At 74.7% G+C, this 41,687-nt stretch carries 38 protein-coding genes and 1 pseudogene (1 of these 39 only partly in view); 18 read left to right on the forward strand and 21 right to left on the reverse strand.

Annotated elements, in window-relative coordinates; translation table 11 throughout:
- The 3 genes in view from IE177_RS27440 to IE177_RS27450 are tightly spaced (at most 49 nt apart) and all read left to right on the forward strand, a layout consistent with a single transcriptional unit that may run on beyond the window.
- Positions 1-229 carry the 3' end of a hypothetical protein gene (locus IE177_RS27440; protein WP_190018121.1) on the forward strand. The gene continues 956 nt to the left of window position 1, outside the view, so only the last 229 of its 1,185 coding nucleotides appear in the window; its start codon lies beyond the left edge, outside the window; it ends in the stop codon at positions 227-229.
- 49 nt (positions 230-278) lie between these two features.
- Complete coding sequence (locus tag IE177_RS27445) at positions 279-566, forward strand: DUF1232 domain-containing protein (RefSeq protein ID WP_190018122.1); 288 nt, start codon at positions 279-281, stop codon at positions 564-566.
- Between the two features lie 41 nt (positions 567-607).
- Complete coding sequence (locus tag IE177_RS27450; RefSeq protein ID WP_190018123.1) at positions 608-1,324, forward strand: 2-phosphosulfolactate phosphatase; 717 nt, start codon at positions 608-610, stop codon at positions 1,322-1,324.
- A gap of 191 nt (positions 1,325-1,515) precedes the next feature.
- Here the strand turns inward: IE177_RS27450 and IE177_RS27455 are convergent, their stop codons facing one another.
- Positions 1,516-2,706 carry a hypothetical protein gene (locus IE177_RS27455; protein ID WP_229816299.1) on the reverse strand — a complete coding sequence of 397 codons (1,191 nt, stop codon included), beginning with the start codon at positions 2,704-2,706 and terminating at the stop codon, positions 1,516-1,518.
- 200 nt (positions 2,707-2,906) lie between these two features.
- On the opposite strand from IE177_RS27455, the gene IE177_RS27460 reads away from it, so the two are divergent.
- Together IE177_RS27460 and IE177_RS27465 are read left to right on the forward strand one after the other, a co-directional pair.
- The gene (locus tag IE177_RS27460) at positions 2,907-5,408 is read left to right on the forward strand and encodes a SpoIIE family protein phosphatase (protein WP_190018124.1); all 2,502 of its coding nucleotides are present in this window, start codon (positions 2,907-2,909) and stop codon (positions 5,406-5,408) included.
- An 80-nt stretch (positions 5,409-5,488) separates the two neighbouring features.
- Positions 5,489-8,224, forward strand: coding sequence for a SpoIIE family protein phosphatase (locus tag IE177_RS27465; RefSeq protein ID WP_190018125.1), 2,736 nt, complete (start codon positions 5,489-5,491; stop codon positions 8,222-8,224).
- 178 nt (positions 8,225-8,402) lie between these two features.
- On the opposite strand, the gene IE177_RS27470 is transcribed toward IE177_RS27465, so the two are convergent.
- Both IE177_RS27470 and IE177_RS27475 read right to left on the reverse strand, forming a co-directional pair.
- The gene (locus tag IE177_RS27470; protein WP_190018126.1) at positions 8,403-8,639 is read right to left on the reverse strand and encodes a hypothetical protein; all 237 of its coding nucleotides are present in this window, start codon (positions 8,637-8,639) and stop codon (positions 8,403-8,405) included.
- Between the two features lie 86 nt (positions 8,640-8,725).
- Positions 8,726-10,564: a glycoside hydrolase family 15 protein gene (locus tag IE177_RS27475; RefSeq protein ID WP_190018127.1), complete on the reverse strand. Its 1,839-nt coding sequence runs from the start codon at positions 10,562-10,564 to the stop codon at positions 8,726-8,728.
- 195 nt (positions 10,565-10,759) lie between these two features.
- On the opposite strand from IE177_RS27475, the gene IE177_RS27480 reads away from it, so the two are divergent.
- A complete protein-coding gene (locus tag IE177_RS27480) occupies positions 10,760-10,966 on the forward strand; it encodes a hypothetical protein (protein ID WP_190018128.1) in 207 nt (68 codons plus the stop codon).
- 129 nt (positions 10,967-11,095) lie between these two features.
- On the opposite strand, the gene IE177_RS27485 is transcribed toward IE177_RS27480, so the two are convergent.
- Positions 11,096-11,584: a DUF5709 domain-containing protein gene (locus IE177_RS27485; RefSeq protein WP_190018129.1), complete on the reverse strand. Its 489-nt coding sequence runs from the start codon at positions 11,582-11,584 to the stop codon at positions 11,096-11,098.
- Between the two features lie 58 nt (positions 11,585-11,642).
- Positions 11,643-13,199 carry a glycosyltransferase family protein gene (locus tag IE177_RS27490; RefSeq protein ID WP_190018130.1) on the reverse strand — a complete coding sequence of 519 codons (1,557 nt, stop codon included), beginning with the start codon at positions 13,197-13,199 and terminating at the stop codon, positions 11,643-11,645.
- Positions 13,200-13,406: 207 nt separating this feature from the next.
- Between IE177_RS27490 and IE177_RS27495 the strand changes: the two genes are divergently transcribed.
- Positions 13,407-13,646 (forward strand): CopY family transcriptional regulator, encoded by a 240-nt coding sequence (locus IE177_RS27495; protein WP_268253186.1) that lies wholly within the window; start codon positions 13,407-13,409, stop codon positions 13,644-13,646.
- A gap of 69 nt (positions 13,647-13,715) precedes the next feature.
- On the opposite strand, the gene IE177_RS27500 is transcribed toward IE177_RS27495, so the two are convergent.
- Together IE177_RS27500 and IE177_RS27505 are read right to left on the reverse strand one after the other, a co-directional pair.
- Positions 13,716-16,058: a glycoside hydrolase family 65 protein gene (locus IE177_RS27500; RefSeq protein WP_190018131.1), complete on the reverse strand. Its 2,343-nt coding sequence runs from the start codon at positions 16,056-16,058 to the stop codon at positions 13,716-13,718.
- Positions 16,055-16,795, reverse strand: a complete 741-nt coding sequence (locus IE177_RS27505) for an HAD family hydrolase (protein ID WP_190018132.1) — start codon at positions 16,793-16,795, stop codon at positions 16,055-16,057. The genes IE177_RS27500 and IE177_RS27505 overlap by 4 nt, the downstream gene beginning before the upstream one ends.
- A gap of 86 nt (positions 16,796-16,881) precedes the next feature.
- Between IE177_RS27505 and IE177_RS27510 the strand changes: the two genes are divergently transcribed.
- From IE177_RS27510 to IE177_RS27530, 5 genes are all read left to right on the forward strand, one after another.
- Positions 16,882-17,526 carry a nucleoside/nucleotide kinase family protein gene (locus tag IE177_RS27510; protein ID WP_190018133.1) on the forward strand — a complete coding sequence of 215 codons (645 nt, stop codon included), beginning with the start codon at positions 16,882-16,884 and terminating at the stop codon, positions 17,524-17,526.
- A 111-nt stretch (positions 17,527-17,637) separates the two neighbouring features.
- On the forward strand, positions 17,638-19,326 hold the full coding sequence (locus tag IE177_RS27515) for an ArnT family glycosyltransferase (protein ID WP_190018134.1): 1,689 nt from the start codon (positions 17,638-17,640) through the stop codon (positions 19,324-19,326).
- A 78-nt stretch (positions 19,327-19,404) separates the two neighbouring features.
- Positions 19,405-20,322: a MurR/RpiR family transcriptional regulator gene (locus tag IE177_RS27520; protein ID WP_190018135.1), complete on the forward strand. Its 918-nt coding sequence runs from the start codon at positions 19,405-19,407 to the stop codon at positions 20,320-20,322.
- A gap of 479 nt (positions 20,323-20,801) precedes the next feature.
- A complete protein-coding gene (locus tag IE177_RS27525) occupies positions 20,802-21,182 on the forward strand; it encodes a hypothetical protein (RefSeq protein ID WP_190018136.1) in 381 nt (126 codons plus the stop codon).
- A gap of 140 nt (positions 21,183-21,322) precedes the next feature.
- Positions 21,323-23,755, forward strand: a complete 2,433-nt coding sequence (locus tag IE177_RS27530; RefSeq protein ID WP_190018137.1) for a SpoIIE family protein phosphatase — start codon at positions 21,323-21,325, stop codon at positions 23,753-23,755.
- Positions 23,756-23,771: 16 nt separating this feature from the next.
- Here the strand turns inward: IE177_RS27530 and IE177_RS27535 are convergent, their stop codons facing one another.
- From IE177_RS27535 to IE177_RS27545, 3 genes are all read right to left on the reverse strand, one after another.
- Positions 23,772-24,308 (reverse strand): flavin reductase family protein, encoded by a 537-nt coding sequence (locus IE177_RS27535; RefSeq protein ID WP_190018138.1) that lies wholly within the window; start codon positions 24,306-24,308, stop codon positions 23,772-23,774.
- Between the two features lie 97 nt (positions 24,309-24,405).
- Positions 24,406-25,149, reverse strand: coding sequence for a peptidoglycan-binding protein (locus tag IE177_RS27540; protein WP_190018139.1), 744 nt, complete (start codon positions 25,147-25,149; stop codon positions 24,406-24,408).
- Between the two features lie 108 nt (positions 25,150-25,257).
- On the reverse strand, positions 25,258-26,100 hold the full coding sequence (locus tag IE177_RS27545) for an ATP-grasp domain-containing protein (RefSeq protein WP_190018140.1): 843 nt from the start codon (positions 26,098-26,100) through the stop codon (positions 25,258-25,260).
- 208 nt (positions 26,101-26,308) lie between these two features.
- On the opposite strand from IE177_RS27545, the gene IE177_RS27550 reads away from it, so the two are divergent.
- The 3 genes from IE177_RS27550 (at position 26,309) to IE177_RS27560 (ending at position 30,507) form a co-directional block, all read left to right on the forward strand.
- On the forward strand, positions 26,309-27,052 hold the full coding sequence (locus tag IE177_RS27550) for a TetR family transcriptional regulator (RefSeq protein WP_190018141.1): 744 nt from the start codon (positions 26,309-26,311) through the stop codon (positions 27,050-27,052).
- Between the two features lie 158 nt (positions 27,053-27,210).
- Complete coding sequence (locus tag IE177_RS27555; protein WP_190018142.1) at positions 27,211-27,627, forward strand: Zn-ribbon domain-containing OB-fold protein; 417 nt, start codon at positions 27,211-27,213, stop codon at positions 27,625-27,627.
- 117 nt (positions 27,628-27,744) lie between these two features.
- The gene (locus tag IE177_RS27560; protein ID WP_190018143.1) at positions 27,745-30,507 is read left to right on the forward strand and encodes an alpha/beta hydrolase; all 2,763 of its coding nucleotides are present in this window, start codon (positions 27,745-27,747) and stop codon (positions 30,505-30,507) included.
- A 20-nt stretch (positions 30,508-30,527) separates the two neighbouring features.
- Here the strand turns inward: IE177_RS27560 and IE177_RS27565 are convergent, their stop codons facing one another.
- Positions 30,528-30,914 carry a PPOX class F420-dependent oxidoreductase gene (locus IE177_RS27565; RefSeq protein WP_190018144.1) on the reverse strand — a complete coding sequence of 129 codons (387 nt, stop codon included), beginning with the start codon at positions 30,912-30,914 and terminating at the stop codon, positions 30,528-30,530.
- A gap of 68 nt (positions 30,915-30,982) precedes the next feature.
- The gene (locus IE177_RS27570; RefSeq protein ID WP_190018145.1) at positions 30,983-32,161 is read right to left on the reverse strand and encodes a MalY/PatB family protein; all 1,179 of its coding nucleotides are present in this window, start codon (positions 32,159-32,161) and stop codon (positions 30,983-30,985) included.
- A gap of 391 nt (positions 32,162-32,552) precedes the next feature.
- Here IE177_RS27570 and IE177_RS27575 point away from each other — a divergent pair, with 391 nt between their 5' ends.
- The gene (locus IE177_RS27575; RefSeq protein WP_190018146.1) at positions 32,553-33,938 is read left to right on the forward strand and encodes a S1 family peptidase; all 1,386 of its coding nucleotides are present in this window, start codon (positions 32,553-32,555) and stop codon (positions 33,936-33,938) included.
- Between the two features lie 115 nt (positions 33,939-34,053).
- Here IE177_RS27575 and IE177_RS27580 read toward each other — a convergent pair whose 3' ends face one another.
- The 6 genes from IE177_RS27580 to IE177_RS27605 form a co-directional block, all read right to left on the reverse strand.
- Positions 34,054-34,245: a hypothetical protein gene (locus IE177_RS27580; protein WP_190018147.1), complete on the reverse strand. Its 192-nt coding sequence runs from the start codon at positions 34,243-34,245 to the stop codon at positions 34,054-34,056.
- A 115-nt stretch (positions 34,246-34,360) separates the two neighbouring features.
- Complete coding sequence (locus IE177_RS27585; RefSeq protein WP_190018148.1) at positions 34,361-35,056, reverse strand: L,D-transpeptidase family protein; 696 nt, start codon at positions 35,054-35,056, stop codon at positions 34,361-34,363.
- Positions 35,057-35,288: 232 nt separating this feature from the next.
- A complete protein-coding gene (locus tag IE177_RS27590) occupies positions 35,289-36,203 on the reverse strand; it encodes an SDR family oxidoreductase (RefSeq protein WP_190018149.1) in 915 nt (304 codons plus the stop codon).
- A gap of 89 nt (positions 36,204-36,292) precedes the next feature.
- The gene (locus IE177_RS27595) at positions 36,293-36,922 is read right to left on the reverse strand and encodes an MBL fold metallo-hydrolase (RefSeq protein WP_190018150.1); all 630 of its coding nucleotides are present in this window, start codon (positions 36,920-36,922) and stop codon (positions 36,293-36,295) included.
- Positions 36,922-38,010, reverse strand: coding sequence for an S-(hydroxymethyl)mycothiol dehydrogenase (locus IE177_RS27600; RefSeq protein ID WP_190018151.1), 1,089 nt, complete (start codon positions 38,008-38,010; stop codon positions 36,922-36,924). Before IE177_RS27600 ends, IE177_RS27595 begins: the two co-directional genes overlap by 1 nt.
- A gap of 79 nt (positions 38,011-38,089) precedes the next feature.
- On the reverse strand, positions 38,090-38,392 hold the full coding sequence (locus tag IE177_RS27605; protein ID WP_190018152.1) for a hypothetical protein: 303 nt from the start codon (positions 38,390-38,392) through the stop codon (positions 38,090-38,092).
- A gap of 172 nt (positions 38,393-38,564) precedes the next feature.
- Here IE177_RS27605 and IE177_RS27610 point away from each other — a divergent pair, with 172 nt between their 5' ends.
- Positions 38,565-38,933: a nuclear transport factor 2 family protein gene (locus IE177_RS27610; RefSeq protein ID WP_190018153.1), complete on the forward strand. Its 369-nt coding sequence runs from the start codon at positions 38,565-38,567 to the stop codon at positions 38,931-38,933.
- Here IE177_RS27610 and IE177_RS27615 read toward each other — a convergent pair.
- From IE177_RS27615 to IE177_RS27625, 3 genes and pseudogenes are all read right to left on the reverse strand, one after another.
- Positions 38,903-39,166 (reverse strand): hypothetical protein, encoded by a 264-nt coding sequence (locus IE177_RS27615; RefSeq protein ID WP_190018154.1) that lies wholly within the window; start codon positions 39,164-39,166, stop codon positions 38,903-38,905. The genes IE177_RS27610 and IE177_RS27615 overlap by 31 nt on opposite strands.
- Positions 39,167-39,190: 24 nt before the next feature.
- The gene (locus tag IE177_RS27620; RefSeq protein ID WP_190018155.1) at positions 39,191-40,165 is read right to left on the reverse strand and encodes a CU044_5270 family protein; all 975 of its coding nucleotides are present in this window, start codon (positions 40,163-40,165) and stop codon (positions 39,191-39,193) included.
- Positions 40,166-40,544: 379 nt separating this feature from the next.
- A pseudogene (locus IE177_RS27625) lies at positions 40,545-41,051 on the reverse strand (RNA polymerase sigma factor); the annotation flags it as partial.
- 106 nt (positions 41,052-41,157) lie between these two features.
- Between IE177_RS27625 and IE177_RS27630 the strand changes: the two are divergent.
- The coding region (locus tag IE177_RS27630; RefSeq protein ID WP_190018156.1) for a cbb3-type cytochrome c oxidase subunit I at positions 41,158-41,687 on the forward strand (530 nt) is incomplete at its 3' end.

Here is a 41,687-nt window from a genome sequence, read left to right on the forward strand (position 1 = left end):
GGCCGCGGAGCAGGCCCTCGAGGCGCTGTCGGCCTACCGCGACGTGCCCGCACCGGCGTTGCCGCAGCAGCAGCGTCCCGCGTCCCGGACCCCGGGCGCGCTCCAGCAGCTGACACGCACCTTCGAACGCCTGAAGCTCTCCGCCAAGGGAACCCGGACCTCATCCGAGGGCGGCACGAACCAGGCGGACCAGGTGGATCCGGCGGACGGCACGGACCGGTCGTCGTGAACCCTCCGCCGAGTCCGCTTCGGCCCGCCCGCCGGGACAAGGAGGCCGGATGGATTCCACCACGACCCTGCTGGTGATCGCCGCGGTCGTCGCGGCCGCGCTGTTCGCCGTCGCCGTCGCCCTGCTGGTGCGTCTGGTGCGCGCCCGGCGTACGCTGCGGCGGGCCGGACTGCCGACGGGGCCGCGCTGGGTGTTCTGGGCCGCGGTCGCGTATCTGCTGCTGCCCACCGACCTGCTGCCCGACCCTGTCTACCTGGACGACATCGGCGTACTGCTCCTCGCCCTGCGCAGCATGCGCGCCGCGCGCCCGCTGCCTCCGGGGACGACCGGGTCCTGAAACACCCCGCCGGCCCGGCGTCGTCACGGCATCATGGAGCGATGCAGCCTGTGTTCACCGGCGTGGCCGACGCTCCCGCGGCGCCCTGCGTCGCCGTGGTGGTGGACGTGATGCGCGCGTTCACCGTGGCCGCCTGGGCGTTCCGGCGCGGGGCCGAGCGGATCGTGTTCGCCGGTACGCTCGAGGAGGCCCTGGAGCTGAAGGCCCGTCACCCGGGATGGCTGGCCGTCCAGGACGGGGAGCCGGTGCCGGGCTTCGACCTCGCCAACTCCCCCGGCCGGCTGCGCTCCCACGACCTCCGCGGCCGTACGCTCGTGCAGAAGACCACCGCCGGCACGGTCGGGGCCCTGGCCGTGGCGCGGGCGCGGCTGCTGCTGTGCGCGAGCTTCGTGGTGGCCGGGGCGACCGCCGAGGTGCTGCGGCGGGCCCGGCCGGAGACGGTCGCCTTCGTGGTCACCGGGGACGGCGGGCGGGCCGAGGAGGATCTCGCCTGCGCCCAGTACATCGCGGAACGCGCCCGGGCCGGCGGCGCCCGCCCGGACCCCGGACCCTACCTCGACCGGGCCCGGCGTTCGCACGCCGCCGCGCGGCTGTCCGACGGGGTGCGGCGGGGCCTGCGCGGCGTCCACGCCGAGGACGTGGCGATGTGCCTGGAGGCGGACGCCTTCCCGTTCGCCATGACGGCCATCCGGGAGGACGGCCGCCTCGTCCTGCGCCCCGTGGAGCCCGGCGGGCCCCCGTCGCCGCCACCGGCCTGACCCGCTCACCACTCGCGTCGTGCACCCGGCGCGAACACCGGTACCGCCGCAGCCGACGCGGCCACCGCCGCACCGGCGAGCGACGGCCGGCCGCCCGACACCTGGTGCTCCCCCTTGCGTCCGGCCGAGGAACGACCACCTCGTCCCGCGCCCCCAGGAGCCCGGCGGGCCCCCGTCGCCGCCGGCCCGCCTCACTCACCACGGTCGCGTGCGCCCTTGGTCAACGCGACCACCAGCACCGTCAGCGCCGCGAGGGCCGACGCGGCCGCCGCCGCCCCGGCGAGCAGCGGCGGGGCCAGGGTGGCGTCCCGCAGCCGGGACAGGCCGGGCGTGCCGAACCGGCCGCCGGCGAGCTGCCCCGCGGCCAGTACGGCCGTGACGCCCACCGCGGCGGTCGCAGCGACGAGCCGGGCCTGCACCGTGCGGGCGGGCAGGGCGAGGGCGAGGAGCATGCACAGTCCCGCGAGGACGACAGTCGCGCCGACCAGGCCCTGCGACAGGCCGGCGCCGTAGCGCGGGGCGTACGCGATCCCGCACAGGAACACCAGCGGCGCGGCCCTTCGGGCGAGCCGGAGGGAGAGGGCCTCGCTCGCGCCGTCCCCCGCGCCGTCCTTCGCGGACCCTTCCCCGTCCGGACGGCCCTTCCCGGAACGGTTCTCGGCGGGGCGGTCCTTCGCGGGGCGCTCCCTGCCGGACCGGCCCTTGGCGGGAGGGTCCTGCGGTGCGGACGCGGCAGGGGCGGGCGGGGCGGCGGAATCCGCGTACGCGGCGGGGCCGATGGGGGCGAGGGGCGTGAGGGGCGCCGGCCGGGGCGGCGGACCCTCGGGTGCCGTCCGGTCCGCGGCGAGCCGGCTGATCAGCTCGGCGACTTCCTCGACCGGCCGGCCGACGGCCACCGCACGCACCGCCGCGTGCCCGCAGTGCGGTTCCACCGGCGTACGGTGCAGCAGCCGCATCAGCCTGGTCACGTCCTCGAGCGAGCGGTGCTCGGTGGCGGCGCGGATCGCCTCGTCCGCGCCGTCGGCTCCCCGGGGCGGCTCCGTGAGCAGGGCCACCAGGCGCGCGACGTCCTCCACGGGGCGGTCGACCGCGGCCGCGCGCAGGGCGTCCGCCGTGGTCCGGGCGTGTTCGGGCGCGTCCTCCAGCAGGGTGATCAGCCGGACGACATCCTCCACGGGGCGGTCGGCGACCGCGGCGTGGACCAGGTCGTGCAGGGGATCGCCGGCGGGGGCGTCGTCCTGGTGCGGGACGTCCGGCCGCCGCTCGGGGGGCGCCGTGAGCCATGCGAGGAGCTGCGGCGACGGGGCCGCGACGCCCGGGGCGGCCGGTACGGGCGCTATGAGGGAGTCGTCAGGACGGGAGGACGAGGAACGGGCGGTCATCGCGGCTCCAGAGAAGGGTGCGGCCCCGCCGGCGCCCCCGCGCGGCGCACGGCATTACGCAGTCCATTACTAGGAGCGGCCCCGTGACCCCGCCACCCGGACGCGCCGCTGGTGTGACGCCCCCAGGTGCGATCCGCGCTCCTCCTGGCGCATTCTTGCTGTGTCATCCACCCGGAGGCGCACGGGACGAGGTACGGCCGATGGCTGGGAGCGGGGAGCAGACGGTCCGCACGCGGGCCCGCCTGGCCACGCTGCTGGCCGACGCCTCGGCCGGGGCGCTGGGCGCGGTCGGCGGCCGCGGCGCGGGCGTGTACCTGCGCTCCGGCTCCCCGGGCCTGCTGCGCCTCGCGGTGCTGGCGGGACTGCCCGCGACGCTGTTCAAACCCTGGTGGCGGCTGCACCTGGGCCGCCCCTTCCCGGTCTCCGACGCCTTCCGGCTGGGCACGCAGGTGGTGCTGCCGAACGCCACGGAGACGGTGCGCAGGTACCCGCAGTTCGCGGCCGGCCTGCCCTTCCCCTTCGGGTCGGTGCACGTGCCGGTGCCGGGCGGGTCCGAACCCCTGGGCGTCCTCACGGTGCTGCGCCCGGCGATGGCCGAGTCCGAGGACGAGCTGCTGGACCGGGAGGTGCTCGGGCGGCTGGCCGAGGGGCTGGGCGCCGAACTGCTCGGACTCGCGGACGGGGACCCGGACGCGGTCGTCTGGGACGGGGAGCCGCTGTGCGTGCGGCCGCCCGCGGCCCAGCCCGCGCGGGCCGTCATGGGGGGCTTCGACTGGGATCCGCAGACCTCGCGGGTCCGCGCCGACGACCGGCTGCAGGCACTCCTCGGCCTGCGTCCCGGCGAGTTCGCGGGCACGGACGCGGCCCTCGCGGACGCCGTGGCCCCGGCCGACGCGCACCGGATCCTGGCCGCGCTGCGCGACGCCGCCGCCGGCCGGCCTCCGGGCGCGCCGCTCGGCCTGCGCTCGCCGGACGGCACGCCTCGGCTGCTGGACCTGTGGCAGGCCGGCGACGACGGCGTCGCACCGCGGATCGGCGGCGTGATCCTCGACCCTCCGGCCGGCTGCGCCGACAGAGCGGCCGACCTGCTGCCCCAGGGCGTGCTGGCGCTGGACCGGCTGGGTGTGATCGTGTACGCCAACCCGGCCGCCGCGCGGCTCGTGGGCCAGGACCGGGAGCGGCTGCTCGGGCGGGAGCTGTGGGAGGCCGTGCCGTGGCTGTCCGGGCCCCCGTACGACGACCACCTGCGGGGCGTCCTGCTGTCCTCGGCGCCGGTGCACTTCCATGCGCGGCGGCCGGGGGCCTGCCCGGAGGAGCCGGGCCAGGACGACTGGCTCGCCGTGTCCGTGCACCCGGGGCCGGAGCTGCTGGCCTGCACGCTCGTCCCGGCCAGCCGCATGGACGCCCCGGTCGGACCGGTCCCGGACACGCATGAGCCGGAGGACACGGTGGCGAGCGCGCACGCGCTGGCGCCGCTGTACCGGCCGATCGCACTGGCCATCGCGCTGACGGACGCGGTGACGGCCCGGCAGGTGTCGGAGGTGGTCGTGCGCGAGCTGCTGCCCGCGTTCGGCGGCCGCCGCCTCGCCATCTACCTGCTCCAGGAACGCCATCTGTACCTGGCCTGGGAGACCGGCTTCCCGCAGGGGTTCCTCGCCCCCTTCGAGGGTGTCGGCCTCGACGAACACCTGCCCGGCGTGGAGACCCTCACCACGGGCCGGCCCCTGTTCTTCGAGTCGATGCGGCAGCTGGACGCCGCCTATCCGGGCATCGCCCTGGACGCCGAAGAGGGCTCCCGTGCCTTCCTGCCGCTGATCGCCTCCGGCCGGCCCGTCGGCTCCTGCATCCTCGGCTTCGACGCGTCGCGCCGGTTCAGCGCGGAGGAGCGCACGGTCCTCACCGCGCTCGCCGGCCTGATCGCGCACGCCATGGAACGCGCGCAGCGCTACGACAGCGAGGCGGCGCTGGCCCGCGGTCTGCAGCAGGCGCTGCTGCCGCGCCGGCTGTCGGCGCACCCGCGGGTGGAGACCGCCGGCCGCTACCTGCCCGGGACGCAGGGCCTGGACGTGGGCGGCGACTGGTACGACGTGGTGGAGGCCGGGGACGGGCTCGCTCTGGTCATCGGGGACGTGCAGGGGCACGGCGTGCAGGCGGCGGCGACCATGGGCCAGCTGCGCAGCGCGGTCCGGGCGTTCGCGCTGGGCGACCGTCCGCCGGACGAGGTGCTCAGCGGAACGAACCTCCTGCTGATCGACCTCGATCCGGGTCAGTTCGCCAGCTGCTGCTACCTGCGGCTGGACCCGGCCACCGGCCACGCCCGGGTCGCCCGGGCGGGGCATCCGCCGCCGCTGCTGTGCTCCCCCGACGGGCGGACCCGGCGGCTGGACATCCCCGGCGGTGTGGTCCTCGGCGTCGATCCGCAGGCCCGGTACCCGGTGACCGAGCTGCTGCTGGAGCCGGACGCGATCCTCGCCCTGTACACGGACGGCCTGGTGGAGCGGCCCGGCGCCGACATCGACGACGGGATCACGGCGCTGCGGCAGGCCCTCGCCAAGGCAGGCGCGGCCGCGGGGCGCCGGGGCGGCCGGTCGCTGGCCAGGGTCGCCGACCGGCTCACGGCGACCGCCCGGCACACCGCGGACCGGCCCGACGACGTGGCGCTGCTGCTCGCCGCCCGCCGCTCGTCGGCCGCCTACCCGTGACCCGCCCGGTGCGGTGCGGGCACCCATCACCTCGGACGACGGTCTCGCCTGACGGGGCCGGGCAGTGTAGACATGGGCACATGGTGCGACTGCCCGGCCGGGCGACCCGGCCGTCCCGTCCTTCCGGGCGACCGCGCGCACCTCGCGAGGGGCGGCCGGACGGCAGCCGTGCGGAGGGCGAGCGGCCGGGGGTGCTGCGGTCGGTGGTGACCGGACGCAGCGTGGCCGGCCAGGTCTTCCTGCTGCAGGTGGTGATCGTGCTGCTGCTGGTCGTCTCGGCCGTGGTGGCGCAGGTGCTGCAGGTGCGGCACGACAGCGACGTCGAGGCCCGCAACCGCTCGCTCTCCGTCGCCCAGTCGTTCGCCAACGCGCCCGGTACGGCGGCCGCGCTGCGCTCCGCGCATCCCACGGCCCTGTTGCAGCCACGTGCGGAGGCCACCCGCAAGGCGACCGGGGTGGACTTCGTCGTCGTGATGAACACCGACGGGGTCCGTTACACGCATCCCAGACCCGACCGCATCGGCAAGCAGTTCGTCGGCACGATCGCCCCGGCCGTGGCCGGTGGCACCGTCGTCGAGCACGTCAACGGCACGATCGGCCCGCTCGTACAGGTCGTGGTGCCGGTGAAGGACGCCGGCGGCACCGTGGTCGGCCTGGTCTCGGCCGGTATCACCACCGCCCATGTGGGCGGGGCCGCCGACCAGCAGCTGCCGCTGCTGCTCGCCGCCGCGGCGGTGGCGCTCGCGCTGGCCACCGCGGGCACGGCCCTGGTCAGCAGGCGCCTGCTGCGCCAGACGCGTGGGCTGGGCCCGTACGAGATGACCCGGATGTACGAGCACCACGACGCCGTGCTGCACGCGGTCCGCGAGGGCGTGCTGATCGTCGGCGGTGACGGGCGGCTGCTGCTCGCCAACGACGAGGCGCAGCGCCTGCTGGGCCTGCCACCGGACGCCGAGCGGCGCAGCGTGCTGGAGCTGGGGCTGGACGAGGAGACGGCGGCGCTGCTCGGCTCGGGGCGGGTCGCCACCGACGAGGTGCACCTGGTCAAGGACCGGCTGCTGGCGATCAACCAGCGGCCCACGGATCTGCGCGGCGGCCCGCCCGGCAGCGTGACCACGCTGCGCGACTCCACCGAGCTGCGCGCGCTGTCCGGCCGCGCGGAGGTGGCGCGCGAGCGGCTGAACATGCTGTACGACGCCGGGGTGGGCATAGGCACCAGTCTGGACGTGACCCGCACCGCCCAGGAGCTGGCCGATCTGGCGGTGCCCCGGTTCGCGGACTTCGCGACGGTGGACCTGTTCGACGCGGTGATCGGCGGCGACGAGCCGAAGCCCGGGACGGCGCTGCGCCGCGCGGCCTGCGCCGCCCTCCGCCCGGACGCCCCGCTGTACCCGGTCGGCGAGCGCATACGGTTCGTGGCCACCTCGCCGCAGGCCCGCAGCCTGACGACCGGGCAGTCGGTGGTTGAGCCCCGGCTGGGCACGGCGCCCGGCTGGCGCGCGCAGGACCTGGAGCGCACCGACCAGGTCCTGGCCTACGGCATCCATTCGCTGATCACGGTGCCGCTGCGGGCGGGCAGCCTGGTGCTGGGGGTGGTGAACTTCTGGCGGTCCCAGAAACCGCAGCCGTTCGACTCGGAGGAAGTGGCGCTCGCCGAGGAGCTGGTGGCGCGGGCGGCGGTGTCCATCGACAACGCCCGCCGGTACACGCGCGAGCACAGCATGGCGGTCACCCTCCAGCGCAGTCTGCTGCCGCGGTCGCTGCCGGAACAGGGCGCCCTGGAGATCGCCTACCGGTATCTGCCGGCGCAGTCCGGCGTGGGCGGCGACTGGTTCGACGTGCTGCCGCTGTCCGGTGCCCGGGTGGCGCTCGTCGTCGGTGACGTCGTGGGCCACGGGCTGCACGCGGCGGCGACCATGGGCCGGCTGCGCACGGCCGTGCACAACTTCTCGGCGCTCGACCTTCCTCCCGACGAACTCCTGGGCCTGCTGGACGAGTTGGTGGGCCGGATCGACCAGGACGAGACACCGGCGGAGGGTTCGGCCGCGGTCACGGGCGCGACCTGCCTGTACGCCGTCTACGATCCGGTCTCCCGGCTGTGCACCGTGGCGCGGGCCGGTCATCCGCCGCCTGCGCTGGTGCGTCCCGGCGGCCGCGTGGAGTTCCCCGACGTGCCCGCGGGTCCGCCGCTGGGCCTGGGCGGACTGCCGTTCGAGGCGACCGAGCTGGAACTGCCCGAGGGCAGCCGCCTGGTGCTGTACACCGACGGCCTGGTGGAGGACCGGGAGCGGGACATCGACGAGGGGCTGGAACTGCTGGGCGACGCACTGCGCCGCACACCGGACTCCTCCCCCGAGGAGACCTGCCGCAGTGTGCTCGACCGCCTTCCGAACCGGCCGCGGGACGACGTGGCGCTGATCGTGGCCCGCACACGCGTGCTGGGCGCGGACCGGGTGGCGCGGTGGCGGGTGCCGTCGGACCCGGCGGCCGTGTCGGAACTGCGGGGCTCGGTGACCCGGCAGCTCGCCGAATGGGAACTGGACGAGCTGGCGTTCACGACCGAGCTGGTCCTGAGCGAGCTGGTCACCAACGCCATCCGCTACGGACGCGGCCCGATCGGTGTGCGGCTGCTGCGCGAGCGCACGCTGATCTGCGAGGTCTCCGACGGCAGCACGACCTCACCGCACCTGCGGTACGCGGCGAGCACCGACGAGGGCGGCCGGGGCCTGTTCCTGGTGGCGCAGCTCGCCGAACGATGGGGCACCCGGTACACCGCCCACGGAAAGATCATCTGGGCGGAGCAGCTACTGCCCTGAGCGGACGCCCGCAGACGGGGACGCGGACCGGGGGCAGGCCGAGGGCCCGGCGGATGCCGGCACCGGATGCGCCGCGTTCACCGGGCCCGTCAGGAGCGCCCGGCTGCGCGGCGCCCGGGGGTGCACGGCCCGCCGGGCCCGTCCCGGATACCCGGTCCGCGCGGAAGCGGACGGCGGGTCAGCCGCCGTCGAGCCGCGAGCGCAGCAGCCGCTTGCCCATCTCGGCGCCCTTGCGGCTGTCGGACTGCGCCTTGCGGAACAGCTCCACGACTTCGTCGTCCTTGTCGCGCTCGGCGTCCTGGATGTACTGCTCCAGGCGCAGCGCGTTGTTCAGGCACGCCTCGACGTACCAGATCAGGTTGTAGTCCTTGTCGCGCGTGCCGGTGACGTCACCGGTCTCGCTGGTGCTGGTCATCCGGGGTCTCCTCCTTCTGCCGACCCTGCGTGGATTCCGCTTGCGCAGCGCCGGGTACCCCTGCGACCTGCCGGCACACACCGGGTTCAGCCGAGGGCCCGGTCCAGGTTGAAGGCCGCGCTGATCAGGGCCAGGTGGGTGAACGCCTGCGGGAAGTTGCCCTGCTGCTCGCCGGTGCGGCCGATCTCCTCGGCGTACAGGCCGAGGTGGTTGGCGTAGGTCAGCATCTTCTCGAAGGCCAGCCGGGCCTCGTCGAGCCGGCCGGCCCGCACCAGTGCCTCGACGAACCAGAACGAGCAGATGGAGAAGGTGCCCTCGTCGCCGCGCAGTCCGTCCGGGCTGGCCTGGGGGTCGTAGCGGTAGACGAGCGAGTCGGAGACCAGGTCCTCGGTGAGGGCGTCGAGGGTGGACAGCCACTTGGGGTCGGTGGGGGCGATGAACTTGGCGAGCGGCATCATCAGCAGCGAGGCGTCGAGGACGTCGCTCCCCTCGGACTGCACGAAGGCCCCCCTGCGCTCGCACCACCCGCGTTCCATGATTCGCCGGTAGATGGTGTCGCGGGCCTGCCGCCAGCGCCGGTGATCGGCGGGCAGCCCCCGGTGGGTGGCGAGGCGGATGGCGCGCTCGATGGCGACCCAGCACATGAGCCGCGAGTACAGGAAGTTCTTCCGGCCGCCTCGGGTCTCCCAGACGCCCTCGTCGGGCTGGTCCCAGTGGTCGCAGACCCAGTCGACGAGGCGGCACAGGTCGTCCCACTGGCCGCTGGAGATGGGCTGCGCCCACTTGTCGTAGAGGTAGATGGAGTCGATCAGCGCGCCGTAGATGTCGAGCTGGAGCTGGTCGGCGGCGGCGTTTCCGACCCGGACGGGCGCGGAGCCCTGGTGGCCCTCCAGGTGCGGCAGCTCCCGTTCGGGCAGGTAGGAGCGGCCGTCGATGCCGTACATGATCTGCAGGGGGGCGACGGTGTGGCCGCAGCCGGGGCTGATGTGCGTGGTGAGGAATCGCATGAACGCCTCGGCCTCGCCGCTGAAGCCGAGCCGCAGCAGCGCGTAGACGGCGAACGCGGCGTCGCGCACCCACACGTACCGGTAGTCCCAGTTGCGCTCACCGCCGAGCTGCTCGGGCAGGCTGGTGGTGGGCGCGGCGACGATGGCTCCGGTGGGGGCGTAGGTGAGCAGTTTGAGGGTGAGCGCGGAGCGGTGCACCATCTCCCGCCACCGGCCCCGGTACCGGGACTGGTGCAGCCAGTGCCGCCAGTAGGCGACCGTGGCGTTGAACTCGTGCTCGGCCTCGGCGTGTGCGCAGGCACGCGGCGGCACCCCGCCGCCGACCTGGTCGAGGGCGAACACCGCGGACTCGCCCTCGCTCAGCTTGAAGTCGGCGCGCGCGTCCCGGCCGTCGCACTCCAGCGCCACGGTGGAGGTGAGCGCGAGCGACTGCTCGGCGGACTCGAACGCGATCAGGCCGTCCAGCGGACGCAGGGTGTGCGGGGCGGCGCCGTAGTCGAAGCGCGGGGCGACCAGGACCCGGAAGGGGACGGTGCCGCGTACGCACACCACGCGCCGGATCAGCCGCTGCCGGCCCGGGTCGCCGGCCGGTCCGGCGCCGACCGGCATGAAGTCCTGCACCTCGCCGACGCCGTCCTCGGTGAAGAAGCGGGTGATCAGCACGTTGGTGTCGGGGAAGTAGAACTGCTTGGTACGCGCGGGTACGGCGGCGGCCAGCTCGAAGCTGCCGCCGCGCTCGGCGTCCAGGATGGAGGCGAAGACGCTCGGGGCGTCGAAGGACGGGCAGCAGTACCAGTCGATGGTGCCGTTGCTGCCGACCAGTGCCACGCTGCGCAGGTCGCCGATGAGTCCGTGCTCGGCGATCGGCAGGTAGCGGGGGCTGCGGGGCGGGTCCTCGGGGAACGGCGTCACGGCCATGTGCGGCCTCCCGGTGCGAGGTGCGGGTCATTCCAGCTTAGGAGGGAGTGGTTCCGCGTGGCGTGGGCAGGCGCTCCGCGCCCGCTCCCGCAGCGCCTGGAGATGCAGGGTGCGCCCGGGCGGGCAATGGTGAAGGTGTGCCCCATTCGGAGGCACCGGCACGGATGCGGTCATCCGGACCGAGGAGGAGGCATCATGTCGACATCCACACCCGAAGGGTCCCGGTCGTCCGACGACCACTGCACCCCGGACGCCCTGCTCCACTCCGCTCCCTCGAGGGACGTCTCCCCCGAGGACCTGGTGATGGCGGCGGGCAGGGACGTCAACCCGAAGAACCTCGAGTGGGCGCGCCGCAAGCTGGAGACGGAGGGCCCGGCGGCCGTCGAGAAGCTGCTGCCCTAGGGCGGTCCGGGGAATCCAGGGGAACGAACGGTGATCCGGCCGGGCGGGGGCGCGCCCGGCCGGACATCTGTGCGGCCGCGGGGCGGTGCGGTCATGGCGGCGACGCCGTCCCACGTCCCCGCGCCGGCGTCACTCCGGCAGGTCCGTCTCGTCCGGGATCACGTGCACGGCGGCCTCCTCCGCGCCCGCCGCTCCCCCGTCGATGCCCACGTCCTCGGCGACCTCCTCCTTGGTCGCGTCCGGGTGGGCGCCCTCGTCCGGGGCGACCAGGCGGCCCGCGCGGCGCTCACCGGCCTCGGGGTCCACCGGCTCGCCCTCTCCTCCGGGCAGGTCGCCGATCCCGTCGCCGGGCGGTGCGGTCACGTCCGGCACCTCCTGCCTGATCCGCTCGTCCAGGGTCTCCCCCTCGTGCTGCTCGGCGGCGGTGACGCCGTGCCGGGTGACGCCGAGCGGCCGTTCGGGCGGGGAGTAGCCCTCGTCGAGGACGTCGTCGTAGGAACGTTCCCCGACCGCGTCCTCGAGGTCCAGGGGGGCGGCGTCCTCCTGCTCCTCGTTGGTGCCGGTGGGCTGGTAGACGTCGTCCGCCATGGGGGTCTGCTCGGACTGCTGGTCGCTCATCGTCGCCTCCTTCTCGGGTCACGGGCGGTCGAGCACCGCGTTTCCCGCCACCGGATCATTAACCCCGCCGTCCGGCGTCCGGACCGGCCGGATCCGGGGCGGCCGCCGGCGTTCGGGAACCGGCGCGCGTGCTCCGGGCCGGCGGTACGGCGTGGTAGAGCAGTACGTCGTCGAAGCGCGACACCGGCCAGTGGCGGGCGTAGGCGGGTGGGCGGGAGCCCTCCGGCACCAGCACGGCCACCGGCATCCGCCGGGCGGTGCGGGCGATGACGGCCACGGAGCTGTTGGCGTTGTGCCCGGACGTGGCGGCCGAGGCGCAGCCGGTGTAGAAGGCGATCGGGATGGCCTGGCGCCCGGTGAGCAGGCACGGCGGGCGGACTCCCAGGCGGTGCAGCCGGTCCGCGGTGCGGGACCAGTCCCGGTGCGAGGCGGTGGCGCCGTCCACCGTGCGCGCCAGGACGGCGAGTTGCACGGCGAGGTGACCGGCGAGCCCGACGCACACCAGGGCCAGGGCCGCCCGGCGCCAGGGCCCGCGCGGGGCGGTCGCCAGGTGCAGCAGCGCGGCGGCGACGGGGAGGGCGAGCAGCGCGTAGGCGGGCAGCAGGAAGCGGGGCGCCGCGTAGCCGATCAGGAACAGGTAGGGGAACGCGGCCGTCGCCGCGCAGGCGAGCGCCAGTGTCGTGGCCGCCCTGCGGCGGGCGCGGACCGCGACGGCCAGGCCGAGCACGGCGAGCGGGGGCAGGACGAACCACCAGAGGGTGATCAGCGGGTGGGGCAGGGCACCGGTGCAGGGCCGGCACAGGGCCCGGCCGCCCAGGCTGCGCAGTTGGTCCGGCACGGCGAAGTGCCACCCGAGGCCGCCCTGGATGTCCGAGCCGGCGGACAGCCGGCGGCCGAGGCCGCCGTAGCTCACGTACGCCTCGATCACCCACTCGGCGGCCCCGGCGGCGAGCCCGGCGAGCAGCACGCACAGGGCCCGCCAGTGGCGGCGCACCAGGCCGAGGGCGAGGAGCGGCAGGGTGACCCAGACGGCGTCGGTGGGCCGCATCCACGCCATCAGCGTCGCGCTCGCCGCGAGTCCCCACAGGGCGGCCCGGTCGCCGCGGTCCCGGGCGCGCAGGAAGCAGGCGACGGCGGTCAGGGCGCCCAGGGCGACCCAGAGGTTGGGCATGGCCTGGGGGCCGTAGAACAGCGTCACCCACAGGGAGGCGAAGAGGGCGCCGGCGAGGGCGAGCACGCGCACCGGGAACAGGCGGCGCCAGGCGCGCAGGGACACGTACAGGGCGAGGCCGCTCAGGACCGCGAGGTAGGTCCGCAGGAGGGCCGTCGAGGACGACCAGGAGGCGATGGGCGCCACGAGCAGGGAGACGCCGCGGGCGCGGGGCGCGCTGAAGAACGCGGCGGGCGCGTGCCCGCTGACCTGGCTGACGTACACCGTCTCGTCCCAGCCGAGGCCCATGCCGGGCCGGACGAGGAGCAGTTGGGCGAGGGCGTAGGCCGCGGCGACGGCCGCGAGCGGTGCGGTGGCCCACGGGCCGCGGACGCGGGCGGCCGGGTCTCGCGGACGGCGCTCGCGCCGCAGTCCGGCAAGTGTGGCGTGCGCGCTGCCGGCCATCATCACCCCTCTGATCAAGGAAAAACACCGCCAAGCTACCCGAACTCCGGGGTTCCGGTCGGCCGCGCTGGGCCATCCGGGGGGTGACCTCACGCGCTGCAGGGCTGACGCACTGCCGGCACAGGGACCTGTGGCGGATCGGCGCGGCGCGGCGCCGGTGAACTGGAGAACGGGGGGCCGGCGGCCCTGTGAACCACGGAGCGTCCGCTGACGCCGGCCGAGATCCGGGCCGGTCCCGGCGGCGGGCTCGCCTGCAACACCGTTCACACGATTCTCACACGCCCGCACGTCAAGGGGCTGGTGCCGCGGGACACGGCGGGGCTGCGCGGCGCGTACCGGGCGGCGGGAAACGCGGCCGAGCCGACCGCCGAAACGATGCGCGAGGCCGTGTCCGCCCCCGGGGAACGGCGGGCCCTGCGCGAACCGCTCGCCGTCCGCGGCGCCTGAGGGCCGCGGACGGCGTTCCCGCCTGCCGGCGAGCGGGCGCGAACACGGGCCGGAGGCCCGTCGCGGCGGTCAGCCGCCGTTCGGCGCGCGGTGCGGTGGCTGCTCGGGGGCGGGGTGGCGCGGAGCCGGCAGGACGGCGCGTACGGCCGGTCCGTCGGTGCTGACCGTCAGCGGCTCGTCGTGGTGGTGCAGGGTGAGCGGCGGACCGTCCAGCAGCGCGTACGTGACCTTGTCCGCGCCGATGTCCACGCGCAGACGGCGCCCGCGGTACTGGACGTTGAAGGCGAGCCGGCGCAGCCGTTCGGGCAGCCGGGGCGCGAACCGCAGCCGGCCGCCGGCGCGGCGCATCCCGCCGAAGCCCGCCACCAGGGCCATCCAGGTACCGGCCAGCGAGGCGATGTGCAGTCCGTCCCGGGTGTTGTGCTCCAGGTCGTGCAGGTCCATCAGCGCCGCCTCGGTCGTGTAGGCGTGGGCGAGGCCCAGGTGGCCCGCCTGGGCGGCGATGACGGCCTGGCAGCAGGCGGACAGGGAGGAGTCCCGCACGGTCAGCGGCTCGTAGTAGGCGAAGTTCCGCGCGACCTGTTCGTCGTCGAAGCGGTCGCCGCAGGTGTACATGGCCAGCACCAGGTCGGCCTGCTTGACGACCTGCTTGCGGTACAGGTCGAAGTAGGGGAAGTGCAGCAGCAGCGGGTACTGGTCGGCGCGGGTGCCGGCGAAGTCCCACCGCTGGTAGCGGGTGAACCCGGCGTGCTGTTCGTGGACGCCGAGTTCGCGGTTGTAGGGGACGTGCATGGCCTCGGCGGCGTCGCGCCAGGCCGCGCTCTCCTCCTCGTCGACGCGCAGCCGCCGCGCCTCGCCCGGGTGGCGTTCGACGGCGTCGGCCGCGGCGAGCAGGTTCTGCCGGGCCATGAGGTTGGTGTAGGTGTTGTCGTCGGCGACCGCGCTGTACTCGTCCGGGCCGGTGACACCGTCGAGGTGGAAGACTCCGTGGCTGTCGTGGTGGCCCAGTGACCGCCACAACCGGGCCGTCTCCACGAGCAGTTCGACGCCGGCTTCCCGCTCGAAGGCGGTGTCGCCGCTGGCCTCCACGTACCGGACCACGGCGTCGGCGATGCCGGCGTTCACGTGGAACGCGGCGGTGCCGGCCGGCCAGTACGCCGAGCCCTCCGAGCCGGCGATGGTCCGCCACGGGAAGGCGGCGCCGCCCAGCCCCAGCTGGGCCGCGCGTTCGCGGGCCTCGTCCAGGGTGTTGTACCGCCAGCGCAGCGCCTCGGCGACGGCCTCGGGGGCGGTGTGGGTGAGCACGGGCAGCACGAACATCTCGGTGTCCCAGAAGGCGTGCCCGTCGTAGCCCGATCCGGTGAGCCCCTTGGCGGGTATCGCGCGCTGCTCGGCGCGGGCCCCGGCCTGCAGGACGTGGAAGAGGGCGAACCGGACGGCCTGCTGGATCTCCTCGTCGCCCTCCACCTCGACGTCGGCGCGGGCCCAGAAGTCGTCCAGGCAGGCCCGCTGGTCCGCCAGCAGGCCCTGCCAGCCGTCGTGCGCGGCGGCCGCGAGCGCGGCGTCGACCTGGTCGGCCATCGCGGGCAGCGAGCGGGTGCCCGACCAGCCGTGGGCGACCATTTTCTCCACCCTGAGCTTCTGCCCGGGCTCCAGCACGGAGGTGACGGTCAGCCGGGCGACGTCGATGCCGCTCTCGCTGCGGGTGGTGGTGCGCTCGGGACCGGTGACGACGTGGTCGGCGGCGACCGCCACCCGCAGGCCGCTGCGCCGGGTGCGGTGCACCAGCCGCAGCCGGTTGCCGGAGGCGAAGCCGTCCTCCTGTTCCAGCGGCGACTTCAGTGCGATCGCGGCGCGCGGGTCGCCGTTCGGCTCGGGCAGGCTCTCGTTGGTGACCAGCTCCGACTGGATCACCACCCGGCTGCGGCCGCCGACGGCCTCGACCTCGTACGCCACCGCGGCCACCGCCCGCTGGGACAGCGACACCAGCCGGGTCGAGCGCACCCGGACCGTCGTTCCGGCCGGGGAGGTCCACTCGCAGGTCCGCTCCAGCACGCCGCGCCGCAGGTCCAGCACCCGCTCGTGGGAGACCAGCCTGCCGTAGCGCAGATCGAAGGGCTCGTCGTCCACCAGCAGCCTGAGTACCTTGCCGTTGGTGACGTTGATGACCGTCTGGCCCGACTCCGGGTAGCCGTATCCGGCCTCCGCGTACGGCAGCGGGTGCACCTCGTGCACGCCGTTGAGGTAGCTGCCGGGCAGGCCGTGCGGTTCGCCCTCGTCCAGGTTGCCGCGCCAGCCGACGTGCCCGTTGGACAGGGCGAACACCGACTCGCTCTGGGCGAGGACGTCCAGGTCGAGGCTGGTCTCCCGGACGGTCCACGGCTCCACGGCGTACGACCGCTCGCTGATCACCGCTTGCCCCCCAGCTCGGCGAGGTCCCGCACGACGATGTCCGCGCCGTGGGCGCGCAGCGCCTCGGACTGTCCCACCCGGTCCACGCCGACGACGTACCCGAAGCCGCCCGCACGGCCCGCGTCCATGCCGGCCAGCGCGTCCTCGAACACGGCGGCCCGGGACGCCTCGACGCCGAGGTCGCGGGCGGCGGCCAGGAAGGTGTCGGGGCGAGGCTTGCCCGGCAGGTTCCGTTCGGCGGCGACCACGCCGTCGATGCGGACGTCGAAGAAGTGCTCGGCCCCCACGGAGCGCAGCACGTCACGGCAGTTGGCGCTGGAGGAGACGATCGCGGTGCGCAGCCCCTCGGCGCGGACCGCCTCCAGATAGCGCAGGGTGCCCTCGTACGCCTCCACGCCGCCGGTGCGGATCTTCTCCAGCAGCAGGTCGTTCTTGCGGTTGCCCAGGCCGTGCACCGTGCGGGCGTCCGGCGGGTCGCCGGGGCCGCCTTCGGGCAGGTGGATGCCTCGCGAGTCGAGGAAGGCGCGGACGCCGTCGGCACGGGGGCGCCCGTCGACGTACTCGTCGTAGTCGGCGACCGCGTCGAACGGCCGGCCCTGCCGGCCGCCGTAGTCGCGCAGGAACGCGTCGAAGGTCTCCTTCCAGGCGGCCGCGTGGACGACGGCCGTCTTGGTCACGACCCCGTCGAGATCGAACAGGCAGGCCTGGATTGCGTCGGGCAGACCGAGCTGAGTCATACCCAGCACTGTTCCCCGTCGGGCCCGGTCCATCGGGTGGCGCGCGCCACAGGTTCGCGCCGGCCGCGGGTGACACACTTCGTCGTGTGGCGCTGACCTTCGACGACCTGCTCACCCGTGCCCGTGCGCTGCCCAGGGGCGGCCGGCGGGCCGTCCTCGGCATCGCGGGCGGTCCCGGTGCGGGCAAGACGACGCTGGCCGAGCATCTGGTGCGTGCCCTGGGCGGCGACGGCCCGCCGTGGGTGGCGCACGTGCCCATGGACGGCTTCCACCTGGCCGACGCCGAGTTGGACCGGCTGGGCCTGCGGGAGCGCAAGGGCGCCCCGGACACCTTCGACGCGGCCGGGTACGCGGCGCTGCTGCGGCGGCTGCGCGAGGACCCCGACGAGGTGGTGTACGCGCCCGCGTTCGAGCGGGTGCTGGAGCAGCCGCTCGCGGGTGCGATCCCGGTGCCGCCCTCCGCCCGGCTGGTGGTGACGGAGGGCAACTACCTCCTGCTGCGGCGGGGTTCGTGGGCACGGGTGCGGCCCTGCCTGGACGAGGTGTGGTTCTGCGAGCTCGACGAGGAGGAACGGATCCGCCGGCTGGTGGCCCGGCACGAGCGGTTCGGCAAGGACCGTGCGGCGGCGGTGGCCTGGGTGCGGGGCACGGACCAGCGCAACGCCGACCTGGTGGCGACGACCAGGGACCGGGCGGACCTGGTGGTACCCGCTTGCGTCCGGCTGCCGTAGGCGTGCACGGGTGCGGCGGGGAGGGGTGAACCCGCACCGGCCTCCGCCCGTATCCCTGTACACGGCGGAGGGTCTGCCGGTACGACTCGTGAAGCGGTGACGCGGCGGCGGATGATGGCACGCGAACAGCACCCGGTCCTCACCCGTGGGGCACCGGCCGGTGAACCCGCCGGGCCGGCCCCGGTCCGCCCGGCCGTCCGGCTGCGGCGCCACCGGCGATGGCTGGTTCCCCTGCTGGCGGCACTGCTGCTGGCGCAGATGGCGGCGGCGATGGTCACGACGGCGGTGCGGCAGACGCCCACCATCGACGAACCGGTGTACGTGGCGACGGCCACCGACTACCTGCACGAGCACCGGCTGCGCTACAACCCCGAACACCCGCCGCTCGGCAAGCTGCTGATCGCGGCCGGTGTGGCGGTGGCCGGCCCGCGCTACGACCCGTCGTACGCCGGCACCCAGGGGGACGTCGGCCGGCATCTGCTCTACGAGTCGGGCAACGACCCGTGGCGGCTGATGCTGTGGGCGCGGCTGCCGGTGATCGTGCTGACCCTGCTGTTCGGACTGGTCGCCTTCGCGTTCGCCCGTGAGCTGACGGGGACGGCGGGCGGGCTGGTGGCACTCGCGCTGTACGCCTTCTCGCCGGATGTGATCGCGCACGGTTCGCTGGCCACGCTGGACGTCCCGGCGACCGGTCTCGTGCTGACGTCGGCCTGGCTGGTGTGGCGGGCGCGGCGGCGGCCGGTGCTGTACGTGCCGCTCGCCGGGGCGGCGCTCGGCGCGGCCGTGGCGACGAAGATGAGCGAGCTGCCCGCGGTGCCGGTCCTGATGGCGCTGGCGGCGGTGTCGGTGCTGGCGTCCGGCCCGCCCGCCGGGCGGCGGGTGCTGTCCGCGCTCGCGGGTGCCGCGGCCGTGGCGGTGGTGGCGCTCGCGGTCGTCTGGGCCGCCTACCTCGCGGTCGACCCCCGGCTGCGGTTCGTCCCGGCCGAGCCGGTGCCGGCCCTGCACGGACTGCGGGGGCGGCTGGTGGACCTGCTGCCCGTGCCGCCCGCGTACCGGGCCGGGATGCGGGTGCAGTTCGGCCTGGAGAGGTACCCGTGGCAGGGCTATCTCTTCGGCCGCCTGTACACGGGCTCGCTCTGGTACTACCTGCCGGCCGCCCTGCTGGTGAAGACGCCGCTCGCACTGCTGGCGCTGGGTGCGGCCGGTGCGGTGGCGGTGGTGGCGGTACGGCGGCTGCGGCCGGCGGCGCCGTACCTGCTGCTGCCGCCGCTGGTGCTGCTGGCGGCGGCGATGACGGGGGCCCGGGACTTCGGGACCCGGTACGCGCTGTTCGTGCCGGTGTTCCTGGCGGTGGCGGCGGCCGGGGCGCTGGTGCCGCGCCGGCGGTGGCGGGTGCTGCTGACGGGCGCGCTGGTGCTGTGGGCGGCGGTGAGTTCGCTGCGGACGTTCCCGTACTACCTGCCCTACGCGAACGAGGCGTTCGGCGGGCCCGCGCACACACATCGGCTGCTGCACGACTCCAACGTGGACTGGGGGCAGGACCTCGGGCGGCTCGCGGACCGGCTGCGGCAGCGGTACCCGGGCGAGCGGGTGTGGCTGGTGTACAAGGGCAGCGGGGTGCCGTCGTACTACGGCATCCACGCCGCCGATCCGCGCACGGTGCCGCCCGGCCGGGTGCACGGGCTGCTGGTGGTGTCGGACTCGGCCGCCGCCAAGGCGCGCGGGCGGCTAGCCGAGCTGATCGCGAGCAGCCGGCCCGTCGGCGAGGTGGGCCATTCGATCGGCCTGTGGCGGCGGTGAGGACGCCGTCACAACCCCCTGGTCACGGCGGTCGGTGAGCTATGTTGAGTGCTTGTGGCAGAAAAAGGAGGCGGACCGGTGTCCTCGCCGCAGCAGGCCCGCGCACAGGCATCAGCGATCACCTCGGGCAAGACCGCGCCCGAGGCCGAGGCCGCCCCGACCTCCCGGCTGCGCGAGCTGTTCGACGGCCCCCGGCTGTCGCCCGGACAGCGGCGCATCGCCCAGTACCTGATCGAGCACATCACCGAGGCCGCGTTCCTGTCGATCACCGAGCTGGCGGACCGGGTCGGGGTCAGCCAGCCCTCCGTCACCCGCTTCGCCGCCGCCGTCGGTTTCAGCGGCTATCCCGCGCTGCGCGAGACGCTCCAGTCGATCGCCCTGCGCGCGCTCGCCGGCGGCCCCGGCGAGGAGAACCGCGCGAACGAGCTGCAGGCGGCGGTCGACGCCGAGATCGAGAGCCTGGAGAACCTGCGGCGCGACTTCGCCGACCCCGACCGGGTCATCCACGTCGGCCGCGAGCTGTCCCGGTCCAGCCCGCTGACCGTGCTGGGCCTGCGCATCTCGGTGTCGCTGGCCGAGTACTTCGGGTACGCCGCCCGCCGGATCCACCCCGACGTGCGGCTGGTGACCCGGGGCGGCAGCGTGGCCTACGACGCGCTGCTGCAGGCCCGCGAGGCCGGCGGCACCTGGGTGCTGGCGTTCGCCATGCCGCGGCACTCCCAGGAGACGCTCCAGGCGATCCGGGTGGCGCGCGGCGCGGGCCTGAAGGTCGCCCTGGTGACCGATCTGGCGCTCGGGCCGCTGGCCGACGAGGCGGACGTCGCCTTCGCCACCGGCACGGGCTCACGCCTGGTCTTCGACTCCTACGCCGCGCCCGGGGTGCTGGCCGCGGCCCTGTTGCAGGCCATGACCGACGCCGACCCGGAGCGCACCCAGGCCCGCCTGGAGAAGTACGAACAGCTCTCGGAGCAGCACCAGTTCTTCCTCAAGGACTGACTCGCGGGCCCGGCCTGCCTCCGGTCAGGGCCGGGTGGCCCCGGCCGATCTTCCGCCGGCGCGGGGCAATCGTGAAGATCTTGCGGCGCCTACCCCCTGGACGGGGATCTTTCGGTTCAAATCGCGCATGAATGTTTTCATACGTCTTGCAAAGTAGTCGGCATATATAAATACTGCTCCACGGATCGCACCCGGCGCACTCCGGGCTCGCTCCGCACCCGCGGACTCACGGCCCGCACCACCGCCCCGAGAAAGCCGACGGACCGCCCATGTGCCTGCATCACCGCGCACAGCAGTGGTCCCGGACGCCCGGGGCCCCCGCACGGACACCCCCAGCCGCGTTTCCTACCCACGTCGGCGTCCGGGGTGTACCGGGGCGCACCGTCTGCGCGGTGCGCCCGTGGCGGTCCCGGCCATCCCCTAGGCCGGGACCGCCCCGAACCCGTCGGACACCCTCACGACGCCGCACACCGGAAGCGATGATCATGCCCCTGACCAGCACGCGCATCAGCCCCGACTGGCCCTGTCAGGTCAAGTCGCCCGGCAGTTTCGACTGGGAGCGTTCGGCGGCCAAGTGGCTGCGGGAACTGATTCCCGCGCGCTACGCCAGCTATCCGGCGCTCATCCGGCATCCCGTGCTGCTCGCCCGGCACGCGCAGATCCAGGTCCAGCAGGAGATCCGGGTGGCGCGCACCGCGCTGCAGACCGCACGCGCCGAGCTGCCGGTGCTCGGCCTGCCCGAGTCGGTCATCGAGCACACGATCAAGATGTACGCCGCCGAGGTCATGCAGCTGCAGCACATCGCGCGCAGCGTCCGCGCCGTCTCCGAGGCACTCGCCGGCCGCTGCGCCGGACGCTGAGCCGTGTCCCCCGGCCCTCCTTCCCGCCCCGCCGGCTCCCGGCGGCGCTCCACCCGCCCCCGCCCGGGGACCCGCGCGCCCCACGCGGGGCGAGCCCCCTCGGAAGCCGACCCGGCAGACGAGTGATCGGGCGGGCCCGGATGTGCAATGCTCGTCGCGTGACGAGCGAGCCCGTGCCCCCGGTGGACCCCGGCACCGGCGCCGACCTGTCGGCGCTGGCCAAGGTCGTGGCCCGGCAGCGCGCCGAGATGGAACGACTGCGGGACGCGGCCGCGACCACGGCCGTCCTGGAGCGGGCCAAGGGCGTCCTCATGGCGGCCACCGGATGCACCCCGGCCGCCGCCCAGGAGGAACTGCTGCGGTGCGCCAAGGACGGCAACCGCACGCTCCTCGAACAGTGCTGGCTCACCCTGGGCACCCTGACCCCGCCCGCCGCGCCGCCCCCCGGCAAGCCCCGGGTGCCGTCCCCCGCACGCCCCGCCGCCGTCATGCCCTGGGACCCCGCGCCCGACGGCGCCGTGGAGATGGCGGAGGTGCTCGGACACATCGGCCGGGACCTGGTCCGGGTCGCCTCGCCACCGGAACTGGCCGGGTGCCTGCTGGAGCACCTGGCGCCCGAGGTGCACGCCGACGCCGTGATGCTCTACGAGCGGCTGCCCGAGGGCGGGATGGAACTGATCGGTCACGCCGGGGTCGACGCCACCCTGGCCGCTCAGTGGCGGCACGTGCCCCCGCTGACCGGGATGGCCGCCTTCGACGCCGTGCACACGGGCGAGCCGCGCTGGCTGGAGGACCTCGCCGCGGACCGCGGCCGCTACCTGCTCATCGGCGACCCGCCCGAGCAGTGGCCCAGCCGGGCCTGGCTGCCCGTACCGGCCGGCGGCACCGCCACCGTCGCCCTCGGCGTGCTGCGCCGGCACAGCGGGCCCTTCGAGCCGCGCGAGCGGGAGCTGCTGCTGGCCCTGGCCCGGCTGTGCGCGGGCCGGCTGCGTGCCTTCGACACGCCCCGGGAGCCCGCCGGCGAGGACGGCTTCACCCGCAACGTCCAGGCGGTGCTCGACGCGCTGCCGGGCACCGCGATCCTGCTCACCCCGCTGCGCGGCGCCTCCGGCAGGGTGGAGGACTACCGGATCGACGCCGCCACCGCGGACGCGGTCGACGTGTTCGGCCGCACCGGCCGGAACATGGTCGGCACGCACATCCTGGAGAGCTACCCGTCCGTCGCGGGGGAAACGCTGTGGCACGGCTATCTGCGGGCGCTGGAGACCGGCGCGCCGTACGAGGGCGAGCCGTTCGCCTATCAGGACGTCTCCGACGGAGTGCCCGTGAGCGCCACCTACTCGGTACGGGCGGCACGGCTGGGCGCCGGGCTGCTCGTGACCTGGCTGCGGCACGATCCCGTGGAGCGGCAGGAGCAGCGCCTCGCGGACGTGCAGCGGCTCGGCAACCTCGGCTGGGCGAACTGGAACCTGGTCACGCAGGAGATCTCCTGGTCCGCCCAGGCGTACGCGGTGCTCGGCCGGCCGCCCGCGCGGGGTCCGCTCCGGCTGGAGCGGCTGCCCGGCCTGGCCGTGCCGGAGGACGGGGCGCTGCTGGCCCGCTCGATCGGCGAACTCGTCGACGGCGGCCGCTCGTTCGACGTGCCGTTCCGCGTCGAGGCGCCCGGGGGCGTCCGGCACCTGCGGATGGTCGCGGAGGCGGTCACGGACCCGGACGGCACCCCGGCGGAGGTGCACGGCTTCGTGCAGGACCTCACCGCGCAGCGCAGCGCGGAACTCGCGCTGGTGGAGAGCGAACGGGCGATGCTGCTGCAGCGCGGCGTCCTGCAGGCCGAGCGCGCCCTGGCGGCCAAGATGCAGCACGCCCTGCTGCCGCTGCCGAGCAAGCCGGCGCGGCTGGCGGGACTGCGCGTCGAGGTCGCCTACCTCGCCGCGCAGACGGGCACCCACGTCGGCGGCGACTGGTTCAGCGCGATCGAGCTGCCGGACTGCGACGCGCTGTTCGTGGTCGGCGACGTGGCCGGGCACGGCATGGACGCCGTCGCCACGATGGCCCAGCTCAGGTTCACGGCGAAGGGCATGGTCAGCACCGGCTCCTCGCTGACCGGGGCGCTGGCGCGGCTCAACCAGCTGCTGCTGCACTCCCGCGACGGCCAGATCACCGCGACCATGGTGCTGGCCCGCTACGACCCGGACACGCGGGTCCTGGCCTGGGCGCAGGCGGGGCACCCGCCACCGCTGCTCATGCGTCGCGGCGAGGCGCGCTACCTGACCCGCCCCCGCGGCATGCTGCTCGGCGCGACCAGCGCCCCCGTCTACGAGTCGGGCGAACTCCGCCTGGAGCCCGGCGACCGGCTGCTGCTGTACACCGACGGTCTGGTCGAACGCCTCGGCGAGGGCCTGGACGCGGGCTTCGACCGGCTGGCCGAGGCGGTGCGCGCCCATGGGCACGGCGAGCCCGGCTCCCTGGACGCGCTGCTCGCCACGCTGCTCGCCGACGAGCGGCGGGACGACGTGTGCGTGGTGGACATCCGGATGCCGCTGGAGGACGACGTGCCGGACGCGCAGGGCTGACGGCCCGGCCCGCCGGTCAGCCGGCGGGATGACCGGGGTCGATGTCGTAGGTGTCGGACAGCCGCAGCAGCGGGCCCTCCCGGCCGCCGCCCCACCGCACCGGGTCGAGGACGAAGCCGACGTGGTCGCCGCCGTCCGTGCGGTGGATGATGGCGCCGGCGAACCAGGCCGCCGCGCCGGGCAGGACGGCCGTGCCGCCCGGCCCCTCCTCCCAGTCCAGCAGCGCGAACTTGTCGACCTCGTCGCCCGTCTCGCCGCCGAAGAGCCCGGCGAGGTCGCGCTGGTCCCGGCTGAGCAGGTGGACCGCGAGGTGGTGCGCGGCCCGGGCCACACGGTAGGTGTGGTTGGCCTTGGACAGCCACACGGTGAACCGGGGCGGGTGGATGGAGCACTGCGAGGCGAAGCCGACCAGGCAGCCGGCGCGCTCGCCGTCCGCCACGGCCGTGACCACGCACATCTGGGGGTCGAGCCGCGCGAAGAAACCGTGCAGTTCCGCCGTGCCGGGGGCTGCCGCCGTGCCGTCGGCCTTCCGTGTGCCGTCCGTCCTCGTCATGTCGTTCCGCTCCCGTCCGCCGCTCGGGCCCCGGCCTCAGCTCACCACAGCGCGCGCGGACGCGCCCGCCGGGTACCCGGTGTTCCCGGCACCGCGCTCATGATTCCTCGCCGTACCCGGTCCGTGACTCCAGCACGCGGCGCGTGTCGTCGCCGTAGACGCCGGTCTCGTCGCCGCTGACGCCGTACCAGAGCTGGAAGCGGGCCACCGCCTCGGTGAGGGTGGCGTCGTAGGTGCCGCTGGCGGAGCCGTCCCGGTACACGTCCGGGACGTGCAGGAGGCGCTGCTGCAGGTCGGCGACCTCGGGACCGGTGTCGCCCTCGCGCAGGGTGCCCGGGCCGTCGGGGTCGTCGGCGGGGGTGGGCGTGGCGGCCGTCGCGGTGGCGGCCGGGGCGGTGGGTGCGGCCGGTGCCGGTGCGGTGGGCGACGCGGTCGCCGCGGGTTCGGCGGGGGGCGCGGTCGCGGCCGCCTCCTGGCGGCCGGGGAGCAGCAGGGCGCCGGCGAAGCCGACGAGCGCGGCCGCCGCCACGGCGACGGCGACGCCCGCCCGGCGCGGTCCGGGTCCGGGTGCGCCGGTGGCGCGGGCGGCCCGCGCACCGCCGCCCGGCAGGGGCGGCAGTTCCCGGGTCTCCTCCTCGGCGCTCTCAGGAGTCCGAGGCGGGGCGCGGCGCGGTCCGGCCGGCGTGCCGGCGGACTCGTACGCGGCCGGGTCGGCCGGGTCCGGGTGCATCTCCCGCATCAGTTCCGCGAGGGCGTCGAACCGGCGCAGCCGCACGACCCGGACGGGTTCCAGCACCGGTCCGGTGTGCGGCGGTGGTTCGGGATCGGGCGGTGTCGGCATCTGGCTCTCCTCTCCGTCCATCCGGGAGTCCGGCGTCTGTGCGCTGAGATACGGCGCGCACGGCGGCCCCGTTCAGGCGCGCCCGGTGAGCCACGCGGCGAAGCGCCGTCAGGCCGGGCTGAGCGCTCCGTGGACGAACCGGCTCAGGGACGCGGTGAACGCGGTGACGAAGGCGTCCCTCGCCTCCTCCGGCAGGGCGTCCAGGGAGAGGTAGGGGTTGAGGTCCTCCAGTTCGACCAGCAGCAGGCCGCCGTCGGGGGCCCGGCAGGCGTCGACCCGCTGGATGCCGCAGCCCAGGTCGTTCCAGTCGACGAAGCGGCGGGCGAACTCGAGGTCGGCGGCGGTGGCCGGGTAGGGCCGCAGGTCCCAGCGGCGGTCCGGGTCGGGGGCGTACAGGGCGTACTGGAAGTCGTCGTCGACGAAGTAGAACGACACCTCGTAGGCGAAGTCGACGCAGGGCTGGACGAGGACGTCGCCGGTCGCGAGCGCGCGGACCTGGCCCGCGGTGACGACGCGCATGCCGAGGGAGTCCGCGCCGAGCCTGGGCTTGACGACGTAGCGCTCGGCCGGGGGCAGCCGGTGCAGGTCCTCGGCGCGGCCGACGGTCGGTATGACGGGGAAGCCGGCGGCGCTCAGGTCGAGCAGGTACTGCTTGCCGGCCATGTCGGCCTTGCCGGTGAGCGGGTTGTAGACCCGGGCGCCGGTGGCCAGGGCCCGCGCGCGGAAGGCGGCGTACTCCTTCTCGTAACCGAGCACGGGTCCGCTGTTGCGGACGACGACGGCGTCGTGGCCGTCCATCAGCGCCGCCGCGTCCAGCGGATGGCACAGCGCGAGGTCGAAGTGGGCGCGCAGCCGGGAGGTGAGGTGGATGTCCTCGTCGCAGTAGCGGCGCCCGCGGGCCTGGTACGCCAGGTCCGTGACGTAGAGCAGGCGGGGGCGGGCGGCGGGCATGCGGCATCTCCTCGGGCGGGGCCGGTGGCGGCGGATTCGGCGGGTGCGGGCCGGTGCCGGCACGCTGGGGTGGAGAAAGGTTACGTCGCGGGCGGCGGACCGCTTCGACCGCCCTCGGGCCGACCGCCCGAAGCACTCAGTTCCCCCGAAAGGCGCCTTCTGCTGCACTGAGTGTCACAACGACCTTGCGGGTGCTACGTTCCCGTCCATGAGCTCCAGCAGCGCGGCGCCGGCCGCCAAGCCGCCGATGCGGGACGCCCTGGTCGAGGCGGCCTTCCGGCTCTTCCTGGAACGCGGCTACGAACACACCACGGTGGACGACATCGTGGCCCTGGCCGGGGTCGGCCGGCGTTCGTTCTTCCGCTACTTCCCCTCCAAGGAGGACGTGGTCTTCCCCGACCACGAGCGCTGCCTCGCCGACATGACCGCCTTCCTCGCCGCGAGCGGCGAGGAGCACGAACCGGTGCGAAGGGTGTGCGACGCGGCCCGTATGGTGCTGCTGATGTACGCGGAGAACCCGACCTTCTCCGTGCAGCGCTACCGCCTCACCAAGAGGGTCCCGGGACTGCGCGCCTACGAGCTGTCGGTGGTGTGGCGGTACGAACGCGCGCTCGCCGAGTACCTGCGCGGGCGGTTCGCCGGGCGGCCCGACGGCACACTGCGGGCCGACGTGGTCGCGGCCGCGGTCGTCGCGGCGCACAACAACGCCCTGCGCTCCTGGCTCCGGTCGGACGGCGAGGGCGACGCCGGCACGGCGGTGGACCACGCGCTGGGGTTCGTGCAGCGGGCGTTCGGCCGCCCGGCGCAGCCGCCCGTGCGGGCCGTCCACCTCCTCCCGCCGGCCGACGCGGCGGAGGGTCGGCCCGACGACGTGGTGGTGCTCGTCTCCCGCCGTGACACGCCCGTGTGGCGGGTGGTCCAGGAGTGGGAGGCGGCACTCGGCCGCGCCTGACTCCCCGGCCGCCGGCCAGATTGGGGGTACGCAGTGCCTTTACGAGTGACACTGAGTGCCATACTCTGTCGGCGTGCACGGTGGCACGGCCGCCGCGCACCCGCGTGCGCCCTTCGCCGGCACGCGGGATTCCGGCCGAGCGCAGGGAGTTGAACAGCGTGTACCACCACTCAGCGAGCGTCTCGCATCCGGCGGCCGGCTCCGCGGCGGGTGTCCTCGACCCCGTCTCCGCGGACTCCAAGGACGCCATCCTCTTCCAGCGCTGCACCTGGTGCGGCACGGCGATGTACCACCGGCTGCTGTGTCCGGTGTGCCAGGGCAGCGAGCTGCGCACCGAACGCAGTGAGGGCAGCGGAACGGTCCGCCACTCCACCGTGGTGCACCGCAACACCCCGGCCGCGCGCAACGTGTCGCTGATAGAGATGGCCGAGGGGTTCGTCGTGCGGGGCCGGGTGATGGGCCCGCCGGTCGGCATCCACAGCGGCGACCGGGTCCACCTGTCCACCGCCAAGGACCCCGTGCGCGGCGAGCCGGTCTTCCAGCTGGTCGGCGAGCCGTACCGCGCCTGGACCTGACGGCCCGCCGGCATCGCCTCCGCCGCACAGGCAACCCACGGACTCCTCTTTCCATCCTCCGGGGGCGAGGGGCTCCCGGGACGGACGGGACGCCCGGCTCGGGTTCGAGGAGGAACAGTGGTCCGTGCCCGGTACATAGGCATGACCGCCGCCGTGTTGCTCGCGGTGGCGGGCGCGTCCCCGGGGGTGGCGGTCGCCCGGCCCCAACAGCCCCCCGCCGTGGGGGCGTCGACGGCCACGGACGGCGGGCAGCTGCCGCCAGGGTGGCGGATCGCCGCCGGACGCTCGGCGCCGCAACTGGAGTGGCGGTCGGACCGGCCGGTGCCGATGGGCGACGCGCGCGTCGAATTCCGGACGGCCGAGGGGCTGTTGGGGGTGCCGAAGCCCGGCGAGGACGGCCACACCTTCCGTCTGCCGCTCGACGCGGGGCGGACGGGCGGGCTGAACGGTCTCCAGGCCTGGGCGGGCGGACGCCGGCTGGACGCGCGGGACGGCGTCCCGGCGGCCTCGGCGGCCCGGCCGCCGGCCCCGCTGCCCGCGAACGCCGTGGACCCGGGCAGGCCGGGCGCGTACCGCACGAAGACCGGCGAGTACAGCCTGCGCTCCGTGCGGCTGCCGGGCTTCGCGAAGCCGGTGGAGATGCGTGCCGTGGTCGTCGCCCCCGTCGGAGCCCCGGGCCGGCGTCCGCTCGCGCTGTTCCTGCACGGCCGCCACTACACCTGCTACCGGGGCTCCGGGAACGTCTCCGGGGAGTGGCCCTGCCCGGCCGGCACCAAGCCGGTGCCGAGCCACCGCGGCTATCTGCGCGACCAGAAGCTCCTGGCCTCGCAGGGCTATGTGACGGTGTCGGTCTCCGCCAACGGCGTCAACGGGCAGGACTGGGCGGCCGAGGACGGCGGCGCGCAGGCCCGCTCCTCGCTGGTGCGCCTGCACCTGGCCCGCTGGGCCGACTGGGCCGAGCACCCGGGGACCGCGCCGCAGGTCGTCCGCGACGCGCCCCGCGCCGACCTGTCCAAGGTGCTGCTGGTCGGGCACTCGCGGGGCGGCGAGGGCGTCGACCGGGCCGCGCTGGACAGCCTCTACGCGCCGCCCGCCGGCCAGGACGGCTACCACGGCCCGGTCCGCTGGAAGATCCGCGGCACGGTCCTCATCGGCCCCACCGTCTTCGGCCAGAACCCGGTGCCGGACGTTCCGTCGGTGACGATCCTGCCGGGCTGCGACGGTGACGTCTCCGACCTGCAGGGCGAGGTGTACGTCGACGGGACCCGCGGCGTCGGCGAGGGCACCGCGCTGCACAGTGCCGTGTACGTCATCGGCGCCAACCACAACTTCTTCAACTCGGAGTGGACGCCGGGCCGGTCCGCCGCACCCGCCGAGGACGACTTCTACGACGACGCGCGGCACCCGGACCCGGTGTGCGGCAAGCGCGCCGCGACCCGGCTGAGCGCCGACCAGCAGCACCGGGCCGGTTCGACGTACATCGCGGCCGCCGCCCGGCTGTTCCTGGCCGGCGACGACCGGGTGCGGCCGCTGCTGGACGGCTCCGGCAAGCGGGCGCCGTCCGCGGACCCGGCACGGGTGCTGAGCCACGCGGTGGGCGCGCGCCGGGACGGCGGGTTCCTGCCCGACGGCGGGGTGTCGGTGACGGGCGGCAAGCTGTGCGACGCGGTGGACCCGCGCCCCGCCAGGGCCTGCCTGGGCCAGGGGACGAAGGGCACGTCGCCGCACTTCGCTCGCTGGGAGACCGATCGGGAGGCCGGCCGGCACGCGATCGCGCTGCACTGGACGCGGGCCGGTGCCCCCGTGCGGGTGAGCGCCGGGCGGCCGGTGTCCCTGTCCGGTGCGAAGGCGCTGGCGCTGCGGCTGTTCGTGCCGCCCAACTCCCGTGGCGCGCGGCTGGACGTGTCGCTCACCGATGCCTCCGGCCACAGGGCGACGCTCGGCCGGGTCCGTGCGGACGGGCTGCCGGGCAGCGAGCGGACCGCCTCCTACTGGGCGCGCGAGGTCCGGGTGCCGCTGACGGCGGCCACTCGCGCCGGGCTCGACCTGAAGTCGGTCAAGTCCCTGACGCTGACGCCGCGTTCGGGCTCCGGACGGGCCTGGCTGATGGACGCGTGGGGCTGGCGGGCCGGGACGCCCGCCGTGCGGGCGTCCGCGCTGCCGCGCGTGGACATCGGCCGCGCCACCGTGGACGAGGGCGACTCGGGTGTGCGCACCTACCACGTCCCCGTCCAGGTGACGGGGCAGGGCAGCGGCCGGGTCCGGGTCTACGCCGTCGACCCGGCCACCGGCACGGTCAAGGACCGGCTGGTCACCGTGCGTCCCGGTGGCCACGACATCGACGTGCCGGTGACGGTGAAGGGCAACACCCGCTACGGCAGCGACGTGTCGTACGACGTCTTCGCCAAGGCGGTCCGCGGCGCGGTCGTCGGCTCCTACCGGGGCGGGATCACGGTCCACGACGACGATCCCGCTCCCGCCATGACCGTCACCCCGGTCGCCGGCCGGGTCGCCGAGGGGAAGTCGCTCAGGTGGCGGCTGTCGCTGTCCGAGGCGGTCGACGTGGACATGAGCGCGATGTTCACGGTGGTTCCGGCCGACGGGCCGGAGCTGTCCACCAAGGACGTCCCGGCGGGCTGGCTGCGGGACACCGCCGGGGCGAAACCGGACCCGGAGCGGCGGCTGTCCGCGGTGGACGGCCTCTATCTGTGGGTGGACATCCCGGCAGGCCGGCGCGTCGCCGACGTCACCGTGCCCACGGTGAAGGACCGGGTGACGGAGCCCGCGGAGTCGGTGCGGTTCCAGCAGATCGACCCGCAGACCGGCCGGCCGCGGGACGGCGGCCTGGTGCTGTCCGGATCGGTGACGAACGCGTCATAGGACGTGTACCCGGGTGGCCCTCAGCCCGTGAGGGTCACCCGGATGCCGACCGTGCCGTCGAGACCGCGCCGCAACCGGCTGCCCAGCAGGGTGAGGCGGCCGAGGAGACCGTACTTGCGGGCGATGAGAGCGCGGTAGCGGGCGGTGACGGCCGCGCCGGCGATCTCGGCGGTGGCCGGGACCTGGTCGCCGGTGGGGTTGCCACGCAGGTCGCAGGGACCGACCAGAACGCCGGGCCGGCGCCGGATCCGCTTCACCTTGAAGCTGTCGGCGGCCGTCCAGACCCCCAGGGTCTCCCCGTCCCGGACCACCCATACGGGGGTGGCGACCGGGGTGCCGTTCTTGCGGTAACTGGTCACCAGCAGGTACTTGCCGGAGCCGAGCCGGTCCAGGCGCGTGTCGTCCATGCCCCGCAGTCTAGGAGGCCGGCGTGCGGCCGCGGCCCGTCAGCGCGTGCCGTGCCCGGCCGCCCCGGTCACACCGGCGCCGCCGCCATGCGCCGTACGCCCTCGGTGAGGATCTCCGGCGGGGTCGCGAGGTTCAGGCGTGCGTGCCCCGCGCCGCCCGCGCCGAAGGGCAGGCCGGAACTGAGGGCGACCCGGCCGCGGTCCAGGAACACCTGGGCGGGGTCGTCGCCGAGGCCGAGGGGACGGCAGTCCAGCCAGGCGAGGTAGGTGGCCTCGGCGGGGTAGGCGCGGACGGCGGGCAGGTGTTCGGCGAGCAGGGCGGTGAGCAGGTTCCGGTTGGCCTGCACGCCGGCCAGGACGGCGTCGAGCCAGCCGGTGGCCTCGCGCAGGGCGGCGGTGTGCGCGATGACGCCGAGGTGGCTCGGGCCGTGGCCGACCTCCTCGGGGAGCCGGCCGAGGTCTGCGGCGGCCGCGGGTCCGGCGAGGGCGAGGGCTGCCTTGAGACCGGCCAGGTTCCAGCCCTTGGACGCCGACATCAGGGACAGGCCGCGTTCGGCGCCGGGCACGCTCAGGTAGGGCACGAAGGTGACGCCGGGGGCGACGAGCGGGGCGTGGATCTCGTCGGCGACGACCCGGACGCCGTGGCGTTCGGCGAGGCCCGCGACGGCGGCCAGTTCGCCTGCGGTGTGCACGGTGCCGGTGGGGTTGTGCGGGCTGCACAGCAGGTAGGCGGCGCGTCCGCCGTCCGCGGTCGCCTCCCGGAAGGCCTGCTCCAGGGCGGCCGGGTCGACGCGCATGCCGGCGTCGAGCGGGACCTGCACCACACGGCGGTCCATGTGCTCGACGAACTGGAAGAACGGCGGGTACACCGGCGGGTTGACGATGACCGGGTCCCCGGGGCCGGTGACGAGCCTGAGCATCTCGACCACGCCGAGCATCACGTCCGGAACGACCGCGGTCCGCTCGACGGCGATGCCCTCCCACTTCCACCGTTCGGCGGCGAAGGCGGCGAGCGCCTCGGCGTAGGCGGTGCCGACCGGGTACCCCGTGTCACCGAGGGCGAGGGCGTCGGTGACGGCGCGGACCACGGGTTCGGCGAGCGGGACGTCCATCTCGGCCACCCACAGCGGCAGCACGTCCTCGGGGTAGGTGCGCCACTTCATGCTCGTACGGCGCCGCAGCCGCGCCAGATCGAGGGCGTGCAGCGGATCCGGTTCGCCGGGTGCGTCGTGCGGGATGCCGGTCATGGGGCTCAAGATAGAGGGTCGCGGCGCACGCGGAAACCGGGCGACCGGGGCCGGCGGGCCGCGCCGGGCGCCCGCCTCCCGGAGATCTCCCGCCGCGCGTCGGGCACGTGCGGGCTGGTGGCCGGGGCGGTCGGCGCGGGAGCCGGTGCGGTGTTCAACTGGCGCGTCCGGATCGGGCGTTGGACGGTACGACGCCCGTCAGGTGTCTCTTCCGAGGAGCTGGCCCACGTGCCCGGCCGAGAAGACCACCACCGGAGACCGAGAAGACCACCGCCGGAGGTGAACGCCGCCGTCGCGCGACGCGTATGGAGGAACGGGCCCTCGACGACCCGAGGGCCCGGCGGTGCCGGTACGGGCATCGCACATCCGGGTTCGGTTTCGGGAGCCATGCATGCGGCACGCACGACGACGGGTCGTCCGGCGAGTGACACGGCTGGCGGCGGTCGGCGGACTCCTCCTGGGCGGTGTCATGGTCACCCAGGCGGCCATGGCGAGCGCGACACCTCCGGTCGCCGCCAGACCGCTGAGCGCCGCCGGCGGCGCCGGGGACACCGGCAGCGCGCTGGTGGCCCGGCTCGGCGGCGCGCGGACGGCGGGCAGCTGGGTCGGCGCCGACGGACGGCCGGTCGTGGCGGTGACCGACGACGCGACGGCACGTGCGGTACGGCGCGCGGGGGCCGAGGCCAAGGTCGTCCCGCACAGCATGAACGAGCTGAAGTCGGCCACGGCCACGCTGCGTTCGGCTCCGCGGGTGGCCGGCACGGCGTGGGCGGTCGACTACCGCACCAACCGGGTCGTGGTGCGGGCGGACAGCACGGTCTCGGCCGGCGACTGGTCGCGGATGACTCAAGTCGCCACGAGGATCGGCAGTTTCGTGCACATGGAGCGCGCCAAGGGCAGCTTCACCACGCGGCTGAACGGCGCCCAGCCGATCCTCTCGACCGGTGGCCGCTGCTCGGCGGGTTTCAACGTCACCAACGGCACGAGCGACTTCATCCTCACCGCCGGCCACTGCGGGCCCGCCGGATCCACCTGGTTCGCCGACAACCAGGGCAATCAGCAGCTCGGCAGGACCGTGAACAGCTCCTTCCCCGGCAGTGACTTCTCCCTCGTGCAGTACGCCTCCGGCAAGGCCGGTGCGGGCGCCGACGTCGTCGCGGTCGGCGGCGGGAAGGGCGTGCGCATCACCGGGGCCGCCGACGCGGCGGTGGGACAGCGGGTGTTCCGCAGCGGCAGCACCAGCGGACTGCACGACGGCCAGGTCACCGCGCTGAACGCGACCGTCAACTACCCGGAGGGCACGGTCACCGGGCTCATCGAGACCGATGTGTGCGCCGAACCGGGCGACAGCGGCGGCCCGCTGTTCTCCGAGGGCATCGCCCTGGGCGTCACCTCGGGCGGCAGCGGTGACTGCACGGCGGGCGGCACGACGTTCTTCCAGCCGCTGAACAAGGCGATGTCGGCCCTCGGGGTACGGTTGATCGTGTCGGCGCAGAACGCGGGCGGAGCCCAGGGCGCGCCGCCCTCCCCCGCGCCCTCGTCCCCCGCGTCCCAGGGCGCGCTCGCGCCCAGCGCGGCCTCGCCGGGCTCCTCGGCGCCGGTCACGGGCGCGTCGGCGGGGACGACCCTGCTGGCGCGGCTCACGGACACCCGGAACGTCGGCCCGGGCCTGCTGGTCATCGCGGGAAGCCTGATCGCGCTGGTGGCGACCCGGTACTTCCGGGCCGAGCAGGACCGCAGGGCGTACCAGCGGCGCTACTCGGCCATGTGGGGCTGATCGCGGCGGCGGTGGCCGGGTCACGGAACGGACCTGGCCCAAAGGTGCTGTGAGAAGGGGCACCCGTGCTCCGACGGGTGCCCAGGACGGTACGGGGCGGTGTGCGCCGGGCCGGTCAGGCCGCCCGGTGCGAAGGGGACTGCGGGGCCGCGGCGGCCCACTCCATCACGAGGCGCTGGTACTCCGCGCGCTGCTCGCTCGTCAGTGTCCCGCCCGACCGGAGCCACAGGGCCCGGATCTCCTCGTTGACCTCCGCGGCCGATCGCTCGGAGGCGGCTTCAACAGTGGTGGACATGCTGTGAAGCATATGCCGCCGGACGTGAAGACGCTGTGAGCAAGTGCACTTGATGCGGACATATCGGACCGTGTCGCTCATCACGCGCTCGCGCTCCGGCGTCTTCGTGACGCAGGTCACGTCCTGCTCAGGTGCCCGGCTTGCGGCCGTAGACGAAGACGTCGTCGCCGTTCTTCAGCAGCGACCAGTACTTCTTGGCGTCCGTCGTGGTCATGTTGACGCAGCCGTGCGAGCCCGGCGGGTTCCACATGCTCAGGCCGACCGAGTGGAAGGCCTGGCCGCCGTCGAAGAACTGGCTGTAGGGCATCGGCACGTCGTAGATGTTCGAGACGTGGTCGATGTCCCGCCAGTAGATCTTCTTCGCGCCGGTACGGGTCTCGTAGCCGTCGCGGCCGGTGCGCACCGGCACCGGGCCGTAGACGAGCTTCCTGCCGTCCTGGATCCAGCTGAGCTGGAGCGTGAGGTTCACGCAGGCGATACGGCCCTTGTTCACCGGGCACTTGCCGTCCTTGTTGGGGTTGTTCCCCACGGCCTTCTGCTTGTTCATGAGGTCCATCACGCCCCAGGTGACGGGACCCGCGTAGCCGATGGCGGGCGTGATGCCGTGCTTGTTCTGGAAGGCCTGGACGGCCTTGCAGTCGGCGGCGGACTGCTTGCCGTCGACCGGCCGGCCGAGGAACTTCTCCACCTGCTTCTGGTACGGCCCCGCCTGCGTGGTGCAGCTCGCGGCCTGGGCCGGCGCCGCCGTCAGCGCCAGCGCGAGCGGCGCCACCAGCCCCGTGACGCCCAGCGCGACCGCACCTCGTCTACCTATGTCCCGCATGCCGCTCTTCCCCTTCTCCCCTTTTCCGGGGCCTCCCCCGGGTCTTCCTCAGCGCGATTCCCGCGATCTCGGACTACTAGACCCGCCCGCGGGCTCCAGGGTTGTGGTTCCGGCCAGGCTGTGACGAAACGGTGAACTTCGTCACCACTCGGGTGCGGCCGGGGGGAGTTCGCGGCCGTGACCGGCCCTCAGCGGGCCCCGGGTACGGCCGTGCGCGCTGTGCCCGGGCGGCTCACCGGTAGCCGGTGACGTCCGCCGGCCTGCCCGCGTCCTGGACCTCCCGCAGGTACCGCCAGGCGTCGGGGCGGCTGCCGTCGAGGTCGGTGAAGCCGTACACCCGGGCCAGACCCCCGCTGGAGAGGGACTGCCCGTTGAAGCGGGACACGCCGGGGTCGGCCGCCAGGGCCGCGACGGCGCGGCCGGTGAAGCGGGGCGTCTCGGAGATGGCGAAGTGCGGGACGCGCTCCAGGGCGTCCCGCCAGTCGTCCTCGCCCACGCCGAAGGCGTCGAGCATGATCTCCGAGCGCATCCAGCCGGGCGTCAGGGCCACGGCCGTGGCCCCGCGGGGGCCCAGCTCGTGTCCGAGGGCGAACGCCATGCGCAGGACGGAGGCCTTCGCGAGGTCGTAGAAGAGGTTCACGCGGTAGGTGTCGCGGTTGTAGTCGGCGGTGCCGTCGGTGACCTCCACCACCAGGCCGCCCGGATGACGCAGCAGCAGCGGCAGCGCGTGGTGACTGGTGACGGCGTGCGTCTCGACGGCGAGCCGGAGCAGCCTGAGCCCGTTGTCGAGGTCGTGCTCCCACACGGGGGTGTCCCACTCGAAGAGCTTCTCGCCGCCCCAGATGTCGTTGACGAGGACGTCGAGGCGGCCCTGCTCGCGCGCGACGCGCTCCACCAGAGCCCGTACGGCGGCCTGGTCCAGGTGGTCGACCGGTACGGCGATGCCGCGCCCGCCCGCCGCCGTGACGAGGTCGGCGGTGTCCTCGATCGTCTCGGGGCGGTCGTACTCGGAGCGCCGGGCGCGGGTGCTGCGGCCGGTGACGTAGACGGTGGCACCGGCCGCGCCGAGTTCGACGGCGATGCCCCGTCCGGCGCCCCGGGTCGCCCCTGCGACCAGCGCGACCTTGCCCTCCAGCGGTTCTGGCATGTCCGGCCTCCCGTGCGGAACGACTGCTGTCGCCCTACTCTCACGGGAAAGCCGGACATCTTCTGTCGCCTTTTCCCGGGCGGAGCTGGTCAGTGCCCGCGCTGGATCCATTCCTCCAGGTGGGGTGCCTCGGCGCCGATGGTCGTGGAGTCGCCGTGGCCGGTGAGCACCTTGGTCTCCGGAGGGAGGGTGAGCAGACGGTCGCGGATGGACTCGATGATCGTCGGAAAGTGCGAGAAGGAGCGGCCGGTGGCGCCCGGGCCGCCCTGGAAGAGGGTGTCGCCGGTGAAGACCGCGCCGAGGGCGGGGTCGTACAGGCAGACGGCGCCGGGCGCGTGCCCCGGGGTGTGCAGCACGGTCAGGTCGGCGCCGGCGGTCTCGATCACCTGGCCGTCCAGGAGGTGCCGGTCGGGGTCGCGGTGGGGGTGGGTCTGCTTCCACAGCGGCAGGTCGTCGGGGTGCAGCCAGATGGTGGCACCGGTGAGTTCGGCGAGTTCCGGTGCCGCGTTGACGTGGTCGTTGTGGGCGTGGGTGCACACGATGGCGGTCAGGCGCCGGTCGTCGACGGCGCGGGCGATGGCCTCGGCGTCGTGGGCGGCGTCGATGACGATCACCTCCCGCTCGTCGCCGACGATCCACACGTTGTTCTCGACGTCCCAGGTGCCGCCGTCGAGGCTGAACTGCCCGGAGGTGACGAGGCGTTCGATGCGCACGGTCATCAGAACACCACCACCGAGCGCAGCACGTCGCCGTGGTGCATCCGCTCGAACGCCTTCTCCACCTCGTCGAGCTGGATCGTCTCGCTGACGAACGCGTCGAGCGGCAGGCGGCCCTGGAGGTGGAGGTCGATGAGCATGGGGAAGTCACGGGAGGGCAGGCAGTCGCCGTACCAGGAGGACTTGAGGGCGCCACCGCGGCCGAAGACGTCCAGCAGCGGCAGTTCCAGTTTCATCTCGGGGGTGGGGACGCCGACGAGGACGACGGTGCCGGCGAGATCGCGGGCGTAGAAGGCCTGCTTGTACGTCTCGGGCCGGCCGACCGCCTCGATGACGACGTCGGCGCCGAAGCCACCGGTCAGTTCGCGGATCGCCTCGACCGGGTCGGTCTCCCTGGAGTTGACGGTGTGCGTGGCGCCGAGCGTGCGGGCCTTCTCCAGCTTGCGGTCGTCGATGTCCACGGCGATGACCCTGGCCGCGCCGGCCAGGTTCGATCCGGCGACGGCGGCGTCGCCGACGCCGCCGCAGCCGATGACGGCGACCGAGTCGCCCCGGCCGACGGCGCCGGTGTTGATTGCGGCGCCGATGCCGGCCATGACTCCGCAGCCCAGCAGGCCGGCGACCGCCGGGGAGACGGCCGGGTCGACCTTGGTGCACTGCCCGGCGGCGACCAGCGTCTTCTCCGCGAACGCGCCGATGCCGAGGGCCGGGGACAGTTCCTGCCCGGTGGCGGCCAGGGTCATCTTCCGCTCGGCGTTGTGGGTGTTGAAGCAGTACCAGGGCCGGCCCCGCAGACAGGCCCGGCAGCTGCCGCACACGGCACGCCAGTTGAGGACGACGAAGTCACCGGGCGCCACGTCGGTGACGCCGTCGCCGACCGACTCCACGACGCCGGCGGCCTCGTGGCCGAGGAGGAAGGGGAAGTCGTCGGAGATGCCGCCCTGTTTGTAGTGCAGGTCGGTGTGGCAGACGCCGCAGGCCTGGACGCGTACGACGGCCTCGCCGGGTCCCGGGTCCGGAACCACGATCGTCTCGACCCGTACGGGCTCGTCCTTCCCCGGTGCGATCACGCCGCGTACTTCCTGCGCCATGGCCTGGCCCCTTCTTTCGATTGCCTACCCGGCCGACCCTACGCGGGACCGGTCGGCGGCGGCGCGGGACACGAGTGGATCAGCGCACGGCGGGCAGTACGGCCAGCCCGGGCGCGGCCGGGGCGATGAGCTGCTGCAGTTCGTCGAACCGGGTCAGTTCGCCCAGCTGCTTCACCGCGGGCACCTGTTCGTAGAGCGGCGGGACCTGGTCCCGTTGCGGCTCGGGGACGCCACTGGCGACGAGCGCGTCCAGCGTGGTCGCCACGCCGGCCTTCGCGGCGGGCGGCGCGGCGGCTTCGGCCGCGTTCGCCGTCGGCAGGGTGAGTCCGGCGAGTCCGGCGGCCAGACCGACGGCGGCGGCGATACGTCGTGTTGAGATCATGTCCTCAGCAACGGCGGCGGATCCCGCCCGGACACGGGCGGCGGACCGCGCTCACCCGTGAGGCGGAGCGCGCGGTCTGCGCTTGCCGAGGCCGCCGTCGCGGAGGAGTCTCGGAGTGAGGGCCCGAGCGGCCCGTTCCCCGTCGGGCCGCGGGCGTCCGAAGGAGGTCACCATGGGCACCGCCGCTACCGGCTCCGCCTTCGATGCCGAGACACTGCGCCGGGGCGTCGAAGGAAACACCGGGAACACCCTTCTGTCGCTCTACGCCGACGACGCGAAGATCCGCATAGTCGACCGCAACAGCCAGCCCAGCCACCCCACCGTCCTGCACGGCCGGGGCCAGATCGCCGAGTTGCTCGACGACATCTACAGCCGCGACATGACGCACAAGCTTGAGCAGTGCGTCGTACAGGGCGACCACGCCGCCTACAGCGAGTCCTGCCAGTACGGGGACGGCACCCGTGTCCTCGCCGAGTCGATGGTCACCCTGCGGGACGGGAAGATCGCCGATCAGCTGATCATCCAGGCCTGGGACGAGTAGGTACGGCCGGGTATGGCGAGCGGCGCGAGGAAGGTCGCGAGGGTCCAGGTCAGCACCCGGCTGACCTGGACCTTCTCGGCGCGGGCGGCTCTCGGCCGGGCACGCCGGGCCCGGCCTCGGCGGCAGGCGCCCGCCGCGTCCCGGACGGTGGTCGCGCCCGGGTCGGCCGCCCTGCTGCGTGCGGTGCTGAAGGCGGCGCGCCCGCGCCGCCCGCTGCCGGCCGCGCTGCGCACGCGGCGCTCGTGGCCGCGGTGAGGTCAGCGCATCCAGGCTCGGTACTCCATCACGTCCCCCGCCCTCACCCCGTACCGGGGATCGTCATGGGGGAAGGTGGTCTCCAGACCGAGGACGGCACCGGTGCGCACGTCGAGGACGAGCATCCGGCGGCCGCCGTCCCGCGTGTACACGTACGCCTGCCCCGGGCGGCCGAGCCGGTCGGTCACCTGTCCCACGGGCCGCAGGCCGCCGGCGTCCGCGAGGACCCGGGCCAGTGCCGCGGACTCACGGGCGCCGAGCGTCCAGTGGTCCAGCAACTGCGCGACGGCGTCCAGGAGTCCGGCGGTGCCCGGCGAGCCGGCCCCGGCGGTCTCGGCGAGGTAGGCGCGCAGGGCGGCCGGGGTGTGCGGCGGGGGCGCCACGGGCGGGGCGTCGCTCCAGCTCGGCGGGTAGGTGGTCCGGCTGAGGACATGGCCGTCCGCCACCGCGCGGGGCGTGCCGTCCTCGTCGGTGAGGACCGGGCGGCCCGGACGGCGGGGGTCGGTCGCCACCACCAGCTCGGTGTGGCTGTCGTCCGCCCGCCAGCGCACGACGCGTTCCTCGGGCAGGGTGACGGGCTGCTCGCCGTCGGCCATGCCGAGGCTCCACGACTGGACGTGCGTGCCCCTGCGCAGGCGCGGCGAGCCGTCGGCGGCGGCCGCAGCCGCCAGGTCGGCCAGCTGTGTGAGCGGTACGGGCGTGGAGTGCGCGCGCACGGTCAGCGGCCGGGGCGCGGCGAGGGCGGGCTGGGGAGCCGGTCCGCCGAGCAGCGCGGTGAGGGCGGTCACCAGGACGACACCGGAGGCGGCGAGGCCCCACACCAGCCGGGAGCGCCGCACGCGGCGCGCCGGGCCGGGCCCGCGCAGCAGCCGGTCCAGTTCCCGTTCGGCACGCTGGTCCAGCGGGCCGTCACCGAGGTACGCGCCGTCGGTGGGCACCGGATCGGCGCGGCGCAGGAGTTCGAGTTCGTCAGGCATGTCGGGGCTCCTCACGCAGGCATGCGCCGGCGACGGACGCGGGGTACGGCGCGGGGCGCCGTGGACGGCGATCGGGTGTGACGACGGCCGGGGTGCTGGACGGGGCCGAGCCCGCCGGTCGCGGGCGGGGACCGGCCGCCGCGGCGCACGCCGTCGCGTCGGACAGCCCGCTGCCCACCGCCCGCGGAGCGGGACCGGCCTGAGCGGGAGGCGCCGCGGCGTCGTGCGGGCCCTCGCCCGCCTGCGCGGGGGGCGAGGAGGTCGCGCGACCGGCGCGGTCCGTCGGCCGCCGGCCCTCGGCGGGTGACCGCTCGGGCGGCGGGGCGGCCGCCGGCACCGCGGGGCGCGGGCCGTGCCCGGGCGGCCCGCCGGCCGGCGGTGCGCCGGGGCACAGCCGGTCGATCTCGGTGCGCAGCCGACGGCGGGCGCGGTGCAGGCGCATGGCCGCCGCGCGCCTGCCGCAGCCCAGGGCGACAGCGATCTCCTCGGCGCCCAGTTCCTCCCAGGCCGCCAGCCGCAGCACTTCCTGGTCGGCCGGCGACAGCCGGTCCAGCGCCTCGTGCACCCAGGCACCCGGCGCCTCGGCGTCCGGTCCGGCCACGACGTGCCGGCCGTGCGCGGCGTCGTCGTTGCCCAGCCGGTCCAGCAACCGCCGCCGGCGCCCGTAGCCGCGTACCGCGTTCGCCAGGCAGTTGCGGGCCACCCCGTACAGCCAGGGCAGCGGCGGGTCCGGCAGGTCGCCCCGGCGCCGCCAGGCGACCGTGAAGACCTCCGCCACCACTTCCTCCACCTCGCCGGCCCGCCCCTGCAGTCGCCTCGCGACATAGCGGCTGACCGCCCAGTAGTGCTCGCGATAGGCAGCGGCGAAGTTCTCGTCGTTGCTCATGCCCGGTTCGTGTCCGGCACCGGCCGGATCGTCACACCCTCCTCCCGTGACACTCCTCGCGTCGTCCGAGTGTGACCCGCCGGCCGGGCGCGGACACAGGCGGGGCGTGAAGAGGATCAGAGACACCAGGGCCGTGCGGTGGCTGACGAGCACCGATCACAAGACGATCGGCACGCTGTACTTGGTCACCGCGTTCGCGTTCTTCCTCATCGGCGGCGTGATGGCGCTGCTGATGCGTGCCGAGCTGGCCCGTCCGGGCCTGCAGATGATGTCGAACGAGCAGTTCAACCAGGCGTTCACGATGCACGGCACGATCATGCTGCTGATGTTCGCGACGCCGCTGTTCGCCGGTTTCGCCAACTGGATCATGCCACTGCAGATCGGCGCGCCCGACGTGGCGTTCCCGCGGCTGAACATGTTCGCCTACTGGCTGTACCTGTTCGGCTCGACGATCGCGGTCGGCGGCTTCCTCACCCCGCAGGGCGCGGCCGACTTCGGCTGGTTCGCCTACTCCCCGCTGTCGGACGCGGTCCGCAGCCCGGGTGTCGGCGCCGACATGTGGATCATGGGTCTGGCCCTCTCCGGCTTCGGCACCATCCTCGGCTCGGTCAACTTCATCACCACGATCATCTGCAT

This window comes from Streptomyces lucensis JCM 4490 (assembly GCF_014650035.1).
In the GTDB taxonomy this organism is placed as follows: domain Bacteria; phylum Actinomycetota; class Actinomycetes; order Streptomycetales; family Streptomycetaceae; genus Streptomyces; species Streptomyces lucensis.

Coding starts and splice junctions, on each gene's coding strand:
- IE177_RS27445 (WP_190018122.1), top strand. CDS start 279: ATGGATTCCACCACGACCCTGCTGGTGATCGCCGCGGTCGTCGCGGCC.
- IE177_RS27450 (WP_190018123.1), top strand. CDS start 608: ATGCAGCCTGTGTTCACCGGCGTGGCCGACGCTCCCGCGGCGCCCTGC.
- IE177_RS27455 (WP_229816299.1), bottom strand. CDS start 2,706: ATGACCGCCCGTTCCTCGTCCTCCCGTCCTGACGACTCCCTCATAGCG.
- IE177_RS27460 (WP_190018124.1), top strand. CDS start 2,907: ATGGCTGGGAGCGGGGAGCAGACGGTCCGCACGCGGGCCCGCCTGGCC.
- IE177_RS27465 (WP_190018125.1), top strand. CDS start 5,489: ATGGTGCGACTGCCCGGCCGGGCGACCCGGCCGTCCCGTCCTTCCGGG.
- IE177_RS27470 (WP_190018126.1), bottom strand. CDS start 8,639: ATGACCAGCACCAGCGAGACCGGTGACGTCACCGGCACGCGCGACAAG.
- IE177_RS27475 (WP_190018127.1), bottom strand. CDS start 10,564: ATGGCCGTGACGCCGTTCCCCGAGGACCCGCCCCGCAGCCCCCGCTAC.
- IE177_RS27480 (WP_190018128.1), top strand. CDS start 10,760: ATGTCGACATCCACACCCGAAGGGTCCCGGTCGTCCGACGACCACTGC.
- IE177_RS27485 (WP_190018129.1), bottom strand. CDS start 11,584: ATGAGCGACCAGCAGTCCGAGCAGACCCCCATGGCGGACGACGTCTAC.
- IE177_RS27490 (WP_190018130.1), bottom strand. CDS start 13,199: ATGGCCGGCAGCGCGCACGCCACACTTGCCGGACTGCGGCGCGAGCGC.
- IE177_RS27505 (WP_190018132.1), bottom strand. CDS start 16,795: ATGACTCAGCTCGGTCTGCCCGACGCAATCCAGGCCTGCCTGTTCGAT.
- IE177_RS27515 (WP_190018134.1), top strand. CDS start 17,638: ATGATGGCACGCGAACAGCACCCGGTCCTCACCCGTGGGGCACCGGCC.
- IE177_RS27525 (WP_190018136.1), top strand. CDS start 20,802: ATGATCATGCCCCTGACCAGCACGCGCATCAGCCCCGACTGGCCCTGT.
- IE177_RS27530 (WP_190018137.1), top strand. CDS start 21,323: ATGTGCAATGCTCGTCGCGTGACGAGCGAGCCCGTGCCCCCGGTGGAC.
- IE177_RS27535 (WP_190018138.1), bottom strand. CDS start 24,308: ATGACGAGGACGGACGGCACACGGAAGGCCGACGGCACGGCGGCAGCC.
- IE177_RS27540 (WP_190018139.1), bottom strand. CDS start 25,149: ATGCCGACACCGCCCGATCCCGAACCACCGCCGCACACCGGACCGGTG.
- IE177_RS27545 (WP_190018140.1), bottom strand. CDS start 26,100: ATGCCCGCCGCCCGCCCCCGCCTGCTCTACGTCACGGACCTGGCGTAC.
- IE177_RS27550 (WP_190018141.1), top strand. CDS start 26,309: ATGAGCTCCAGCAGCGCGGCGCCGGCCGCCAAGCCGCCGATGCGGGAC.
- IE177_RS27565 (WP_190018144.1), bottom strand. CDS start 30,914: ATGGACGACACGCGCCTGGACCGGCTCGGCTCCGGCAAGTACCTGCTG.
- IE177_RS27570 (WP_190018145.1), bottom strand. CDS start 32,161: ATGACCGGCATCCCGCACGACGCACCCGGCGAACCGGATCCGCTGCAC.
- IE177_RS27575 (WP_190018146.1), top strand. CDS start 32,553: ATGCGGCACGCACGACGACGGGTCGTCCGGCGAGTGACACGGCTGGCG.
- IE177_RS27580 (WP_190018147.1), bottom strand. CDS start 34,245: ATGCTTCACAGCATGTCCACCACTGTTGAAGCCGCCTCCGAGCGATCG.
- IE177_RS27585 (WP_190018148.1), bottom strand. CDS start 35,056: ATGCGGGACATAGGTAGACGAGGTGCGGTCGCGCTGGGCGTCACGGGG.
- IE177_RS27590 (WP_190018149.1), bottom strand. CDS start 36,203: ATGCCAGAACCGCTGGAGGGCAAGGTCGCGCTGGTCGCAGGGGCGACC.
- IE177_RS27595 (WP_190018150.1), bottom strand. CDS start 36,922: ATGACCGTGCGCATCGAACGCCTCGTCACCTCCGGGCAGTTCAGCCTC.
- IE177_RS27600 (WP_190018151.1), bottom strand. CDS start 38,010: ATGGCGCAGGAAGTACGCGGCGTGATCGCACCGGGGAAGGACGAGCCC.
- IE177_RS27605 (WP_190018152.1), bottom strand. CDS start 38,392: ATGATCTCAACACGACGTATCGCCGCCGCCGTCGGTCTGGCCGCCGGA.
- IE177_RS27610 (WP_190018153.1), top strand. CDS start 38,565: ATGGGCACCGCCGCTACCGGCTCCGCCTTCGATGCCGAGACACTGCGC.
- IE177_RS27620 (WP_190018155.1), bottom strand. CDS start 40,165: ATGCCTGACGAACTCGAACTCCTGCGCCGCGCCGATCCGGTGCCCACC.